Below are 57,157 nucleotides of genomic sequence, written 5' to 3'. Positions count from 1 at the left end.
CTGGGTGCTGGCGCTCAATTCGCTGCCGAGCCGCGACGAGGATGAGCGCGCTCTGCCGCACGAGGACCGATACCTGAAGATCCTGCGCCTGACCCGGTTCTTCCGGGCGGGCGCGAGGCAGGCCGAGTTCGCGCGCGGCGTGGACGCCGTCCTGCGCGAAGGGTATTTCGGGCGCGACGGGTCTAACCGGTCGCACGAGGCGAGGCAGCACGATGTCGCCACGGCGCTTGAGGCCGGGGACCTGCTCTCCCCTGGATCGCCGGTCGTCATCAGGAAGGCAGACAGCTCGTGCCTGATCGGTCTGCCCGGCATGGGCAAGACGCTGACGCTGGACCGTGTCCTCGGCCGATATCCGCAGGTCGTGCGGCACGACGACGGGGAGGTCCAGATCGTCTGGCTGAAGCTGGCGTGCCCGCCGCGCGGCTCCATTCGGGCGTTGTGCGCCGACTTCTTCATGGAGGTCGACGGACTGCTGGGCCAGACGACCTACAAGACGCTCTTCGGTGGCGAGAACGCGTCGGAGGAATCGATGATGAGCCACATGGTCGTGGTGGCCAACCGCCACTCGATCGGGCTGCTCGTCGTCGACGAGATCCAGCACCTCGGCAAGGCGGGCGACGAGGAGCATCTGCTGATGACGTTCCTCACCACGCTGATCAACAAGATCGGCGTGCCGGTGCTATTCGTGGGCACCATGTCGGCGGCGGAGCGGTTCGAGCGGACCGGTCGCATGGGTCGCCGGGCCATCGGTCTGGCATCGGCGGAGTGGCCGCGGTTCGAACGCACGGACGGCCAGTGGCGCAAGTTCGTGCGCGAGCTGTGGGGTTACCAGTGGACGGGCGTGCCGACCCCGCTCGACGATGCGCTAATCGACGCCCTGCACGACGAGACGCAGGGTGTGGTCGATCTGGTGGTGAAGCTGTGGATTGCGGTGCAGGTCCGCGTCATTGACGACAACAAGGCAAGCGGGGGCGATGAGCCTGAGATCATCACCGAAAAGGTGATTCGCGAGGTGGCGGCGAAGCACCTCGCTCCCATGCGCAAGCTGCTCGAGGCGCTAAAGGGCGGCAAGCCCGGCGAGATTGCCAAGTTCGAGGACATCGTGCCGATGCAGCGTGCGTTCTGGAAGTCGCTGCGCGAGGCCGACGGTCCCCTGGCCGGGATCGATGCCGACGCTGACGGGCCGGGCAGGAGCGGGCCGGCGCACGTCGGCCAGAACGCCGCGATCGTCCGCGAGAACCTGGAGTGGCGCAAGCTCGACGAGGCGACCATCGCGGATGTCATGCGTCAGGCTTCGGAAGCGTTGGGGCCGCCGGACAACCGCAACATGCCCGCCTATTTTGCCAAGGTCGATGACATCCTGACCGGCATGCAGGCGGTCGGCACGAAGAAGAGGTCCAGGCCGCTGACTCCTGACGAAGTCGCGGCGACCTATGTCGACGGCGACCTTCGGCAGGTGGCGGCACGGGCGCATGCCGCCGGCGAGAACGTGCCCGGCGCGATCTCAGACGCCGGCGGCGGCATCGCGGCGGCTGCCTGACGCGCGATGCTGTGTCACCTGCCTGACCGCCGCGAGCAGGAACTGCTCTACAGCGTGGTGGCGCGCTGCGGACGCTACCTGCAGGCGCCCGAAGCGGGTCCGTTCATGCGGGAGCTGCTTGGTCGGCGCTGGGCGATCGCGGGGGTGGGTCTTCCTGGCCATCTCGCCACACTCGTGCGCGACCAGCCGGACCATGCCCGTGACGCTGCCGTCGACCGGCTGATCGACGATGCGACGCTGTTCCCGTTCCACACGGCGTTCATGCCCATCGAGGTTAGGTCGCAGGTCCGTGAAGCGATGCGGGGCGATGTTTGCGGAATTTACACGAAGCTGGGTCTGGCCACGTTCAAGGTCCGCCCGCCGGAGCGGCTGCGGTTCTGTCCTGACTGCCTGGATGCGATGAAGGCCGACTTCGGTGATGCCTGGTGGCGGCGTGACCATCAGCTTCCCGGCGTCCTGGTCTGCTCCGTCCATGGCACGGTCCTGCGGATCAGCGATGTCGACCCCGGTGATGGCAACCGGCATTCGTTCGTCGCCGCTTCACGGCTGGTCTGTCGTCCGGATGCCGACGTAGCCATCGGTTCGGTTTTCTATGAAGACATGGTTCGCCTCGTCGAACTGGCGAGGCTTGCGACGGCGCTGCTGGACGCGCCGTCTGCGGCAATGGACCATGCGGATCGCGGCGAGGCGTATCGCACCCGCCTCTCCGACGCCGGGCTGATGCGCTCCGCGCGCAAGGTCGACCACCCCGCGCTGTTCGACGCCTTTTTGGCCCGATGGGGCGGGGTGCCCGACTTGATCCCGGGTCTGGATCTGGGTGACGATCGCGAACGCTCCTGGCTCGCCGCGATTGTAAGGACTGGCCGTCGCGGGGCCCACCCGCTGCATCACCTGATGCTGTCGGCGATGTTGGACGGGGTTGGGGGCGGCCGTGTTGACCGGCCCTTCGGCGCCGGCCCGTGGCCGTGCCGCAACCCCGCAGCCGACCACCATGGCAGCGAGGTGATCGACGACGTCGTGATCCGTCGTGACCGGGGCACCCTCTACGGCGACTTCGCGTGCGCGTGCGGCTACCTCTACACGGTCGCGCGCCAGCCGGACGGCACGGTCGGCGAACCCCGGTTCCGCCGCTTCGGTCAGCTGCTCGCCCCCGCGCTGCGTAGCGCCATCGAGCGGGGTGGCACCTTGCGTGGCACGGCGCGTGCTCTGGGGTTGGACCCAAAGACCCTTATGCGGGAAGCGGCGATCGCTGGCGTGACCGTGCCGTGGAACGCCAAGCCGTCCGGAGCCGTGACCCCGGCGAAGGGTATCGTCGCCGAGACCGCGAAGACGACGCGAGTCAGGCGTCGGGTCCGCCCGAAACGGAACTGGTTCTCGATCGACACGCGTCTGGCGCGCTCGGCCCGTCAGGCGGCGCAGGTGGTGGTCGCCGAGCTTCCGCCGGTGCGGGTGACCTTCGCCGAGGTTGAACGGCGCATTGCGAAGCGCGACTGGGTATCCAAGCGCAGGATGAAGCTGCCCCGGACGGTCGAGGTTCTCCGCAATGTGGTGGAGGAGACAGATGGTTTCCGGCGTCGACGGCTCAAGTGGCAGGTGGCTGAGGCGGTCAGGACGGGCGACCTGCGTGCTTGCGAGGTGCTACGCGCGGCGGGTCTGCCGATGAGCTGGCTGCCGACGGTTCGTGGCGCGATCGCGTCGCTGCGTGACCGTGCTAGGATGGCGGCGTGATAGCTGCCGGGGAGGTGCTCACCCGACCGCGTGCCGACGAGACGCTCTATTCGGTGATGGCCCGAGCCTCGCGCTATCTAGGCTCGCCGCGTCCGCGCCTCCTCCACGTCGCGCTCTTCGGCGCCGATCTTCCCGTGTTCGATGATCTGCCGGTAGGCTTGGATCGCGTGACCGCGTCCGGCGTGTTCGGGTCGTGTGATGATGGCGAGGCCACCCGCGAGTGGACGCTCTTCCCATACTACGCGCATTACGCTGGGCCGGGCCTCGCCCGGGTCGCCGCCCGTGCCATGGCGGGGGAGGGTCGTCGGCCGCAGGAGATTCTAGGTGGCCAATGGTTTACGGTTCCACCGCCTGGTCGGCCGCGCTTCTGCTCCGCATGTTGCGCCGCGATGCTCGCCCGCAATGACGATCTATGGTGGCGCCGTGTGCATCAGCTTCCATCCGTGATGGTGTGCCCGGACCATGGCGTGCCGCTGCGCTTGTCCACGCTCGAACCAGCGGACCGTCGCAAGCGCTATATCGCGGCGTCGCCCGGCATCTGCCCGCCCGACACGACGCCTGTGTTCGAGGGCCGCGAGCCATGGGTCATGGCAACCCTTCTCGAGCTCGCGCGACAGAGCGAGTCGGTGCTGAACGATTGCGGGGCGACGCATCCTGACGACAGGCGGGAGGTCTATCTTCAAGCCCTGGACGGGCTTGGTCTGCTGAATAGGATCGGCGAGGCGAACCTGCCTGGCATCGCTAAGGCCATGGACGCACGTTGGGGTGGGTCGCTCGACCTGTGGCCGCGACTGAGGCGCGACGGTCGATGCGAGCAAGGGTGGCTCGCGACGCTGCTCACCGGCGAGCACGTCGGTCCGCCGCTGCATCATCTCCTGCTGGAGGGTTTGCTCGCCGCACTTTATGAGCGGCTTTGATGAGCTTCCGGCGGAAGTCTCTATTGTCGAACTTGCTACGCATCCTAGGTTCGGATGGCGGCTGCGCGTTCAGGAGGCCGCTTTGCTGGAAGACTCAGATGTCATTCTTTGCTGTCCGGCAACTGCCCGAACGAGAGGCGGCGCCGGAGAACTATATTGTCAGGCTACATCCTTTCTAGTTCCCCCGCCGAGGCGGGGGCCTAGGACCACAAACGATACCGTATGTAACCCTGGGCTCCCGCCTCCGCGGGAGAACAAGAAGTTGGCGAAGAACCCAAACCCTCGATTGACTAAGATTGTGCGCCGCGTCACAACTTGCGGCGTCGATGTCGGGCAACCGGCATGGCACCGCGCGGGAGAGCGTTTCCGGTCCTTTCAGGGCTGATGGAACCGCCGAAGGAGCAACCACCCCGGAATCTCTCAGGCACCAGAGACCGCGCGGGGCTGATCGACACTCTGGAAAGCGTCCTGGCGTCCGCGCCGAGGGCCACCGAAGGGGTAAGCGCTGGACATTGTTCGCGCGAAAGCTCTCAGGTCCCGTGACAGAGGGGGTTCGGATCGTTGCACCCATTGGTGCCGCGCGCCCCTTCGACGGAGACGACCATGAGCGACCCAGAACTGCGCGATTACGCCAGCATCATCGATCAGGCCGACGATTACGTCGAGCCCGAGATCCTGCCCTTGCCGCTCGACGCATGGCACCGCGCCCAAGGCGCTCGGATGGTAGAGTTCGCCGGCTACGAGATGCCGATCCAGTATGAAGGCATCATGGCCGAACACGCCTGGACGCGCGACTCAGCCGGCCTGTTCGATGTCAGCCACATGGGCCAGCTCGTCTTCTCCGGCGAGGGCGTCGCGCATGCGCTCGAAACCGTCCTGCCGGGCGATATCGCCGGCTTGGGCGAGGGCAAGATGCGCTATTCGCTGCTGCTCGCGCAGGACGGCGGCATCCTCGACGACCTAATGGCCACGCGCCTCCTCGACGATCAGCCCTTGCCGTTCTCCGCGCAGGACGTCGAGCCCGAGGCGTACGACCCGCTCCACCCGTCGCCGACCGCAAGCGGCAGCTTCTACGTCGTCGTCAACGGCGCGACCAAATACGACGACATCAGCTATCTGATCGAGCATCTCCCCGACGACGTCACGATCAACATTCTCGAAGACCAGGCGCTGCTCGCGGTGCAGGGCCCCAAGGCGGTCGAGGCAGTCGCGCGGATCGTCCCCGGCGTCGACGGCCTCGTATTCATGACCGCCGGCGCGTTCTATTGGAACGACGTCCCGCTCTGGATCAGCCGCTCGGGTTACACCGGTGAGGATGGCGTCGAGATCTCGCTCCCCGCCGAACACGCCGTCGCGTTCGCCGACGCGCTGCTCGCCCTTCCAGAGATCAAGCCGATGGGCCTCGGCGCGCGCGACTCGCTGCGTCTCGAAGCCGGCCTGCCGCTCTACGGCCACGACCTCGATCCCGAGATCACGCCGGTCATGGCCGACCTCGGTTTCGCGCTGTCGAAGCGCCGCCGCGAGGCCGCCGATTTCCCCGGCGCCGAGCGTATCCTCACCCAACGCGAGCACGGCCCCGCCACCAAGCGCGTCGGCCTGATCGTCGAGGGTCGCCAGCCCGCACGCGAGGGTGCCGAGGTAATCGACGACACCGGCGCGACGATCGGCCGCCTTACCAGCGGTGGTTTCGCACCAACCCTCGGGAAGCCGATCGCGATGGCCTATGTGCCGCTTGCGCTCGCCGCCCCCGGCACCCGCATCGAGATCGCGCAACGCGGCAAGGTCCACACCGCCACCGTCACCGCGATGCCCTTCATTCCCCACCGCTACGTCCGCGCAGGAGCCAAGTGATATGAGCCGTTACTTCACGCAGGATCATGAATGGGTCGACGTCGACGGCGATGTCGGCACCGTCGGCATCTCCGAATACGCGCAGAGCCAGCTCGGCGACGTCGTGTTCGTAGACGTTCCCGAAACCGGCAAGACGCTGAGCAAGGGCGACGAGGCCGCGGTCGTCGAGTCGGTAAAGGCCGCCTCGGACGTGTACTCCCCGGTCTCGGGCACCGTCACCGAGGGCAACGCGGCTTTGACCGATGACTCCAGCCTGGTGAACTCGGATGCCGAAACGGCGGGCTGGTTCTTCAAGCTGACGCTCAGCGACCCGAGCGAACTCGACAGCCTGATGGACGAAGCCGCCTACGCAGCCTTCGTCGAAGGGCTTTAAGTCACTGCTCCCCTCCCGCTTGCGGGAGGGGTCGGGGGAGGGGCTAATACAGTCGTTCCCCGTCTCATTCCCTCCCCCGACCCCTCCCGTGAACGGGAGGGGAGGAGACTAGAATGCGCTACCTTCCCCTGACCCAGCCCGACCGCGAGGCGATGCTCGCCGTCATCGGCGCCTCGACGATCGACGACCTGTTCGTCGACGTCCCCGAAGCCGCGCGCCTGGACGGCCCGGTTCGCGACCTGCCGATGCACGCCTCCGAAATGGCGGTCGAACGCCACATGTCGGCGCTCGCCAAGAAGAACCTCACCGCCGGCGAAGCGCCGTTCTTCCTCGGCTGCGGCGCGTACAAGCATCACGTTCCCGCGTCGGTCGATCACCTGATCCAGCGCGGCGAGTTCCTCACCGCCTACACGCCGTACCAGCCCGAAATTGCGCAGGGCACGCTGCAGATGCTGTTCGAGTTCCAGACGCAGGTCGCGCGGCTGCTCGGCACTGACGTCGCCAACGCCTCGATGTACGACGGCTCGACCGCGTGCTGGGAAGCGATCGTGATGGCGCGTCGCATCACCAAGCGGGGCAGGGCGATCCTGTCGTCGGGTCTCCACCCGCATTACGTTTCGGTCGCCAACACGATGGCCAAGTTCACCGGCGACGTGCTCGACACGACTGCGCCCGAACTGGTCGCCGACATGGACCTCGACCAGCTGATCGCCAAGATCGACGACGATACGTCATGCGTCGTCGTCCAGTACCCCGACATCCTCGGCCGCATCGCCGACCTGCGCCCGCTCGCGGATGCATGCCACGCCAAGAAGGCGCTGTTGATCGCGGTGGTCACCGAGCCCGTCGCGATGGGCGCGATCACCTCGCCCGGCGAGATGGACGCCGACATCGTCGTCGGCGAAGGCCAGTCGCTCGGCGTCGGCCTTCAGTTCGGCGGGCCTTATGTTGGCCTGTTCGGCTGCAAGGACAAATACGTCCGCCAGATGCCCGGCCGTCTCTGCGGTGAGACCGTCGACGCGGACGGTCGCCGCGGCTTCGTGCTGACCTTGTCGACGCGCGAGCAGCACATCCGCCGCGAGAAGGCGACGTCGAACATCTGCACCAACTCTGGCCTCTGCGCGCTGGCGTTCTCGATCCACATGACGCTGCTCGGTGAAGCCGGCCTGCGCCAGTTGGCCGAGGTCAACCACGCAGGCGCAGTCTCCGCCGCCGAGCGCCTGTCGCAGATCCCCGGCGTCGAACTCGTCAACGAGAGCTTTTTCAACGAGTTCACGCTGAAGTTGCCCGTCGAAGCCCGCCCCGTAGTCCGCACGCTCGCCGATCGCGGCATCCTCGCCGGCGTATCGCTCGGGCGTTTGTACCCCGGGCAGGACGCACTCGCGAACGGCCTCGTCGTCGCCGTGACGGAAACGACCACCGCGGAGGACGTCGAAACGCTTGCGTCCGCACTCCAGGAGATACTGGCATGAGCATCAACCAAAGCGGCTGGCGCCCGACCTCGCCCGAGCAGAATACGGGTACCGTCCCCGCATCGGTAACCGGCAACAAGGCGCTGATGCTGGAAGAAGCGCTGATCTTCGAGATCGGCGATACGCACACCACCGGCGTAGATTTCGCTGCTCCCTCTCCCCGCCGGGGAGAGGGCCGGGGTGAGGGGCAGCCCAGCGATGCTGCGCCCGGTACGACCCCTCACCCAACCCTCTCCCCGGAGGGGAGAGGGCTAAGCCGCTTGGGGAACCTCACGCGCAAGGCGCCGATCGGCCTCCCCGGTCTCTCCGAACCGGAAACCGTCCGCCACTACACCCGCCTCTCACGCCAGAACTACGGCATCGACCTCGGCTTCTTCCCGCTGGGCTCGTGCACGATGAAGCACAACCCCCGCCTCAACGAGAAGATGGCGCGGCTCCCCGGGTTCTCCGACGTCCACCCGCTCCAGCCGGTCGACACCGTGCAGGGCGCGCTGGAAGTCATCCACCAGCTCGCGCACTGGCTCGTCACGCTCACCGGCATGACCTCGGTCGCGATGAGCCCGAAGGCGGGCGCACACGGCGAGCTCTGCGGCATCCTAGCGATCCGCGCCGCACTCGAAGCCAAGGGCGAAGGCGCGCGGAAAATCATCCTCGTCCCCGAGAGCGCACACGGCACGAACCCCGCCACCGCAGCCTTCGCCGGCTATAGCGTCGAGGATATCCCCGCCACCGCCGAAGGCCGCGTCGACACCGCCGCGCTGAAGGCCCGGCTCGGCCCCGACGTCGCCGGCGTGATGATCACCAACCCCAACACGTGTGGACTGTTCGAGCGCGACATGCGCGAGATTTCCGACGCGGTGCACGCGGCGGGCGGCTTCGTCTATTGTGACGGCGCGAACTTCAACGCGATCGTCGGTCGCGTCCGCCCCGGCGATCTCGGCATCGACGCGATGCACATTAACCTCCACAAGACCTTCTCTACGCCGCACGGTGGCGGCGGTCCGGGTTCGGGTCCGGTGGTGTTCTCGGAGGCTTTGACCCCCTACGCACCGCTCCCGTTCGTCGAGAACCAGGACGGCCAGTTCGTCTTGGTCGAGGAGGAAACCGCAGGCGAGCACCATGCCGGCAGCTTCGGCCGCATGGTCGCGTTCCACGGCCAGATGGGCATGTTCACGCGCGCGCTGACCTACATCCTCAGCCATGGCGCGGACGGCCTGCGCCAGGTGTCCGAGGACGCGGTGCTCAACGCGAACTACATCCTGCGCAGCCTCGACGACACGCTCGACGCACCGTTCGGCCCGTCGGGTCCGTGCATGCACGAGGCGTTGTTCTCGGACACCGGCCTAGCTGCCGGCTTCTCGACGATCGACATCGCGAAGGGCCTGATCGACGAGGGCTTCCACCCGATGACGATGTACTTCCCGCTCGTCGTTCACGGCGCGATGCTGGTCGAGCCGACCGAGACCGAATCGAAGGCGGCGCTAGACCAGTTCATCGCCGCGCTCCGCTCGGTCGCCGAACGCGCCAAGGCCGGCGACCCAAGCCTCAAGACCGCCCCGCACTTCGCCCCCCGCGCGCGCCTTGACGAGACGCTTGCGGCACGGAAGCCGGTGCTGGTCTGGAAGGACCCAGCCCCGCTGGCGCAGGCTGCGGAGTAGGGGCCTAATCGAGCGGCGCCTCGGCACCACCCATCGACGGCATCGGCGTCGGATCGGGCGTGGCCGGGGCTGCTGCGGTGCCGTCTTCGTCGGGCTTGCGAGGACCGCCGCGGCGCTTTTCGGCTAGAAGGCGCAGGCGCAAGCTGCGTTGACGTGCGGTGAGCGTAAGATCGAACACGGACTTTACTCCTGCTGTCTTATCGCCATACTACACCGGTATGTGGTTATGACCTAGGGGGGAAGTGGTGCAGGCGCACGAAGCACAAGGCTGGATCAGCTACGCGATCACCGCGGTCGTCATCGGCATAGTCTTCGCGGTCCGCTGGCGCCGCATGAGTATTGTAAAGCCGCTCAAGCTCGAACGCCTCTGGATCTTCCCCGCGATCTACGCCGCGGTCACGCTCTATATGTTCGTGATGTACCCGCCGCACGGCCTCGCCTGGCTGTTCTGTGCACTGGCCCTGGTCATGGGCGCCGCGCTCGGCTGGCAACGCGGCAAGCTCATGCGGATCACGATCGATCCCGACAGCCACGCACTCAACACGACCTCTTCCCCGGCAGCGTTCCTGTTCATCGTCGCGATCGTCGCAGTCCGCACCGGCGCGCGCGCCGTGATTGGCGACGGCCACGCCCTCCACCTCGACGCCTTCGCCATCACCGACATGCTGGTCGCGTTGGCGCTAGGCCTGTTCACCACGCAACGGATCGAAATGTACCTCCGCGCCAAGCGGATGCTCGAAACGGCCCGCGTCCGCTAATCCGAACCGTCATCCTCGCGAAGGCGGGGACCCATACTGGCAAGCGTCAGTAATGCAGACGATAGGCCAGCCAGTCTGGGTTCCCGCCTCCGCGGGAATGACAGAGTGGGCTCAAGCGATCGCCTGCTCAGTCTCTTCCCGCCGCCGCACATGCTCCCGCCACACGATATACAACCCGCTCGCCACGATGACCGGCGCCCCGACCCAGGTCGCCTCCGCCGGCAGCGTGTCGAACACCAGCCACCCCAGCAACGTCGCCCACAACAGACTCGAATAATCCATCGGCACCACCACCGACACCGGCCCGAGCCGCAACGACGTCGTCATCGCGATCTGCGCCAGCCCGCCGAAGATCCCGACGCTCGCCAGGCAAATCCACGCGACCAGATCATGCGACTGCGCCGCCCTCCCATAGAACACCGACAATGGGATCAACGACAGCGCCGAGAACCAGAACACCGTCGTCAGTGCACTTTCGGTCTTGCCGATCTGCCGCAACAGGATCGACACGCTCGCCGTCCCGAACGCCCCCGCCAGCGCACACCCCGCACCCCATAACGGAAAGTGATCGCCGCTCCCCGGTTGCGCGACGATCAACACGCCCGCGAACCCTGTCGCGACCGCCGCCCAGCGATGCCACCCGGTCGGCTCGCGCAACACCAGCGCCCCCAGGATCGTCGCGAACACCGGCACCGTGAACCCGATCGTCGTCGCCTCCGCGAGCGGCAACGCGACGATCCCGTTGAAGGTAAATGCCATCGCCGAAAGCCCCACGATCGCCCGGACGATGTGCGCGGGCAAGCGTTTCGTCGCGACGGACGGCAAACCCGGCCCCGCGACGATCACCGCCGACACCAGCAGGCACGCCCCGAACTGCCGAAAGAACAGGATCTCCGACACGCTCGCGCCATGCCGCTCGGCGAGCTTGATCGCGGTATTCATCAGCGCGAAGATCACGACCGACAGCAACCGCATGCCGATGGCGGGAAGGATACGGTCGGTGGGCATGCGCGACCCCTACGCAAACCACCGCCGCGTCGTCACCCCGCAACTCATACGTGACGAACCCCCTCGCACCCGCTATCCGCTCCCCCATGATAAAGCGCGCACTCCCCGTCACCCGCGAGGCGGATTTCTCCGCCTGGTACCAGGCCGTCATCTCCGAGGCCGATCTCGCCGAGGAATCCGGCGTCCGCGGCTGCATGGTCATCCGCCCCTGGGGCTATGGCATCTGGGAGCGCATCCAGCGCCTGCTCGACGACCGGATCAAGGCGACCGGCCACGAAAACTGCTATTTCCCGCTCTTCATCCCGCTCTCGTATTTCGAGAAGGAGGCCGAGCACGTCGACGGCTTCGCCAAGGAAATGGCCGTGGTCACGCATCACCGCCTAAAGGCCGACGGCTATGGCCGCCTGATCCCCGATCCCGACGCCAAGCTCGAGGAGCCGCTGGTCGTCCGCCCGACCTCCGAGATGGTCATCGGCGCCGCGTTCGCACGCTGGGTCCAGTCGTGGCGCGACCTGCCTGTGCTGATCAACCAATGGGCGAACGTCGTCCGCTGGGAAATGCGCACGCGCATGTTCCTGCGCACCAGCGAGTTCCTCTGGCAGGAAGGCCACACCGCGCACGCCACCGCCGACGAAGCGCGTGACGAGACGCTCAAGATGCTCGAAGTCTATCGCGACTTCGCGGAGGAATGCCTCGGCGTCCACGTCATCGCCGGCGAGAAGCCCGAGAACGAGCGCTTCCCTGGCGCGGTCGCGACCTATTCGATCGAAGCGATGATGCAGGACGGTAAGGCTCTGCAAGCCGGCACCTCGCACTTCCTCGGCACCAATTTCGCGTCGGCGCAGAACATCCGCTTCCAGAATGCGGGCGGCGAGTTCGAGCTGTGCAACACCACCAGCTGGGGCGTGTCGACGCGGATGATCGGCGCGGTCATCATGGTCCACGGCGACGACGACGGCCTGCGCGTGCCGCCGATGATCGCCCCTTGGCAGGTCGTGATCGTGCCGATGCTGCGCGACGTCCCCGAGGACGCGGCGATCGTCGAGTATTGCAAGTCGCTCCAGGCCGAACTGGCCAAGCAGTCCGCGCTCGGCGAGCCGGTCCGTGCGTTGCTCGACCTCAAGCCCGCCAAGGCCGCAACCAAGCGCTGGGGCTGGGTCAAGAAGGGCGCCCCGATCGTGATCGAGGTCGGCGGGCGCGACATGGCGGGCGGCAACGTCACCGTGATCCGCCGCGACCGGCTTTACCGTGAGGACGGCAAGCTCGACAGCGTCGCCACACCGCGCGACGCGTTCGTCGGCGAGGTCTCGGGCATGCTGGCCGAAGTGCAGGCGACGCTCCACGTCGAGTCGATGAACCGCGTGAAGGGCAACATCGTCCCCGCGAACGACTTCGCCGCGGTCGAGGCGCATTTCGCCGACGGCGTGAAGAACCCCGGCTGGGTGGACGTCCGCTGGTCGAAGCCGACGGGGGCGGCACTCGACAAGGTCGTCGAGCGGTTGAAGGCGCTCAAGCTCACCATCCGCAACGCGCCGATGGGCCAGACCGGGTGTGACGACGGCGCCTGCATCTTCACCGGCGAACCCGCGGTGGAACGCATCCTGATCGGCCGCGCCTACTAGGCGCTGACAAGCTGGGACCGGCGTCACGTCCAAGGCTGCTTACCGGCGCTGTGCCGGGAGTAGCTTGGATACTTGATGCCATGGAGCAACCGAAACGGACCGGTCTGTCGGCTGTGTCGCCATGCCCCGTCTGCTATCATCGCCTCGGCTTTGGCGGGGCGACATCAGGGGGCGGCTATGGGCGTGACAGGGATCGGCGGCTTCTTCTTCCGGGCAAAGGACCCGGAGGCTATCCGCGCCTGGTATGTCGAGCATCTCGGTGTCGGCTCGGTGCCCTATGGATCGTGGGAAACGCAGGCCGGACCCAGCGTCTTCGCGCCGTTCGCTGTCGATGCCGACTATTTTCCTACGGATCGCCCCTGGATGCTCAACCTGCGCGTCGACGACCTCGACGGCCTGATCGCGACGCTCCGCGCGGCCGGGATTGCGGTGATCACCAATCCCGAGTGGGACATGCCCGGCTTCGGCCGTTTCGCCCGCATCCACGATCCGGAAGGCAACCCGATCGAACTCTGGCAACCCGAGGGTGCTGCATGAGGACGATAAGCGCTAAGTTGGTCTGACGAGCTGCCGGGTTCGTGGCGTACTAGAACTCGACCAGGCGAGCGCCAAGACTTCCCCCCCCTCCCTGGAAGGGAGGGGCCGGGGGTGGGTTGGCCTGCTTGAGCCACGGGGGTTCGGGTGTGCGGAAGCCGACCCACCCCAACCCCTCCCTTCCAGGGAGGGGGGAACGAGTTGGACAGTCCTCTCAAACCGGTAGGTTGTACGGGCTCTAGCCGAGCTTGGAACCGCCACGCTCCCGTCAGAACAGCTCTCCCTGCGGCCCCCGCGGCGCGCGGAACAGATCACTCCGCAACGCTACCCGCCCCTGGTTCAGCCCATGCTTCGCGCATGCGATCCGGAACCGTGTCCCGAGCAAGTCCGCCCAAGGCCCTTGCCCCTGCATCCGCGTGAAGAAGTTCGGATCGTTATCCTTTCCCCCGCGCAGCGACGCAATCGTCGCCATCACCTTCCCCGCGCGATCCGGGAAATGTTCGTCGAGCCAAGCCCGGAACAGCGGGGCCACCTCATGCGGCAGTCGCACCGGAATGAAGAACGCCCGCGTCGCCCCAGCCTCCGCCGCCCGCGCAATCAGATGCTCGATCTCGTGATCGGTGATTGCCGGGATGACCGGCGCGATCGACACGTATACCGGCACCCCCGCATCCGCGAGTTTGCGTACCGCCGCCAGCCGTCGCTCGGGATGCGGCGCACGCGGCTCGACCGTCGACGCCACCTTCGGATCGAGCGAGGTGATCGACATCGCCACCGCCGCCAGCCCCTTCGCCGCCATCGGCGCGAGCAGGTCGAGATCGCGCACCACCCGGTCCGACTTGGTGGTGATCGTCAGCGGATGATCCGTCTCGCTGAGCACCTCGATTATGCCGCGCGTGATCCGCCAGTCGCTCTCGATCGGCTGGTACGGATCGGTATTCGTCCCCAACGCCATCGGCGCGACGGCATAGCCCGGCTTCAACAGTTCCGCACGCAGCAGCGCCGCCGCGGAGGGTTTCGCGAACAGCTTGCTCTCGAAATCCAGTCCAGGCGACAAATCGTGGAACGCATGGCTTGGCCGCGCAAAACAATAGATGCAGCCGTGCTCGCACCCGCGATACGGATTGATCGAGCGGTCGAACGGCACATCGGGCGAGGCGTTACGGCTGATGATCGTCCGCGGCGTCTCGACCGTGACCGTCGTCCGAAGTTTCGGCGCGATCCCATCGATCCCCTCGCGCATGTCGAGCCAGTCGCCATCCGCCTCGGTTTGCGGCAAGTTGAACCGCCGGCTCTCGCTGTTGAGCGTCGCACCACGAACCGGACTGGCCTGTTTCATGACTAGAAACTAGGCGCCGTCCAGGAACATAGCAAGAACGAAATCAGAAGCGAACGCCGAGCCCCGCAACTACCTGATGCCGGCTGAAATCCAGGCTCGCCTTGTCGGTGCCGTCGGTGATCTCGTCGCCGTTATAGTCGGTGTAGACATATTCGAGCTTGCCGTAGAAATTGCGTCCGAACGCGGTCTGCACGCCTGCGCCGGCATGGAAACCGTTCAGATTGTCCGACACGCGGAAATTGTCCTGGGGAAAGTCACGGTCCGAATAGCCGATGCGAATCTGGCCGTTCGAATAGCCGCCCTTGATGTACAACACCGTGTTGGGGTTCAGCAGGAAGCCGCCGCGTACGCCTGCCGTCAGGTTGCGGCCGGGGGTAAGGCACGTTTCCGACCCGTTACCGGGGAAACACTGCTCGACGCTCGATCCTTCGATGCCGCCATAGACACCCAGCATCATGTCGGTGTTCACGACCATGTCGTAGCCGAGTTCGCCACCATAAGTGACGCCGCTCTTGCCCTCGCGCACGCTCGCCGAGTCGTCCGCGGTCTCGACGTTCAATTCGGCGATCACGCGGTCGTACCCGATGCGCGGCTCGGCACGAAAGCCGCTGACGCCGTCGGTTGCGCCGTAGCCCGGTCCGGCATCGCGGCCGAAATCTCGCCCGGTGTCGGACTGTGCGAACGCAGGCGCCACCGGCGTTGCGGCGAGTGCCGCGATAAGCATGAACTTGTACATTCGACGATGTCCCCTTTGGACCGGCCCCCTGGCCGATCCCACGCCGGGTTAATGGATTCGACGTGCCTTCCAGACGGTTAATTCGGTGGTGAAACATTCGTTTTCGATCTGTTTGCACCGGTGCGAAAGATCGCTCGCAGAGGTGCGGCAGAGCGCCTAGGGCAGAGAGATGACGGAACAGATCACCACGGTGGAGCGCGCCTTCGAGTTAGCAAGATCGGGTGCGTGCAACTCGGTCAACGACTTGCGCCAAAGACTGCGGCGTGAGGGCTATGACGCGGTGCATCTCCATCTGCACGGGGCTTCGATCAACAAACAGCTCGTCGACCTGATCCACGCCGCCAAGGGCTGACCGTCTGGTCGTGCATACGCCGCGACGCGGCCCGCCACCCGGCGAGCCGCGCAACGCCGGTCACTTCTGTGCAAGCTCGATCGACTTCGGCATGTTCAATCCGGCTTCTGACCATTGCGCGGCGGTCTGGCAGGTTTTTCGTCCGATCAGGCTTCCGGTCGCAGCGGGTTCGGTCAGGCAATATTGGTGGGTCTTCGCATCGTATTTGAGGACCGTCTGCTGCGGGCGGGCAGGTGCTGCAAAGGCGGGCGCGCTGGCGACGAGTACGGTAGCGAGGGCCAGGCTCTTCAGGATCATCGAGGTCATGGTAGCGTCCTTCAGTAGTTGAGACGCGCCCGGCTGGGCGGTATCTCGACTACTGCATCGACCGTGCCAGTTATGTAATACAGCAGCACACAGCAGTGAAGGTGTTCAGTCAGCAAGATATTTTCGCCAGTTCCAGACGCAGTTCCGGTCCGTTCTGACTGGTGGGATGCGCCACAACTTGGCAAAAATTGCAGCAAATTGGGAAGGGCGGTATTCGGTACCCGCCGCTCTTTCGTACGCCAGGCAGGGGGGCAGCAGCTAGCCCAGGACGGGACGGCAGGGGAGTTACCAGCACCCCTCAAGCAAAAGGTTCAGCGTTCCAGAAGCCGCGGCATCAGTTCGACGAAGTTGCAGGGGCGGTGACGGCTGTCGAGCTGGTCGCGAAGGATGCCGTCCCAGCCGTCCTTCACCGCGCCGGTCGAGCCGGGCAGCGCGAATATGTAGGTGCCGTGCGACACGCAGGCGCACGCGCGCGACTGAACGGTCGACGTGCCGATCGTCTGGTAGCTGAGCATGCGAAAGAGCTCGCCGAACCCCGGGATCATCTTCTCGGCGACCTGTTCCACAGCTTCCGGGGTAACGTCGCGGCCTGTAACGCCGGTGCCGCCTGTGGTGATGATGCAGTCGACCTCGGGATCGCCGATCCAGGCGTGCAGGCGCGAGACGATCGTCTCGACGTCGTCCTTCTCGATCCGGCGGTCGGCGAGAACGTGGCCCGCTTCGGTCAGGCGCGCGACCAACGTATCGCCCGAGCGATCCTCGGCAAGGCCCCGCGTGTCCGACACCGTCAGCACGGCAATTCGGACCGGCAGGAACGTCCGGCTTTCATCGATCGGCACGAAACTCAGTCCGCGCGCGTGACAGTGGTGGACTGCGGTCCGACGCTGGCATTCACCGCGACGGTGGCGTTCAAGGGCGCCGTGCTCGCACGATATTGCGTGTACGGCTTGGCGGCCATCCGCACTGCGGTCGCACCCGGCAGGCCGGGGAAGCGCGGCCACATGCCCTGCGCGAGCGCGTTGCGGCTGGTCGATGCCTTCTTGCCGCCCTGCGCCTCGTACATCCAGTAGTTGCGCAGCACGGTCGTCACGTAGCCACGCGTCTCCCAATATGGGATGCTCTCGATATACATCAGCGGATCGCCGTTATCGTGGACGATAGCGTTCCAGTCGCCGACGGGGCGCGGACCCGCATTGTACGCCGCGATCACCTTCGGCAGCAGCCCGCCGGTGACGCCAGCCATGTCGCGCAACCGCTCGAGATGGCGCTGGCCTACATCCATGTTGGTGCTCGGCTTGGTCAGCGCCTTCACGTCGATCGAGGTGCCACGCTCGCGCGCGAAGTCGGTCGCGGCGGCAGGCATGATCTGCATGAGGCCATAGGCACCGGCCGGGCTCTTGATCGTGTTGCGGAACCGCGATTCCTCGAGCGTGTGCGCATAGACCAGCGCCTTGTCGATGTGCCAGCCGCTGTCCGGCGTCCAGTTCGGCGTCGGATAGCGTGCCTCGGCGGTCGACGTGACCCCCTGCGGGCAGTTGTGCGCAAGCCACACGGTCGTCGCAGGCAAGCTCAGCGCTTCCGCCACGCGGACCAGGTTGGCGAACTCGCGCGGATCGCCGATCTTCGCCTGCTGGCGGATCACGGTATCGGCCAGGTCGGTCTCGCCGACTTCAACTAGGGCGGCGGCGACGCGGACGTTAGGACGCTTGCCGACGACCTTCCAGTCGCTGGCCACGAGCCCGCCGACGGACGTGCCCTTGTCCTTCATCGCCAATTGCTGGCGCGCGAGCTGTCCGTAGAAGCTCTCTCCGAACTGCGCCGCCGCCTTCAGCCGGCCTTCGATCTTGTCGGGACGCGAGCACACCATGTCCGCGCGCGACGCCCAATACAGCGCCGCCGCACGCAGATCGACGTCGCCCGCGCGCGCCGCGACACCTTCGAACCCGGTCTCGGCATTCGCGCAATCATTCTGCCGCCATGCCGACAGCGCGCCGACCCAGCGACCCTGGACTGCCCAGTCGCCGACGCCGTCCTGTGCCTTCGCCGCCATCACGCGCGCGTTCACGTCATCACCCTGGAGGAAGTAAATCCACGCGATCTTCTGCTGCCACTCGGTCAGCGCTTCAGAGGTGAGGCCCGGCGTGCTTTCGAGCAGCGACTGCGCCTCGCGACCCATGTCCGCCTTGACGTAAGGCTGCATCTTCAGCGCCAGATCGGCGGCGATCATGTCGCCCTGCAGGCTCTTGGCCCGCACCCGACGCGGCGCGCCGTCCTGCCAGATCAGCCGCTGTGCCGTGGGCAGGGGAGGCAGGTCGACCGCGCCGCGAGTCGTCGCGAGGCGCGAGATCTGTGCGGCTTCCGGCAACTCGGGCGCTTCGTTGAGCAGCGCGACCAGCGGCTCCATCTCGACGCGGGGCGAGCCCTTCGCCGTATACATCTCGGCGCGTGCGATCGCATGCAGCGGGCCGGGCTTCATCGTGTCTAGCCCGATCTGCGCGTCGGTCCACTTGCCGTCGCGGATCGCCGCGAACACGGTCTTGTAGGCCTCGCGCTGGCTGGCATCGAGCTGGTCGGGGATCTGCTCGATCGTCGGTGCGCCGATCAACTGCGTCGTGCCGAGCCGCGCGTCGCCAGCAGGCTCACCGGCAACGGTCGCCGCGAGTACTGGAAAGGGGAGGGCGCTGAGCCCCAGAACGATAGCTAGAGTCCGAATCATCTCACACCCTCTTGCGACGTCAGTCCGCGCATCAGCATCTGCAAATCCTTCCAGGCCTCGGCCTTGGCCGCGGGCTTCTCGATCAGAAACCGCGGATGAAAGCTCGCGACCACGCCGGTCTCGTCGGAAGCTTCCCCAGACGTCGAACCGGACCCCGTTTTTCCGGTCTTATGGTTAAACCCGTGTAAACGCCCGCGCGCCGCCTGTAATTCCGTCCCGAGGATCGCACGGCTCGCCGCATTGCCGAGCAACAGCAACCGCTTGGGCGCGACCAACCTGATGTGATGCTTGGCAATTTCCGACAGCCGAGCCTCGACCTCGCTCTGGATCCGCCCCGCCGTCGGCCGCTTTGCGCAGACCGCCGCGAGATGCACTTCGTCGCGCGTAAGCCCGATCGCCGCGAGCATCTTGTCGAGCAGCCGTCCCGACGCACCACTCAGCAACGCACCCGCATCGCCGTCGTCCCGGTCGGGGCAATCGACAAGCACCATGACCGTAGCGTCAGCCGGGCCAACCGCGGCCAGCGAAACCCCGCTCCAGTCCGCCTCGGGAACCTCCGCACTGCTCCGCCAGGCCAGGAAATCGGCCAGCAAGTGCGGCATCGCGGAGGGCGCCAAGACCGGCGCAACAGGCACTGCGGCGGGTACGATTAGCGGTTCGGGCGCCGCGAACCAGTCGCGCGGGACGTCGTCGACCAGCGTGTCGACGCCAGCCTCGTGCCACCAGTCGAGCGCGCTCGCCGCTGTATTTTGCCAGTCGATGGTTTGGTCCGCCCCCACGGGGTAACCTATGCTGCACGGTTGACGTGGCGGTCAACTCAGGCAATCGCCATATTGGACAAGACGGTGCCCGCCCGAGCCCGAACGAAGGGTGGGGCGCAATGCTGAGGCAAGAGGGGACATCCCCCGGGAGACGATGATGACGACACGTGAATCGATGCCGTACGACGTGGTGATCGTCGGCGCTGGCCCGGCCGGTCTCTCGGCAGCGATCCGCCTGAAACAGCTGGCGGCCGAGAAGGACGCCGAGATCAGCGTCTGCGTGCTCGAAAAGGGCTCCGAGGTCGGCGCGCACATCCTGTCGGGCGCGGTCATCGATCCGAAGTCTCTCGACGAACTTCTGCCCAACTGGCGCGAAGACGGCTGTCCGCTCGCCGAAGTGCCGGTGACCGAGAACCATCACTGGATCCTGACCAAGACGAAGAAGAGCGAAATGCCGCACTTCGTCACGCCCTCGTTCATGCATAACAAGGGCACGTACACCGGCTCGCTCGGCAATTTGTGCCGCTGGCTCGCGGGCAAGGCGGAGGAACTCGGCGTCGAGATCTTCCCGGGGTTCGCAGCAGCAGAAATCCTGTTCAACGAGGACGGCTCGGTGAAGGGCGTCGCGACCGGCGACATGGGCGTCGCGCGCGATGGCACGCACAAGGGCGACTACACCCCCGGCCTCGAACTCCACGCCAAATACACCTTCTTCTCGGAAGGGTGCCGCGGGCACCTGACCAAGGAACTGATCCGCAATTTCGCGCTCGACAAGGACAGCGACCCGCAGGTCTACGGCCTCGGCATCAAGGAGCTGTGGGACATCGATCCCGAACTCCACGTCCCCGGTCGCGTCATCCACACGCAGGGCTGGCCGTTGTCCGAGACCGACGGCTCGAACGGCGGCGGCTGGATCTATCACCAGGCGAACGGCCAGGTCTCGATCGGCTTCGTGACGTGGCTGAACTACACCAACCCGTATCTCTCGCCGTTCAGCGAGATGCAGCGCTGGAAGACGCATCCCGAGATCGCCGCGCTGCTCAAGGGCGCCAAGCGGGTCAGTTATGGCGCGCGCGCGATCAGCGACGGCGGGCTCCAGTCGATCCCCAAGCTCGTCATGCCCGGCGCCGCGCTGATCGGCGACAGCGCCGGTTTCCTCAACGTGCCGCGGATCAAGGGCACGCATACCGCGATGAAGTCCGGCATGATGGCCGCCGACGCCGCGGTCGAGGCGATCGTCTCGCAGCGCGGTCATGACGAACTCGCCGCCTATCCCGAGGCGTTCGAAAAGTCGTGGGTCAAGAAGGAGCTGTCGGTCGTCCGCAACGTCGTGCCGCTGGTCAAGAAGTTCGGCGACCTCGTCGGCTCGGGCCTCGCCGGCATCACGATGTGGGCGGAGCATCTGGGGATCAAGATGCCCTTCACGATGCACCACCACCCCGACAATGAGAGCCTGTGGCGCAAGGATCTCGTCAAGCCGATCGTCTATCCGAAGCCCGACGGTGTTCTCACCTTCGATCGCCTCTCGTCGGTGTTCATCTCGAACACCAACCACGAGGAGGACCAGCCGGTCCACCTGACGCTCAAGGATGCGAGCGTGCCGATCGAATACAACCTGCCGATGTACGACGAGCCTGCGCAACGCTATTGCCCGGCCGGCGTTTACGAAGTCGTCGGCGAGGACACCGCCGATCCGAAGTTCGTCATCAACGCGCAGAACTGCGTCCACTGCAAGACCTGCGACATCAAGGACCCCACCCAGAACATCAACTGGGTCGTACCCGAGGGCGGCGGAGGCCCCAATTATCCCAACATGTAAGCGTCTGTTTCTAGCCCTAGGTCTTGCCGTGGCGGCGCCCGCCACGGCTGCGCCGGCTAATCTCTCCGCCTATCTCAAGGCTCGCGTCGCCGACGCCGCCGGCCAGCCGGACTTCGCGGCGGCTAGCTACGCCAAGGTGCTGGCGGCATCGCCCGACGATCCCGTTGTCGCGATCCGCGCCTATCGCGAGGCGCTGGAGGCCGGCGACGTGCCGCTCGCCACCCGCGCCGTCGCGGTGCTGAACAAGGCCGGCGTAGCCCCCGCCGACGTCGCGCTGATCCCGCTCGCCGATGCCGCCCGCCGCAACGATCCGAAAGCCGCTAGCGCTGCGATCGCCACGATGTCGAGCGGCCCCCTCGTGGTCCTCGCGCCCTCGCTCTACGCCTGGGTCGCGCATGCCGAGGGCCGCGATCCCGAACCGTCGCTAGCGACCGCCGCGAAGGATCCCGTCGCCAACCGCTTCGCCACCGAAACGCGCGCTCTCATCGCCGCAGCACCGCGCAAGCAACCGCTGTCGATCGGCGTCTCGCGCCTGCTCGCGCGCCTAGCCAGCGATCTCAGCGCAGGCGAACCCTCGCCGCTGTCGATTGCGCTAACCCAGGCCGCGCTGCGCGCCGACCCCAGCTACGACGCAGCGCGCGTGCTCCTCGCCGACGCGCTCGCCCGCAACAAGCTGGTCGACCGGGCGCTCGTCGTCCTCGACGGCGTCGACGCCAAGAGCCCCTCCGCCCCGGCGGCGGCCGCCGAACGCATCGACATCCTCGCCACCGCCGACCGCAACGGCGAAGCGCTCGCCGCCGCCAAGAACCGCGTCGACCAGAAGGGTTCGGAGCCCGCCGACTGGCAACGCTACGCCGACCTGCTGCTGACCACCGGCAACCCCGCCGAAGCGGCGACCTGGTACCGGCGCATCATCGCCGCCGACGGCGCGAAGGGCGGCAGCTGGGGCAACTGGCTGCAATATGGCGGCGCACTCGACCAGGCCGGCCGCTGGCCCGAAGCGCGCGACGCACTGGAAAAAGCCGTCGCCCGCGGTCCCGCGCAACCGCTCGCGCTCAACTATCTCGGCTTCGCGCAAGTCGAGCACGGCGACGACATCCCCGCCTCGATCAAGCTGCTCGAACGCGCCAGCCGGATCGACCCGACGAACGCGTCGATCACCGACTCGCTGGGCTGGGCCTACCACCTCTCCGGCAACACCGCCCGAGCGCTCCCCCTGCTCGAAACCGCGGCGCAGGCCGAACCCACCAACGCCGAAATCGCCGACCACCTCGGCGACGCCTATTGGAGCATCGGCCGAAACTACGAAGCGCGCTACGCCTGGCGCGCCGCCTTGCTGACAGCCGAACCCGCAGACACGGCGCGCATAACCGCCAAGATCGCCAACGGCCTCCCGCCAAAAGCTCGCCGCTAAAACCCCTCTCCCACCGGGAGAGGGAAGGGACCCGCAGGCGTGGAGAGGGCAAGGCGAGTTGACGGCAACGGGGCGATTTCGCCAGATCACCACCAAATTTTGAGCGCCGAACGAGCCGCGGCAGTGATCGTGACAATGCCCGCAACTGGCGAGGTGTGCCGCGCCTCAGGTCCGCCGTCATCCTGACGAAAGTCAGGATCCAGAGCGAAGGACGGCACCAATCGTTACCCTGGATCCTGACTTTCGTCAGGATGACGCGCTTAAACCCGCAGACATCACGCGTATTACGCTAAGCTGCGCTGGAACCCTTCGCCGCCAAACCCCGAGACCGACAATGCCCGCCATCACCGAACCCGCCCCCGCCAAGATCAACCTGGCCCTCCACGTCCGCCGCCGCCGCCCCGACGGCTACCACGACCTTGAAACGCTCTTCGCCTTCGCCACCGACGGCGACCTGGTCACGGTGGAACCCGCCCAAACCAACAGCTTCACCATAACCGGCCCCTTCGCCGCAGCACTCCTCCCCGTCCAGAGCATTACCCCGACCTCGAACACCACCCCGGCGAAGGCCGGGGCCCAATTGGGGGTGAACAATGACGAAGCACCCCGCTCGTCCAGCACCACTCCAAGCGCCGCCCCCTGGCATGGCAACTTGGTAACCGCCGCAGCAGACGCCTTCACCACCGCGTTCGCCCCCGAGGCCTACCACTCCATAACCCTAGAAAAGCACCTCCCCATCGCCTCGGGCATAGGCGGAGGCTCAGCCGACGCCGCCGCCACGCTCCGCGCGCTGGCCCGCCTCCACGGCATAGCCCCAACCGACCCCCGCCTCCACGACATCGCCGCAAAGCTCGGCGCTGACGTCCCCGCCTGCCTCGCCAACCGCACCACGCTCGGCACCGGCAAGGGCGACACCCTCACCACCCTTGAAGGCCTGTCCGGCACCCCGCTCCTGCTCGTGAACCCAGGCGTCGCGGTCTCCACCGCAGCCGTCTTCAAGACCTGGGACGGCCACGATCGAGGCCCGATTCCCGAAGGCAATCTCCTCGACCGCGCCCTCGGAGGCCGCAACGACCTAGAACCCCCCGCACTGGCGCTTGCCGCCGTAATCGCCGAAGTCCGCGCGCTCTTGGACGCAGCCCAAGGCGTCCTCCTGTCCAGAATGTCCGGCTCCGGCGCTACCTGCTTCGCCCTGTTCGAAACCCCCGAAGCCAGAGACACCGCCGCCACCGCCGCCCAAGCCAAAGGCTGGTGGACCCTCGCAACGACCCTCGCCTGATTGATCGGCCCGCAATTCCGGCATCTGACAGTCGCCCACGCCGGTCCGCCGCCACCGCCCGTCATCCTGACGAAAGTCAGGATCCAGGGCCGCAAACCAAACCGCTGGTCACAACCAGTTCTCGACACCACCGACGAGTCGATCGCCGCCAAACCCGGGCTCGAACAACCGGAACCGTTCTCGACCAAACTCCGCCCGGCCCATCTGGTTACTCCGGATGTTTACGGCGCTTATCCCCTTCGAAAACGTGGAAGTCCGCAGTCATACGGCACCACGCCCTTGCCTTGTTCTCCCGCGAAGGCGGGAGCCCAGTCTGGATCCCCGCCTTCGCGGGGAGACATGTCTTACTTCCGCGCAAAGGAAAGCAACCGACGTGCTCAGGCGGCTAGCGCTCCGCATATTCAATGGTCGATGAGCGCGGGACGGTGGACGCTGAGCCAAGCCCGGCGTGACTGAGCTCGGCAACCGCCTACGGCGGTTACCAAACGTCCATCTTTTCCAGAAAACCCATCGTTCCCCACTTGTTCCAAAAGAACAAAGAGAATACATGGTGTTTGACGCGTTGAATGGCACGCGCGCTTGCTTTAGCGATGGGAGCATATTCGATGGCCGCTAATCTGAAAGTGATCGACACCGGCATGGCAACCGCAACCAACGACCGGCAGAAGGCGCTCGACGCCGCGCTCGCGCAGATCGACCGCGCCTTCGGCAAGGGCTCGGCAATGCGCCTGGGCTCCAAGGAAACCATGCAGGTCGAGGTGATCTCGACCGGCTCGCTCGGGCTCGACATCGCGCTCGGCGTCGGCGGCCTGCCACGCGGCCGCGTGATCGAGATCTACGGTCCGGAAAGCTCGGGCAAGACCACGCTCGCGCTCCACGTGATCGCCGAAGCGCAGAAGGGCGGCGGCACCGCGGCGTTCGTCGATGCCGAACACGCGCTCGACCCGGTCTACGCCAAGAAGCTCGGCGTCAACATCGACGAGCTGATCGTGTCGCAGCCCGACACCGGGGAGCAGGCGCTCGAGATCGTCGACACGCTGGTCCGCTCGAACGCGATCGACGTGCTCGTCGTCGATTCGGTCGCAGCGCTAGTGCCGCGTGCTGAAATCGAAGGCGAGATGGGCGACAGCCATGTCGGCCTCCAGGCCCGCCTGATGTCGCAGAGCTTGCGCAAGCTCACCGGCTCGATCAGCCGCTCGCGCTGCATGGTGATCTTCATCAACCAGCTGCGCATGAAGATCGGCGTCATGTACGGCAACCCCGAGACGACGACCGGCGGCAACGCGCTGAAGTTCTACGCTTCGGTCCGCCTCGACATCCGCCGTATCGGCGCGATCAAGGCTGGCGAGGAAGTGACCGGCAACCAGACGCGCGTGAAGGTCGTCAAGAACAAGGTCGCGCCGCCGTTCAAGCAGGTCGAGTTCGACATCATGTACGGGCAGGGCGTCTCCAAGCTCGGCGAGATCCTCGATCTCGGCGTGAAGGCGGGGCTCGTCGAGAAGTCGGGCGCGTGGTTCAGCTACGACAGCGTCCGCCTCGGTCAGGGTCGCGAGAACTCGAAGACCTTCCTCAAGGACAACCCCGAAACCGCCGACCGCCTCGAAAAGCAGATCCGCGCACGCACCGACAAGGTCGCCGAGGAAATGATGGCCGGCCCCGAAGAAGGCGACGACGCCTAATCCTACTTTCCCTCTCCCTCAGGGGAGAGGAAGGGACCCATTGCCTTCGCAATGGGAGGGTGAGGGCACTCGGGACGTAGTGTCCAGTGCTTGTCTCATGGTGGCCAAGCATGTGCACGGCGGACGGTTCAGGCGCGTCGCGAACTGAAACCGTGCCAACCTATCCCTAACACCACCCCGGCGAAGGCCGGGGCCCAGTTGGCATTATGCAGCAATAGAGTCGCGCGCTAGGCCAAGCTCGTTCTATTCGGCAACTCCGCATTTGACGGCGAGCCTGCTTCCCGTTGTTCTTATGCTTCCCTTGTTCTCCCGCGAAGGCGGGAGCCCAGTCTGGATCCCCGTGTTCGCGGGAAACAACGCTACTTATGTCAGTATACTCGCCCACATCGGACCGCAAAACACCGCGTCACAAATACCGCGCCAGCGTCTGCACTTTGTGCACTTCGGACCCAATGTACCGTTTATGTGAGACCCTATAGGACCCTATAGGACCCTATAGACCGTCCGATCGTCCCCCCCGCCCGAGCATGGAAACGGATCAGCGAATGACCACCGCCTACGACTGGACCGGCAGAATAGGCGACGTCTGGGCCGAGGAATGGCGCCGAACCGACCGCAGCTTCACCAACCTGACCCCGCATCTGAACGCCGCGATCCTATCCGCCGCCATCCCCCAAACCAAGACGATCATCGACATAGGCTGCGGCGCCGGCGCGACCACGTTAGCTACCGCCCAAGCGATCCCGAACGCGCGGATAACCGGCATAGATCTCTCGCCCACCTTGATCGAGATCGCCAAACACCGCGCCAAAACCGCATCCAACGCTAGGTTCGAGTGCGCGGACATCACCGCCGCCGCCCCGAACCACGCCCCAATCGACCTCTACGTCTCCCGCCACGGCGTCATGTTCTTCGCTGACCCCGTTGCCGCCTTCACGACCTTAGCCGAAGCCGCCGCCCCCGACGCAACGCTCGTCTTCTCCTGTTTCGCCGACCGCGCCGCCAACCACTGGGCTACCGAAATCATCACTGCGACCGGCGGCAATGCAGGCGCTCCAGCAACCACCGCACCCGGCCCCTTCGCCTTCGCCGACCCCACCTACGTCGCGAACATCTTTCAAAAATCCGGCTGGCACGTCGCGGCACCTGAGCGTGTCGACTTCGCCTACCGGGCAGGGGAGGGCGCCGAGGCCGTAGCCGACGCCGTCGACTATTTCCGCCGCATCGGCCCCGCAGCATCCGCCATCCGCGACGCCGCCCCCGAGGAACGTGAGCGCCACATCGCGCGTCTCACTCAGGTCTGCGACCGGTACCGAAGCGGCGACACGGTGGAATTCCCCGCCGCCGCCTGGATCTGGACCGCGCGCAAATCGTCCGAATAAAAACAGGGGAGCCCGCATGATCATCGTCCACCACCTCGAAAACTCGCGATCGCAGCGGATCCTCTGGATGCTCGAGGAACTCGGCCTCCCCTACGAGATCAAGCGCTACGAGCGGAACAAGCAGACGATGCTCGCCCCGCCCGAACTCAAGAAGGTCCACCCACTCGGCAAGTCGCCTGTGATCGAAGATGATGGCCAAGTGGTCGCCGAAACCGGCGCGATCGTCGAATATCTCGTCGACAAGGCGGACGGCAAGCTCGGCGCCCCCGCCAACCGCGCCGACGCGCTGCGGTACCGATTCTGGCTCCATTACGCGGAAGGCTCGATGATGCCGCCGCTGCTCCTGAAGCTCGTCCTCGCGCGCATCCCGATCCTAGGCAAGGCGGCGACCAAGAAGATCCAGCCTATGATCGACGTCCACCTCGACTATGTCGAATCTGAACTGTCGCAGCGCCCCTGGTTCGCCGGCGCCGAGATGACCGCCGCCGACATCATGATGAGCTTCCCCTTGGAAGCTGCGCGCAGCCGCGGCGGGTTGAACGAGTCGCGGCCTGCGACGATCGCGTGGCTGGCGAAGGTTCACGCGCGCCCAGCGTATCATGCCGGCCTGAAAAAGGGCGGCCCCTACGCCTACGCTTGAGCAGCGCAATTCAGGAACCAGATGGGGGCCAAGAAGACGACTTATCCCCGAACACCACCCCGGCGAAGGCCGGGGCCCAGTTGGAAAGGTCAAAGTAACCAGGCGCTACGGTGATCACCGGCGTTTTCCCAGCTGGACCCCGGCCTTCGCCGGGGTGGTACTTGTTCATTGGTCGGCCAGCAAAAAAATTGCATCCTTTAGAAGTCAGCGATTGGAGATCTCCGTCCAACCTCAAACCTGCCCCGGCCCGATCTTCTCATAGCTGTCCACGTCCACCTTCGGCCCATGCCCGGTAGGCGCTTGCGGGAAATCACGATCAGCCGGCTCGCGCTCATCCAGCCCGCCCTCCCATTTCGCCACCACGGTCGCCGCCACCGCATTCCCTATCACGTTCGTCGCCGACCGCCCCATGTCGAGGAAATGATCCACCGCCAGGATCAGCAAAATCCCCGCCTCCGGGATCTTGAACATCGACAGCGTCCCCGCGATCACCACCAACGATGCGCGAGGGACCCCCGCAATGCCCTTCGACGTCACCATCAGCACCAGCAGCATCGCAATCTGCTGCCCGATCGGCATGTGGATGCCGTACGCCTGCGCGATGAACAGCGACGCGAACGTCATGTACATCATCGACCCGTCGAGATTGAACGAATAGCCGAGCGGCAGCACGAAGCTCGCGATCCGCGGCGGCACGCCGAACCGGTCGAGCGCCTCCAGCGTCCGCGGATATGCCGCCTCGGACGATGCCGCGGAGAAGGCGAGGATCAGCGGATCGCGGATATACCGCACCAGCAATCGCGTCCGCGGACCGATCAGCAGGAACGCGATCCCGATCAGCATCGCCCACAGCAGCGCGAGACCGATATAGAAGCTCAGCATGAAATAGCCGAGCTGGCCGAGGATGGCCGGCCCCCGCTCGGCGAGCGTCGCGGTCACTGCGGCAAACACTGCGAACGGCGCGAACCGCATGACGTAATTGGTGATCTGGAGCATCACCGCGACCAGCGCTTCGATCGCCTTCACGAGCGGCGCGGCCTTCTCGCCGACCGCGGTGATCGCCACCCCGACGAACACCGAGAACACGACGATCTGGAGGATTTCGTTGCCCGCCATCGCCGCGATCATCGAATCGGGGACGATGTGCGTGATGAACTTGGCGAGATCGAACGCCGCGCGGTCGACGCCGCTTGACGCGGTGGCCGGCGGGATCGCTAGCGCGAGGCCGACGCCCGGCTGCAACACGTTGACGAGGATCAGGCCCAGCGTGAGCGACAACAGGCTCGCGCAGATGAACCAGCCAAGGCTGCGCAATCCGACCCGCCCAAGCGCGCCGGTATCGCCCATATGCGCGATGCCCACGACCAGCGTCGAGAACACCAGAGGCGCGATGATCATCTTGATCAGCCGCAGGAACAGCGTCGTCACGATCGAGAAATAGCCCGCAATGTCCTTCAGCCGTTCGGCGGACTCGGCCGTGCCGTTGTCGATCGACGCGTTCAGGATCCAGCCGACGACCATCCCCGCGACGAGGCCGAACAAGATGTAATAGGTTAGCCGCTTGGCCATTAATCGCTCCCGAGAAGTGCGAACAGGGAAGGGGATTGCGGCGCCCGGGTCAAGGACCCTATCGTCCGGCGATGTCGACCGCACGCCACAAGCCCTCCTTCAGCCCCTCGCGCCGCGATCTGCTGAGCCTCGCCATCGCGGCGCCGTTGCTGTCGAGCACCGCGATCCTCCGCGCCGCCGAGCCCGACCTGTCGGCGCTGTCCGACATCACTGGCGCGACCAGGCCGATCGACGCCACCGAACGCGCCGCGCGGCTGGCCCGCGCGCAATCGCTGATGAAGGCGGCGGGCATCGGCGCAGTGCTGATCGAGCCCGGATCGTCGATGATCTACTTCACCGGCGTCCGCTGGCATACGAGCGAGCGGCTGACGCTGGCGATCCTCCCCGTCGAGGGCGAGCCATGCATCGTCACGCCGTTCTTCGAGGAGCCCTCGGTCCGCGAGACGCTCGCCGTCCCCGCCGAGGTGCGCGTCTGGCAGGAAGACGAGAACCCGCTCGCCGTGGTCTCCGCGTTCCTGCGCGACCGCAAGCTCGCCGCGCGGCCGATCGGCCTGGAGGCGGAGGTGCGCTACTTTGCTTATGCGGGGCTCCAGCGCGTGCTGCCCGATGCAAGGATTGTCTCCGCCGACCCGGTCGTTCGCGCCTGCCGGATGATCAAGACCCCCGCCGAGATCGCGCTGATGCAGGCCGCCACCGAGGTCACGCTGGCCGCGTATCGCTGGACGAAGCCGCGCGTCGAGAAGGGCATGACCGGCCCCGAGATCGGCGCGCTGATGAACGCCGCGACCAAGAAACTCGGCGGCGCCCCCGAATTCGCGCTCGCGCTGACCGGCGAGGCGTCCGCCTATCCTCACGGCAGCCGCGAGATCCACCGCGTCGCCGACGGCCAGGTCGTGCTGATGGATTGCGGCTGCACCGTGCAGGGATACCAGTCCGACATCTCGCGCACCTGGGTCCACGGCGCGGCAACCGCCGACCAGCGCAAGACGTGGGACCAGGTCGCCCGCGGGCAACAGATCGCGTTCGCCGCCGCCAAGATCGGCGCACCCGCCGGAAGCGTCGACGACGCGGTCCGTCGGCATTACGAGACGCTGGGCTACGGGCCGGGGTACAAGCTCCCCGGCCTGTCGCACCGCACCGGTCACGGCATCGGCATGGACGGCCACGAACCGGTCAACCTCGTCCGCGGCGAGACGATCAGGCTGGCAGCGGGGATGTGCTTTTCCGACGAGCCGGGCATCTACATGCCCGGGAGGTACGGCGTGCGGATCGAGGATTGCTTCCACATGACCGATGCTGGGCCGAAATGGTTCAGCGAGCCGCCCAAGTCGATCGATGCGCCGCTAGGGTAAGCTACCTTCCCACTAACGTTACCACCCCGGCGGAGGCCGGGTCCCAGTTGGAAAGGTGGCAATAAAGGAGCGCTGTCTTTCATTAGCATCGTCCCCCAACTGGGCCCCGGCCTTCGCCGGGGTGGAGGACTTGAAACGAACCGCAGCACTTCCTTGTTCTCCCGCGAAGGCGGGAGCCCAGTCTGGATCCCCGCCTTCGCGGGGAAACAAGCTCTCTTCGTTTCAATCGGATGTGTGCAGCGCGGGCGTTCGCCGACATCCTTCTCTACTGCACGGCCCTTACACACCCGACTTGAGCGAACCGCCCCGCTCGCCTAAGTCCCCGCGCATGACATCGACGAACGACATCCGCCGCGGCTTCCTCGACTATTTCGGATCGCAGGGGCACCAGATCGTGCCCAGCGCGCCGCTCGTGCCGCAGAACGACCCGACGCTGATGTTCGTCAACGCCGGGATGGTGCCGTTCAAGAACGTCTTCACCGGCCTCGAATCGCGCCCCTACACCACGGCCACCTCGTCGCAGAAATGCGTCCGCGCCGGCGGCAAGCACAATGATCTCGACAATGTTGGCTACACCGCGCGGCACCACACCTTTTTCGAAATGCTCGGCAATTTCTCGTTCGGCGATTATTTCAAGGAACAGGCGATCGTCCACGCCTGGACGCTGCTCACGCGCGAATGGGGCCTGTCGCCCGACAAGTTGACCGCCACCGTCTACCACACCGACGACGAGGCGTTCGATCTCTGGAAGAAGGTCGCCGGCCTTCCCGACCACCGCATCATCCGCATCCCGACCAAGGACAATTTCTGGTCGATGGGCGACAACGGGCCGTGCGGGCCGTGCTCCGAAATCTTCTACGATCACGGCGACCACATCTTCGGCGGTCCTCCCGGCAGCCCCGACGAGGATGGCGATCGTTTCGTCGAGATCTGGAACCTCGTATTCATGCAATATGAGCAGGAGAATGCCGAGATCGTTGGCAACCTGCCGAAACCGTCGATCGACACCGGCATGGGGCTCGAGCGCATCGCCGCGGTCATGCAGGGCGTCACCGACAATTACGACACCGACACGTTCAAGGCGCTGATCGCGGCCTCGGGCGCGCTGACGCACACCGCGACCGACGGCGCCAACACCGCCAGCCACCGCGTGATCGCCGATCACCTGCGCACCGCCGGCTTCCTGATCGCGGACGGCGTGCTGCCCGCGAGCGAGGGCCGCGGCTATGTCCTGCGCCGGATCATGCGCCGCGCGATGCGCCACGCGCACATCCTCGGCGCGAAGCAGCCGCTCATGCACCGGCTGGTCCCCGCGCTCGTCACCGAGATGGGCGCCGCGTACCCCGAACTATCGCGTGCACGCCCGCTGATCGAGGCGACCCTCCAGCAGGAGGAAACGCGCTTCCGCCAGACGCTCGACAAGGGGCTGAAGCTGCTCGACGAAGCGACCACCGGGATGACCGACGGCACGCTCGCCGGCGACGTCGCGTTCAAGCTCTACGACACCTACGGCTTCCCGTACGACCTGACCGAGGACGCGCTGCGCGAACGCAACATCGCGGTCGACCGCGAAGGCTTCGACACCGCGATGGCCGAGCAGAAGCGCGCCGCCCGCGCCGCCTGGAAGGGCTCGGGCGCGAAGGCCTCGGACGACATCTGGTTCGACATCGTCGAGCAGACCGGCGGCACCGAATTCCTCGGCTACGCATCGGATACCGGCGAGGGCGAGGTCGTCGCGCTGGTCAAGGACGGCGCACGCGTCGACCACGCCACCACCGGCGACACCGTCGCGATCGTCGTCAACCAGACGCCCTTCTACGGCGAGAGCGGCGGGCAGGTCGGCGATGCCGGCCACATCTCCAACGACAGCGGCCTGCGTGCCAACGTCACCGAGACGTCGAAGCAGCTCGGGCGCGTGTTCGTCCACCACGCGATCGTCGACGCTGGCGAGATCAAGGTCGGCGACCCGGTCAAGCTCCAGATCGACGTCGCCCGCCGCGCACAGATCCGCGCCAACCACTCCGCAACGCATCTCCTGCACGAGGCCTTGCGCGAACGCCTCGGCACGCACGTCGCGCAGAAGGGGAGCCTCGTCGCACCCGACCGCCTACGCTTCGACTTCTCGCAGCCGGTTGCGATGACCCCCGCCGACATCGCGCAGGTTGAGGCCGACGTGAACGCGCAGGTCCGCGGCAACGGCGCCGTGACGACACTGCTGATGACCCCCGACGACGCGATCGCGATGGGCGCGATGGCGCTGTTCGGCGAGAAATACGGCGACGAGGTCCGCGTCGTGTCGATGGGCTCGACCAAGGACGGAACGTACTCGATTGAACTGTGCGGCGGCACGCACGTCAACGCGCTCGGCGACATCGGCCTGTTCAAGGTCGTCGGCGAAGGCGCGGTCTCCAGCGGCATCCGCCGGGTCGAAGCGCTCACCGGCGAAGCGGCGCGTGCCTATTTGACCAGCCGTGACGACCGCCTGCGCGAGGCGGCCGCGGTGCTGAAATCGACCCCCGACGAGGTACCGGCGCGCGTCGCATCGCTGATCGAAGACCGCCGCCGCCTCGAACGCGAACTCGCCGATGCGAAGAAGGCGCTGGCGCTCGGCGGCGGTGGCTCGGGCGAAGCGGCCGGCCCGGAGCAGGTCGGCGGCGTCGCGTTCATCGGCCAGGTGCTCAACGATTTCGAAGCCAAGGGCCTGCGCGGCGCGGTCGACGACGCCAAGCAGCGCCTCGGCTGTGGCATCGCGGTGATGGTAGCGATCAACGACGGCCGCGCTTCGGTCGCGGTCGGCGTGACGGCGGATCTGGTGGCCAGCCACAACGCGGTCGACCTGCTCAAGATCGCGGTGGCTACGCTAGGCGGGCAGGGCGGCGGCGGCCGTCCCGATATGGCGCAAGGCGGTGGTCCCGACGGCGACAAGGCTGCGGATGCGGTGGCTGCGGTGCGGGCGGCGCTGGAGGCGGCAGGGGCCTGAAACTCGCCAACGTCGCACGCTAAACCCCAAGCAATGTTCCCCCGCGGACGCGGGGGCTCAGCTAGGTACCGTCAGCGTACGTGGCTCCTAGACCCCGGCCTTCTCGGGGGAACAGGCTGCGCTGATGAAGTCACCCGCTACCACCACCTCGACCCCGGCGGAGGCTGGGGCCCAATTGGCACGTCTGAAGTAACGAAACACCACGCTCAGTTACCACCGTCCCCCAATTGGGCCCCGGCCTCCGCCGGGGTGGTGCTAATACTGAGTGAGTGGTTCGAGCGGGAAACGAGGCTCAGCCCCCGCGAACCTTCGCCAGCGTAGTCCCAGCGGTAATCGCCTCGATGTCCGTCACCACATGCAGCAACCTCACCCCAGACCGAGACATCGCCCGCCCCAACGCCCCCGCAAAATCCTCAGTCCGCTCGACCGTCTCCGCCCAACACCCATAAGCCCGCCCCAGCGCGGCAAAGTCCGGATTGCGCAACCCAGTCCCCGAAACCCGCCCCGGATACTCGCGCTCCTGATGCATCCGGATCGTCCCGTACCCGCCATTGTCCACGACGATCACCAGCATATCCGCCCCGTGCGCCACCGCCGTCGCCAATTCCTGCCCGTTCATCAGGAAACACCCGTCGCCTGCGAGCGCCACGACCGTCCGCTCCGGATGCCGCAATGACGCCGCTACCGCAGCCGGCACGCCATATCCCATAGCCCCAGCAGTCGGCGCAAGCTGCGTCCCCGGCCCGGCATACGCCCAGTACCGATGCCACCACCCCGAGTAATTTCCCGCGCCGTTGCATATAATGGCATCCGCTGGCAGCCGCTCGCGCATCGCTGCGACACACGGCCCGAGGTCCATCACCAGATTCCGTGGAGCCGCCGTCGACCAATCGAGCCACTCCGCGTGCGCCTCCTGCCCAGCAGTTCGCGGCGGCAAGTCGACCGCCAGCAACGCCTCGGCAAACTCCGCCACCCCCGCACACACCGCGACATCCGCGCGGTACGCCCGGTGCAACTCGTCGGGATCGGGGTGGACGTGGATCAGCCGCTGCCCCGGATGATCCGGCGTGATCAGCGCATACCCATCGGTCGTTGCCTCCCCCAGCCGCGGTCCGACGACCAGCAGCAGATCCGCCGCCTTCACCCGCTCGACCAGCTTCGGACTAGGCCCATATCCCAGGTTCCCCGCCCACACCGGACAGTCGTTCGGAATGGCATCCTGCCGCCGAAACGCCGCGGCGACCGGAATGCCGTTGCGATCCGCCCAGGTCGAGAACGCCCCCGACGCCGCCACATCCCAACCCGCCCCGCCAACGATCGCCACCGGCCGCTCGGCGGTGGTCAGCAGATCGGCCAGCAAGTCCATCGTATCGGCATCGCAGCCTTGCGCCACCCGCTCGACCCGCCGCCGATCGACCGCGTCGACCACATCGAGCAGCATGTCCTCGGGTAACGCGAGCACCACCGGCCCAGGCCGCCCCGACATCGCGGTCGCATAGGCGCGAGCGACATATTCCGGGATCCGGCGTGCATCGTCGATCCGTGCCGCCCATTTGGCGATCGGCGCAAACATTGCCTGGAAATCGATCTCCTGGAACGCCTCGCGGTCGCGCGTGCCGCGGTCGATATCGCCCACGAACAGGATCATCGGCTGCGAGTCCTGCGTGGCGACGTGTACGCCGATCGACGCGTTGGTCGCGCCCGGCCCGCGGGTCACGAACGCCACGCCCGGCCGGTGCGTCAGCGCCCCGTCCGCGCACGCCATGAATCCGACGCCGCCCTCCTGCCGACACACGACCAGATCGATCGCCGGCGTATCGTGGAGCGCGTCGAGCACGGCGAGGAAGCTCTCCCCCGGCACGGTGAAAATCCGGTCGCAGCCCTGTGCGACGAGTTGGTCGACCAGGATACGGCCGCCGGTGCGTGGTGTGATCATCTGCGTATCCTGCCGCCGGTCGCGTGCGAAGTCGAGAAATGTCGCGTCGACCGGTGAGAGGCGGCTACGCTTGCGCCGAAGTCGGGACCAACCCGACTCGCCCGGAGAGGATCATGACCGAATTCACCACCGTCGCCAGTGGCTTGCGCTTCCCCGAAGGTCCCGTCGCTATGCCCGACGGCAGCGTCATCCTCGTCGAGATCGAGGCCGGCCGCATCACGCGCATCGCCCCTGACGGAACGAAGACGACGGTAGCCGAACCCGGCGGCGGCCCCAATGGCCTAGCGATCGGCCCCGACCGCAAGCTCTATTGCTGCAACAACGGCGGCTTCGCGTGGCGCGAGGCGAACGGCTTCCTCACCCCGCACGGTCAGCCGGACGACTATTCGGGCGGGCGGATCGAGCGGATCGACATCGCCACCGGCGCGGTCGAGATCCTCTACAAGGACGGCGATTTCGGCTGCTCGCTGCGAGGCCCCAACGACATCGTCTTCGATTCGCATGGCGGCTTCTGGTTCACCGACCACGGCAAATCGCGCGCCCGCGCCCGCGACATCACCGGCATCTTCTACGCGAAAGCCGACGGGACCCAGCTCGAAGAAGTGATCTTCCCGAGCGAAAATCCCAACGGCATCGGCCTCTCGCCCGACGGCACGCGGCTCTACGCGACGGAGACCTTCACCTGCCGCTTGATGGCGTTCGACATCGTCGCGCCCGGCAAGGTCGCCAGCGCCTCGGGCACGCCGCTCTACCGCCCCGCCGGCTACAAGTTCTTCGACTCGCTCGGCGTCGAGGCATGCGGCAACATCTGCGTCGCGACGATCGGCGAATGCGGGATCAGCATGATCTCGCCGGCGGGGGAACTGGTCGAGTTCGTCGCGACCGACGATGTGTTCACCACGAACATCTGCTGGGGCGGGGCGGACATGATGGATGCCTACATCACCTGCTCGGGCAGCGGCCGGCTGGTGAAGACGCGGTGGAAGCGGCCGGGGTTGAAGCTGGCGTATTGAAACTAGCGTATCCTCCCCCGCCAGGGGGAGGTGGCTGGCACTTGCCAGACGGAGGGGGAGGAAAGGGAAACGTCTGTTCCGTGCCCTCCCCCTCCGTCACCTTCGGCGACACCTCCCCCTAGCGGGGGAGGATTGATGGCCTCGGCGCCAATGTCGCTCGACGTACGTTGCCGACCGACCGCCAGCGCCTTATGCGAGGCGAAAGACCATAGGAGGATGCATGGCGAACAAGCTCTACACCGACGCGGCGGCGGCGCTGGAAGGCGTGCTGTTCGACGGCATGACGATCTGCGCGGGCGGGTTCGGGCTCTGCGGCATCCCAGAACGCCTGATCGACGCGATCGAGGCGTCTGGGGTGAAGGACCTGACGATCGCCAGCAACAATGCCGGGATCGATGGGCAGGGCCTCGGCAAGCTGCTCCGCTCGCGCCAGGTGAAGAAGATGATCTCGTCCTATGTCGGCGAGAACAAGGAATTCGAGCGGCAATATCTCAGCGGCGAACTCGAGGTCGAGTTCTGTCCGCAGGGCACGCTCGCCGAACGCTGCCGGGCAGGGGGAGCGGGCATCCCCGGCTTCTACACCAAGACCGGCGTCGGCACGCAGGTCGCCGAGGGCAAGGAGGTCAAGGTCTTCGACGGCCAGGACTACATCCTCGAACGCGGCATCCGCGCCGATCTCGCGATCATCAAGGGCTGGAAGGCGGACGAGAGCGGCAACCTCATCTTCCGCAAGACCGCGCGCAACTTCAACCAGCCGATGGCGACCGCAGGGAAAATCTGCGTCGCCGAGGTCGAGGAGATCGTCCCCGTCGGGAGCCTCGATCCCGACACGATTCACCTGCCGGGGATCTACGTGAAACGCATGATCGTCGGCGCGCCGTATGACAAGCAGATCGAATTCCGCACCGTCCGCGAGCGGGTTTCCGCGTGAACCACCCTCGGTTCTCCTGCGCACGCAGGAGCCCAGGATCGCGCGCGCTGCGGGTGGTATCCTGGACCCCTGCGTTCGCAGGGGCACTGGCGCTTCAAGGCTGCGTCAGCGTGTCTGCGCCGACGTCGATCGCAGCCACGCCGATTGTGTCTGCACCCGTAACCGTCGACGGCGTCCCCGCCGGCATGCAGTATCTCTACGCCTCGGGCGAAGCCGCAGCGGCCAGCATCCAGGCTTGGAACGCGCTCGTCGGCTACGTCCGCGCGCAACGCACGCCAACCTCCGTCGTCCTCACGCAAGGAGCCTCGCTCGCCGCACCTACTTGGACCACCTGCGGCACCAAGCCCAAAGCCGCGGTCTTCGACGTCGACGAAACCATCCTCCTGAACCTCGGCTTCGAATACGACGCGTCCTCCGGTCAAGCATGGTCCGATCCCCGCTGGCAGGACTGGGAGCGCACCGGCGTCAAGCAGGTCGCCCCCGTCCCGGGTGCGCTCGCCGCACTCACGCAGCTCCGCGCAATGGGCGTCACGGTGATCTTCAACACCAACCGCTCCGCCGCCAACGCCGTACAGACTGAGGCGGCGATCGAAGCCGCCGGTCTCGGCCCCGCGCGCCACGGCGAAACGCTGTTCCTCGCCAGCGACGACGCGACGGGCTCGAAGAAGGACGGTCGCCGCGCGACGATCGCCGCAAAATACTGCGTCGTCGCGATGGGCGGCGACCAGCTCGGCGACTTCAGCGACCTGTTCAACGCCGGCCAAACCCCCGCCGCGCGTCGCGCCGTGGTCCAGTCGCCCGCGATCGCGGCCAGATGGGGGGCAGGGTGGTTCGTCCTGCCCAACCCCGTCTACGGCACCGCGCTGAAAGGCAACCGCGACGAGGTATTCCCGCCAGCAGTCCGCTGGGCCCCGACAGGAGGCGTACGCTGATGGCCGACCACCCAAACGCGATCGCGCTCGACAAGGGCGCGCAACTCACCAGCGAATCGGTCGAGGTCGCGCGGATCTGGATCACCAACGGCGCCGGCAGCAACGTGCTGATCGACGCGGGCATCCTCGAGGATCCGACCGTGTTCGGCTACCTCCTCGCCGACACGATCCGCCACGCCGCGCGCGCCTATGCGGGCACCTGGGGCCTCGACGAGGATACCGCGTTGCAGGCGATCGTCGACGGCGTCGGTACCGAGCTCCGCGAACAATTCACGACCATCACCACCATCCAGGAAGGAATGCACTGATGCCCTGGGACCGTAACCAGATGGCCGCGCGCGCGGCGCAGGAACTGAAGGACGGCTATTACGTCAATCTCGGCATCGGCATCCCGACGCTGGTCGCGAACAACATCCCCGAGGGGATGACCGTCACGCTCCAGTCCGAGAACGGCATGCTCGGGATCGGCCCGTTCCCCTATGCGGGCGAAGAGGACGCCGACCTGATCAACGCCGGCAAGCAGACGATCAGCGAACTCCCCTCGTCGGTCTATTTCAGCTCGTCGGACAGCTTCGCGATGATCCGCGGCGGCCATATCGATCTGACCGTGCTGGGGGCGATGGAGGTCAGCGAAGGCGGCGACATCGCCAACTGGATGATCCCGGGCAAGATGATCAAGGGCATGGGCGGCGCGATGGACCTCGTCGCGGGCGTCAAGCAGATCATCGTCGTGATGGATCACACCGCCAAGGACGGCACGCCGAAGTTCATCCCGTCGTGCACGCTGCCGCTGACCGGCAAGAACGTCGTCGACATGATCGTCACCGACCTCGCCTTGTTCCAGCGAGCCGATCACGACAGCCCGTTCAAGCTGGTCGAGATGTCGCCGGGCGTCACCGCGGATGAAATCGCCGCGAAGACCACCGCGCGCTACACCGCCTGATGCGCTACACCCTCGTCACCGCGAACCGCAATTACTCGAGCTGGTCGCTGCGGCCTTGGGTCCTGATGAAGGCGCTCGGCATCGACTTCGAGGACCAGATCGAGCCGTTCCTAGCGCCCGTCAATTACGAAGCCTTCCGCGCCTTCTCACCGACCGGGCAGGTGCCAGTGCTGATCGACGGCGCGCGGACGATATGGGATTCGCTCGGCATCGTCCTCTACCTCGCTGAGCGTCACGATGGCGTCTGGCCGGTCGACGCCGAGGCATGCGCGTGGGCGATCTGCGCGACGGCGGAGATGCATGGCGGGTTCTCCGCGCTCCGCAACGAGCGGACGATGAACGTCGGCGTCCGCGTGAATGCCGCCCCCGGCAGCGACGCGCTCGACCGCGACGTCGCGCGGATCGCCGAACTCTGGAGCGAGGGACTCGACCGGTTCGGCGGCCCTTGGCTCGCTGGTGCCGACTTCACCGCGGTCGATGCGTTCTATGCGCCGGTTGCGTTCCGCGTGCGGACCTACGGGATCGACGTCGGTCCGGCAGGTCTCTCCTGGGTCGAGCGGATCATCGCCCACGCGGCGATGGGCGAATGGGAAGCGACCGCGCTCGCCGAGACATGGCGCGAGGAGAGCCACGAGGCCGACCTCGCAACATGCGGGTCCATCACCGCGGACTTCCGCCGCTGATGCGCCGCGCTGTGATCGTCATAGCGCTGATCGTGATCCTAATCGCAGGCACGGCGTTCACCGCGGGACCTAGCACGCTCAGCGTCCTCGACGGCATCATGGGCGGCGGACGCGGGACAGCACGCATCCGCGAGGGCGTCCCGTTCGGCACGCACGGGCAAAAGCTCGACGTCTGGCGCCCGTCCGGCGGTGCCAAGACCGGGTTGCCAGTGCTGATCTTCTGGTACGGCGGCGGCTGGGTCCACGGCACGCGCGGCGCCTACGCGTTCGCGGCGCGCGCCTATGCGAAGGCAGGCTACGTCGTCGTCATGCCCGACTACCGCAAAGTGCCCGACGTCCGTTTCCCTGCGTTTCTCCAGGACGGCGCCGAAGCGGTGAAATGGACCCGCGACCACATCGCCGAGGCCGGCGGCGACCCGAACCGGATCGGCGTCGCCGGCCATTCCGCCGGCGCCTACACCGTCGCGATGCTGACGCTCGACCAGCGCTGGCTGAAGGCGGAGGGCGTCGACCCCCACATCATCAAGGCCGCGGTCGGCCTGTGCGGCCCGTACGACTTCTACCCCTTCACCGCCAAGCGCGCGATCGACGCGATGCAGGGCGCCGCCGACCCGGTGATGACCCAGCCGATCCACTTCGCGCGGCCGGACGCCCCGCCGATGCTGCTGATCACCGCCGGCGACGACACGCAGGTCAAACCGCACAACGCGATCAACCTCACCGCGCGGCTGAAGGCGCTTGGGGCGCCGGTGACGCACATCGACTACCCCGGTTTGAGCCACGAGAACGTCGCGATGGCGCTCTCGAAACCGTTCCGCGGCAAGGCGCCGGTGCTGGCCGACAGCGTCGCGTTCCTGAACAAGGCGATGCCCACACGGTAACCACTCTTGTGTCCCCGCGAAGGCGGGGACACAGACTGGGCTCCCGCCTTCGCGGGAGAACAAGCTACCTTCTAGCCTAACGCTCGCTCATCCGAACGACCGAAAATTACATACAACCTTGGCGCAGCATCCCTTTTCGGTTACCGCGCGCTCCATCATGGCCACTCCGCAAACGCTGTACGAAAAGATCTGGGCGGCGCATGTCGTCGAACGCCGCGACGATGGCACCTGCCTGATCTATATCGACCGCCACCTCGTCCACGAAGTCACCAGTCCGCAGGCCTTCGAAGGCCTCCGCGTGGCAGGCCGCAAAGTCCGTCGCCCCGACCTGACGCTCGCCGTCCCCGATCACAATTTGCCGACCACCGCGCGCAAAGACGCCGCCGGTCGCGTCCTGCCGATCGCCGATCCTGAGAGCGCGCAGCAGCTAGATGCGCTCCGCCGCAACACGTCCGAGTTCGGGATCGATTATATCGACGCGACCGCCGCCGAGCAGGGCATCGTCCACGTCGTCGGCCCCGAACAGGGCTTCACGCTTCCCGGCAACACGCTGGTCTGCGGCGACAGCCACACCTCGGCGCACGGCGCACTCGGCGCGCTCGCGTTCGGAATCGGCACCAGCGAGGTCGAGCATGTCCTCGCCACGCAGACGTTGCTGTTGTCGCAGGCCAAGACGATGGAAGTCCGCGTCGACGGTGAACTCGGTTTCGGCGTCAGCCCCAAGGACGTCATCCTCGCGATCATCGGCAAGATCGGCGCGGCAGGGGGCACCGGCCACGTCATCGAATTCACCGGCAGCGTGATCCGCGCGATGTCGATCGAGGGTCGCCTGACGATCGCCAACATGTCGATCGAGGCGGGCGCGCGTGCCGGCCTGATCGCGCCCGACGACACCACCTTCGCGTATCTGAAGGGCCGCCCGATGGCGCCCACCGGCGAGAACTGGGACCGCGCTGTCGCGTGGTGGCGTAGTCTCGCAACCGACCCCGGCGCGGCTTACGACAAGTCCGTCACGCTCGACGCCGCCGATATCGCCCCCGGCCTCACCTGGGGCACCAGCCCCGAGGACGTCGTGCCGATCACTGGATTCGTCCCCGAACCATCGAGCTTTGCTGATCCCGCCAAGCAGGCTGCCGCCCAGAAGTCGCTCGATTACATGGGCCTCACCGCCGGCACCGCGATGCGCGACGTGCCGATCCAGCACGTCTTCATCGGCAGCTGCACCAACAGCCGCATTGAGGACCTCCGCGCCGCCGCGGCGATCGCCGACGGTCGCCATGTCGCCACCGGCGTCCGCGCGCTGGTCGTCCCCGGCTCGGGCTTGGTGAAGCGCCAGGCCGAAGCCGAGGGGCTCGACCGTATCTTCATCACCGCGGGCTTCGAATGGCGCGAGCCGGGCTGTTCGATGTGCCTCGCGATGAACCCGGACAAAGTCCCTGCGGGGGAGCGTTGCGCTTCCACGTCGAACCGTAATTTCGTCGGCAGACAGGGTCCCGGAGCGCGCACGCATCTGGTATCACCCGCGATGGCGGCAGCGGCGGCGGTGACCGGTAAGCTGAGCGACGTCAGAGAGTTGATGGGGGAAATAGCGTGAAGAAGGTTTTTGTATTGCTGGCGGCTGGCGCAATGATCAGCGGCGTCGCGGCCTATGTCGCATCGGCGCGTGTGGTTCCGGAGCGCACGGAACAGCGATGACCCCCGTCACGACCGTCTCGGGCCGCGCCTATCCATGGGGCGCCAAGAACATCGACACCGACGTCATCATCCCGGCGCACTGGCTGAAGACGATCACGCGCACCGGCCTCGGCCGCGGCGCGTTCGAGACGGTCCGCGCGCAACCCGGCAACATCTTCGACGACCCGCGCTATGCCGGGTCGCCGATCCTCATTGCCGGCGATAATTTCGGTTGCGGTTCCAGTCGCGAGCATGCCGCGTGGGCGCTCGCCGACATGGGCATCACCGCGGTCATCGCGCCGAGCTTCTCCGACATCTTCTCGGGCAACGCGTTCAAGAACGGTATCGTCCCCGTCGTCCTCCCGCAGGAGGCGATCGACCGCCTGCTGGAGGTCGCCAAGGACCAGATCGTCACCGTCGATCTCGAGACGATGACCGTCACCACCCCGTTCCAGGACCGCTTCACCTTCGAACTCGACGCTTTCCGTCGCCAGTGCCTCATGGAAGGGCTGGACGAAGTCGGCCTGACGCTGGCAAGGGATACCCAGATTTCGAAATTCGAGGAGGCGGTCGCATCGAATCGCCCCTGGACGACGGTGGAGAGCGGGTATGCGAGCATTGGTGTCGAAGGCAGTCGGCGGACCTGAAACTCTGGAAATGGTCGCGCTGCCCGATCCGGTAGCCGGTCCCGGACAGGTGGTGGTCGCGGTCAAGGCCTGCGCGATCAACTTCCCTGACGTCCTGATCATCGAGGACAAATACCAGTTCAAGCCACAGCGCCCGTTCGCACCGGGCGGTGAGATCGCCGGCACGATCGCCTCGATCGGCGAGGGCGTCACCGGCTGGGCAGTCGGCGACCGCGTCATCGCTATGCTCGGTCACGGTGGCCTGTGCGAAAAGGTCATTGCCGACCCCGCCAAGCTCTATCGCCTCCCCGAAGGTCGCAGCTTCGCCGAGGGCGCCTCGCTGATCCTGACCTATGGCACGACGATCCACGCGCTGCTCGACCGCGGCCATATCAAGGCGGGGCAGACGCTGCTCGTGCTCGGCGCGGCCGGCGGGGTAGGGCTCGCCGCGATCGAACTCGGCAAGGCGTTCGGCGCGAAGGTGGTCGCCGCGGTCTCGTCTGAAGAAAAAGCTGCTGCCGCCAAGTCCGCCGGCGCCGACGAAACGCTGATCTATGCCCGCGCCCCGTTCGACAAGGACCAATCGAAGGCGCTCGCCGAGCAGTTCAAGGCCGCGGTCGGTCGTGACGGCGCGCACGTGATCTACGATCCGGTCGGCGGCGACTATGCCGAGCCCGCGCTGCGATCGATCGCGTGGGAGGGCAAGTACCTCGTCGTCGGCTTCCCCGCCGGCATCCCGAAATTGCCGCTCAACCTGACGCTGCTCAAAAGCTGCGACGTGTGCGGCGTGTTCTGGGGGGCGTTTGCGGCGCGTGATCCCAAGGCGAACCAGGCGCATATCGAAACGCTGTTCGATTTGTGGGAAGCCGGGAAGATCGCGCCGCGCGTGACCGAAACATTTGCTTTCGAGGACGGCGGCAAGGCCATCGCGAAGATGGCGGCTCGCGGTGCTATCGGGAAACTCGTCGTAGAGGTCGGCTGAGTACAGCCCCCTCTACAGGGGTTCAAAACACGTTATACGCAACGGTGGCGATCGCCCCCCACATCGCTATCGACGCGAAAATTCCGTAGGCAAGCCCGTGCACGACCGGCGGTGTAGCGCGCGTCTTGGCCACGGAAACGGATGTCGGCTGGGATAGCGTCGTCATATCACTCTCCTATCCGTGCACTGTGTCACGTGATCGACTTATATATCGTTACAACCAGACCATAGTTCCAGTAGTTTTTGTACGTTTCTGTCGATTGTTGCGCGGGGGCGTTGTGCGACCTATCTCGGGGCCCACCACGAGACTGAACGGGGACCCGCGACATGACCACTTTCGACGACCGCGAACGCGCCAGCGAGGCGAATTTCGCGCGCGAGGAAGAGATGGCCTTCCGGATAACGGCCCGTCGCAATCGCCTGCTGGGTGGTTGGGCGGCGCATGAAATGCAGCTGACCCCTGAGGAAACGGACGCCTATGCGACCGCGCTCGTGCATGCCGACATGGAAGGCGGCGGCGATGACGACGTCGTGCGGAAACTGGTCGGCGACCTGACCGCCGCGGGGCTCGACCATGACGAGGCCACCGTCCGCCGCGCGCTGGCGCAGCAGATGATCGAGGCACGTCGCCAATTGTTGGAGTCGCATTGATATGCCGATGGCTGCCAACGATATCGAAGCGATGATCAAGGACGCGATCCCCGATGCCCAAGTCGAGATCACCGATCTCGCGGGCGACGGCGATCACTATGCTGCCAAGGTCACCGCCGCCAGCTTTGCCGGGATGAGCCGGGTGAAGCAGCATCAGGCCGTCTATGCCGCGCTCGGCGGTCGGATGGGCGGCGTCCTGCACGCACTACAGCTTACGACCGCAATCTCCTGAGGACCGAAGACATGACCGACGATTCCAACGCCCGCATCGACGCCCTGGTAAAAGCCAGCCCGGTAGTCCTGTTCATGAAGGGCAGCCCGTTGTTCCCGCAGTGCGGCTTTTCCAGCCGCGCGATCGCGATCCTCAACCACCTCGAGGTCGAGTTCGAGAGCGTCGACGTGTTGCAGGATCAGGGCATCCGGCAGGGTATCAAGAGCTATTCCGACTGGCCGACCATCCCGCAGCTTTACGTCGATGGCGAATTCGTCGGCGGCTCCGACATCATGATGGAGATGTATGAGAGCGGCGAGCTGGCGCAGTTGTTCGAGACGCAGAAGGCCAACTGATCGAGGCACCGGGTGGGTGGATCGACGCGAGACCGGAAGGGAAAGCGGTCGATCCACCCTGTGAACGCGATCGCGTTCGGTGACGGAATAGTAGTTGCACGGCCTGTGCCAGAACCTGCCGTTCGCAGTTTTGGCGACGTTCGATAGTTAATCCAGGTTTGGCCCGGCGTCGGCCTGTAAGAGTTTCCGACAGCTCTCCGCGACTAACGAGGTCTTGCCATCGCCCCGTCGAGCCGCCATTTCGCATCCATGGCTGAGCATCCGACCGGTATCCCGATCCAGCTCGAGCCGCTCGTCGTTCGCGTGCTCGCGCCCAACGCTTCCCCCTACACCTATACGGGTACGCAGACGCACATCGTCGGAACGACCGATCTTGCCGTGATCGATCCCGGTCCAAATGATCCCGCCCATATCGACGCGCTGATGCGCGTGATCGAAGGGCGGCCGGTCAAGGCGATCGTCGTTACGCATCACCACCGCGACCATAGCCCCGCCACGCGTCCGCTCCAGTCGCTCACCGGCGCCCCGATCGTCGGCGCTGCGCCGTTCGACCTCGCCGACGCAGGCGCGCGCGCAGACGCTTCGTTCGACGCCGCCTACGCACCAGACCGCGTTCTTTCGGAGGGCGATACCGTCACCGGCACAGGTTGGACTCTGGAGGCGATCGCGACGCCTGGCCACACCTCGAACCATCTGGCCTTCGCGCTGCCCGAGACGAAGGCGTTGTTTTCCGGCGATCATGTCATGGGCTGGTCGACGACGATCGTCTCGCCGCCCGACGGCAATATGACCGCGTACATGGCCAGCCTCGAAAAGCTGATGGGGCGTGACGACCGGGTCTATTACCCCGGTCACGGCGAGGCGATCGACAAGCCGCAACGGCTCGTCCGCGGCATGCTCGGCCACCGCAAGCAACGCGAGGGGCAGATCCTTCGCCTGCTTGGCAAGGGCGCGTCGGCGATCCCGGCGATGGTCGAGCGCATGTATGTCGGTCTCGGCCCGCAGCTCGTGCCAGCTGCGGCACGATCGGTGCTGGCGCATCTGTACGACCTGCAAACCCGCGGACTGGTTATCGAGGAAGGCGAGACATGGCGAACGACAGCGTGACCGAACCCGTACGCAAGAGCGGCGTGGCCCCGTTCCTGGCAAAGGCCGTCGGAATCGTCTTGATCCTCGTCCTCGCAGGGCTGCTCGTGCTCTGGGGCGTGCAGCGCTACGTCAGCGATCGACTCACGCCCGATCCGACGACGATCGCCAGTGCCAGCCTCGAAGGGTTGCGCGAGCAGAACCGGCTTTCTGCCTTCGCTGCGCGTTACGTTGCCGTTGTTACCTCGAAACAGACGCAGCTCGGCTTCACCACCGAGAAGACGCTGATCATGCCCGGCATGGTCCGGTACGAAGTCGACATGGCCAAGCTCACCCAGTCCGATGTCGCGTGGGACGGCACGTCAAAGACGCTGTCCGTGCGCCTTCCTGCAGTCGAGGCCGATGGCCCGCAGGTCGATCTCAACGCGGTCCGCGAATATGGTTCGGGCGGCGTGTTGACCACATTCACCGACGCCGAGAAGCGCCTCGACGCCGCCAACCGCCGTGCCGGCCAGATCGAGCTGATCCGCCAGGCGCGCGAGCCCGCGATGATCAAGCTCGCCCGCGATGCCACGCGTCGTGCGGTCGAACGCAGTTTCGCGATGCCGCTGCGGGCTGCCGGAATCGACGCGACCGTCGCGGTGCGCTTCGCCGACGAGCCGACCGCGAATACCGAGCGCTGGGACACCTCGCGCTCGCTGCAGGACGTGCTAGGGAATCGCCGCTAGAAGACGGGCGCTAAACTCGGGATACGACCATGGAATTGAAGCAGAACTTCGCCGGCATCGACATACGCGCCGAGATCGAGCGCCTCCGCAAGGAGAAGAACGCCGTCATCCTCGCGCATTATTATCAGAAGCCGGAGCTTCAGGATCTGGCCGATTTCGTCGGCGACAGTCTCGACCTGTCGCGCAAGGCGGCGGCGACGGACGCCGACGTGATCGCGTTCTGCGGCGTGCGGTTCATGGCCGAGACCGCCAAGATCCTGTCGCCCGACAAGATCGTCGTGCTCCCCGACATGGACGCCGGGTGCAGCCTAGAGGACAGCTGCCCGCCCGAGCAGTTCGCCGCCTTTCGCGCGAAGCACCCCGATCACATCGCACTGACCTACATCAACTGCTCGACCGAGGTGAAAGCGCTCTCCGACATCATCGTCACGTCTTCGTCGGCGGACACGATCCTCGCGCAGATCCCGCTCGATCAGAAGATCATCTTCGGTCCCGATCGTAACCTGGGCGGGTACCTCGCGCGGAAGACCGGTCGCGACATGCTGCTGTGGCCGGGAGTTTGCATCGTCCACGAGGCGTTTAGCGAGACCGAGCTGATGAAGCTGAAGGCGCAGCACCCCGGCGCGCCCGTCGTCGCGCATCCCGAATGCCCGCCGATCATCCTCGATCACGCCGATTACGTCGGCTCGACGCGCGGCATCCTCGATTACGCGCTCGCGATGCCCGGCGACACGCTGATCGTCGCGACCGAGCCGCACATCATCCACCAGATGGAAAAGGCGCTCCCGAACAAGCGCTTCATCGGCGCGCCGGGTGCGGACGGCAACTGCAACTGCAACATTTGTCCGTACATGGCGCTCAACACGCTCGAAAAGCTGTACGTCGCACTACGCGACCTGTCGCCGCGGATTGAGATCGAGGAGGGGCTTCGGCTCCAGGCGAAGAAAAGCCTCGACCGCATGCTGTCGATGGCATCGAATACCGTCGGGAAGGGTGATCTCGGGCCGAAGTGACGGCCCGTTTCAATTGGCCGCCGTTCGGGCTGGATTATTCCAGCCCGGCGCGGTCACATCAGGAATAGTTCAGATCAGGGCGCGCTCAGAGTGCCGGGACGTCGGCACCGCTCAACTGGGCGAGCGCCTGGTCGATATGGATGGCGGCAAGCGGCAGCTGCAGCGTATCGGCCAGCGTAAGAGCTTCGTCCAGCAGGGCATGCAGGCGTGCGGTATCGGCCATCGTGGTGGTGGGCATAAGAATATCCTCGGTAGTGATCGGCAAACCCTCGAAGTATCGAATGGTTCCTATACCGGAAAAATAATTCGATGAGTCGAATGAACCGTGAAGTCACTGTTCGGACCGTCTCTTTTTTGGCACCGCGCGCCGAGCATCTTTTCGACGAACAATCCGGAGACGACAGGTGAAGACAGCATTGCCCGAGTCGTTCGATATCGACGCCTTCGTCGCGGCAACGCTGACCGAGGATCTCGGCACGATCGGCGACATAACCTCGGCCGCTGTGATTCCCGCCGACGCACGGTTCACCGGCGTCATGGACAGCCGCGATCCGATCGTCGTCGCTGGCCTCGATCTCGCCGAAGCCTTCTTCCGCGCGCTGGACCCGGGCGTGCGGATCGAACGCCTCGTCCGCGACGGGCAGCAGGTGGCCGCCGGCACCGAACTCATGCGGCTCGAAGGGGCAGGGCGCGCGATGCTGACGGCCGAGCGGTCCGCGCTCAACACCGTCCAGCATCTGTCGGGCATCGCGACGATGACGCGCGCGTATGTCGATGCGATCGAGGGCACGGGCGCGATCCTGCTCGACACGCGCAAGACGATCCCGGGCCTGCGCGTGCTGGAGAAATACGCGACCCGGATGGGTGGTGCACAGAACCACCGCATGGGGCTGTGGGATGCGGCGATGATCAAGGACAATCATGTCGCGGTTGCCGGTGGTGTCGCCGAGGCGGTTCGTCGCGCAAAGGCCGCGGGAATCGCGCAGATCATCGTCGAGGTCGACCACATCGACCAGATCGAGCCGGCGCTGGAAGCTGGCGCGACGCACCTGCTGCTCGACAACATGCCGCCGGCGATGTTGCGCGAAGCGGTGGCGCTCGTCGCCGGTCGCGTCCCGACCGAGGCATCGGGCGGTGTCAATCTCGACACGATCCGCGCGATCGCTGAATCGGGCGTGACCTATGTGTCGGTCGGCCGCTTGACGCAGTCGGCGCCCGCAGCAGATATAGGGCTGGACTTCGCGACCGTCGAATAGCTCCGCCAGATCCGGCGCGGGCCTTCGGCTGGCTAGGTCAGGGAGTAGGACCATGATCAGGCCGGTTGCCATCGTTCGCTACGAGCGCCTCTATTGGGCGGCGTTCATACTGGATACGGTCGTCGCGGCGATGACCTGGACGCAGCGCGAGGCGATCGTCACCGCCTATCCGGTACTCGCCAAGGCGACGTGGATATTGCCGACGTTCCAGGCCATCGGGATCGCGGTGACGGTGCTGCTCTGGTACTTCACCGCGCGTGCGCCGAGCGTCGTCGCGAAATGGGTGGTCGTGATCCTCGCCGCCTTGTCGACCTGGGCCGCCGTCCAGGCGCTTGCAACGCTCGCGACGGGTAGTGCGATTGTCGGCACGGCATCGATCCTCTCGCTCATCGCAGAAGCACTCTACGTCGCCGCCGCCGTCCACCTCTTCCGGCCCGGGAGCAAAGCCTGGTTCGGTCAGGACGACGGCGCCGATTTCGACACGGATACCGACAGAGGGAACGTCGCATGATCTCCAGGCTGACCCTCGCCGCCGTAGCGATCGCGTTGCCGAGCGTCGTGCAGGCGCAGGCCTATCAATGCTCGACCCCCGCGTCGGTCGAGCGCGTCCGCCCGGACCTGCCGTCGGAGAGCCAGCCGAAGCGCGATATCCCGATCGGCAGCTACACGCTCGCGATCACCTGGGCGCCGCAATATTGCCGTGAGAATGGCGATCGCACCGGGTCGACGTTCCGGTGCGGGGCGGGCAACCGGTTCGGCTTCACGTTGCACGGGCTCTGGCCCGATGGCGTTGGCAAGGACTGGCCGCAATATTGTCACGACGCGGAGTTCGTGCCGCCGCCGGTGATCCGTGCCCACCTGTGCACCACGCCGTCCGCGCAATTGCTCCAGCACGAATGGGCGAAACACGGTACCTGCATGCCCGGCTATCGTCCCGCCAAGTATTTCAACCAGTCGGCCGGGCTGTACGGCAAGCTTCGGTATCCCAACATGGACGCGTTGTCGCGTGCGCCACTGACCGCGGGCCGGTTCGCGGCTGAGATGGCGGGCGTGAACCCGGGCTTGAAGGCGGACATGATGCGCGTGACTGCGACGAAGCAGGGCTGGCTCGACGAGGTCTGGATCTGCCTCGACCGCCGTTTCCGCTACCGCCGCTGCCCGGTGCGTCAGGGCGGACTGAACCCGAGCGCACCGCTTCAGATCTGGCGCGGGAGTCGGTAGTCGGTAGTCTTCCTGGAGGATTTGAAATTTTTTCCGTTCGTGCTGAGTAGCGACCGAGTAGCTCCGTCAGGAGCGTATCGAGGGCGCGTATCGAAGCATGGGTTACCCGCGCCAACCTGTCCTTCGATACGCCGTCTCGATACGCTCCGTTGGAGCTACTCGACGGCTACTCAGGACGAACGGAAGACGGACGAACGAAGAGCGGCGAACGGAAAGGGGGCGGGCATGCGGGAGCGCCCTCTACCGCCGGTCCTTCAACCAGACCAGTACCGCCGCCAGCACGCCAACGCCCGTCCCAACCAGAAACCCCGGTGTAGCCTGCTCAATCGCAAAGCCGACCCCGGCGCCGCCCAGCATGCCAAGCGCCATGAGGAACCCGCCCGCAGCGCTCGGATCCTTGTGGGGGGGCAGGGTGTCGCGGGAAGTCGGGTCGGTCATCGCTATATCCTGCCACGCGCCGCCGCCAGATGCCACCCACACGCCGAGCGCGATCCGCCGCCCGGACGAAACGTGGCGGAAATACGGCGTTAGATACTGTTCCGCAACGACAAGCCCGGCTAGGAGCCGGACATGGTGTTCCGCGTCGGGCGAGCCGGGCCGGCCGCCGCCTTTTTCGTTCTGACGACAGCGGGTGCCCTACCTTGCGCGGGCATACGTGCCGCAGGAGCACAAACCGTGCCTGTGCCGACGCAGGCTCCGGCCAGCCCGACCGCCGACACGCCGATGTCGCTCGATCCCAATTCGCCGCTTGCTCCGTTGCCGGACATCGGCGTCGCCTGGCCCGATCTCGCGACGTCGCCAATGGACCCGGCCGCCACGGTCGCCGCGGTCGATGCCAATGCGGAGAGCCGCTACGCCTGGCGGATCGACGGCATAGACGGGATCAACGACGCGCTGCTCCGCCAGCGGTTCGCGCAACTCTCGACGCTCGACGCGAACGATCATCAGGCCGCCAACGCCGCGCAGCTCGATCGGCGGGCGCGCGAGGATGCCGATTTGCTCAACAGCCTGCTCCGCGCGGAAGGCTATTACGACGCCAACGTCGTCACGCGCGTAGAGGCGGGCGCCAAGCCGATGGTCGTGCTGTCCGCCACCCCGGGCACGCTCTACAAGTTCAAGGGCGTGACGATCGACGGCATCGCCGCGGCAGGCGACAAGGCGCCGGGGCTGACGACCGCGTTCGGGATCAAGCCCGAAGACCCGGTCAACTCCGACGCGATCGTCGCCGGCCAGGCCAAGCTGACGACGCAAATCGGCCGCGAAGGCTTTCCGTTCGCGAAAGTCGGCGATCCGGCGATCGTCGTCGACCACGCCACCCGCACCGCGACGCTCGACCTGTCCGTCAGACCCGGCGGTGCGCGCAAGTTCGGACAGGTCGTCGCACTCCCCGGCAGCCGCGTGTTCGGCGCGGACCATGTCGCTGAGATCGCGCGCTTTTCTCCAGGCGACCTGTACGATGCCGCCAAGCTAGACGATCTCCGCCGCGCGTTGATCCAGACCAGTCTAGTCTCCGCCGTCGATCTCAAGCCAGTGCAGGGCGCGACCCCCGATACCGTCGACATTGCCGTAAAACTCGATCGCGCGCCGCCGCATACCGTTGCGGGCGAACTCGGCTACGGTACTGGCGAAGGTGCGCGGGCGGAACTCAGCTGGACGCACCGCAACCTGTTCCCGCCCGAGGGCGCGCTGACGTTGCGCGGCGTGCTGGGAACGCAGGAACAGCTCGGCTCGGTCGTCTTCCGCCGCAACAACTTCAAGGCGCGAGACCGGGTGCTGACGCTCCAGGCATCCGCCGCGCATACCAACCGCGATGCCTACGACGCGAAGACCTATTCGCTCGGCGGCACGCTGGAGCGCCAGACCAACATCTTCTTCCAGAAGACCTGGACCTGGTCGGTCGGCGCCGAACTGCTAGCGTCGGACGAGCAGGACGTGATCCTCTCGACCGGCGATCCGCGCCGCCGAACCTTCTTCATCGGTGCACTGCCGACCAGCCTCAATTACGACGGCTCGGACGATCTGCTCAACCCGACCAAGGGTTTCCGCCTCGGCGGCCGAATCAGCCCCGAAGTCTCGTTGCAGGGCTCGGTGTTCGGCTATGCGCGCACCCAGTTTGACGGCAGCGTGTACCAACCGTTCGGCGATCGGGTGGTGCTCGCCGCGCGCACCCGGCTCGGCACCATCGTCGGCGCCCCGCGTGACCAAGTCGCGCCGTCACGCCGCTTCTACGCCGGCGGCGGCGCGTCGGTGCGCGGTTACGGCTATCAGTCGATCGGCCCGCGCGATCCCAACAACGACCCGATCGGCGGCCGCAGCCTGACCGAATTCTCGATCGAGGCGCGCGTCCGCGTGCTCGGCAGCTTCGGGATCGTGCCGTTCCTCGACGCGGGCAATATCTACACCTCGCCGCTGCCGAAATTCACCGGGTTGCAATACGGCACCGGGATCGGCGTGCGCTATTATTCGAACTTCGGCCCAATTCGCCTCGACGTCGGCACCCCGATCAACCCGCAGCCCGGCGACAGCCGAATCGCGGTGTACGTCTCGCTGGGGCAGGCGTTTTGACCGAAGAGGTCGTTCTTCCAAAGCGCCGGATCGCTTGGTGGCGATGGATCGCAAGCGCGATCATGGCGCTGCTCGCGATCGTTGGTGCGGCGTTGCTGATCGTCGACACCGACATCGGCCACCGTTTCGTCGCGGACCGGATCGCGGCGATCAAGACCGCGAACGGCCTGCGCTTCACGGTCGGTAGGATCGACGGCTCGCTATACGGAGACACCCGGCTGACGGATCTCCGCGTGTACGATCTCGAGGGTCTCGTCTTCCAGGCGCCCAACGTCACGCTCGACTGGTCGCCGTTCGACTGGTTCTCGAACCGACTCGAGATCCGCCGCCTGATCGTCGATCGCGCGATCCTGACGCACACTCCGCGCACGCGCTCGTCGAAAAGCCGTGGCCCAATCCTGCCCGACTTCGACATCCACATCGGCAAACTCTTGGTCGGCCGCCTCACGCTGGCGAAGCGCGTGCTCGGGACCCAAAGGATCGGGACGCTCGAAGGTCGCGCGGACATCCGCTCCGGCCGCGCACTCGTGGATATCAAGGCCCGCGTCGCCGGCAGCGACGACCTGAAGCTACGGATCGACGCCGAGCCCGCGCGCGATCGCTTCGACATCGACGTCGCCGCGAAGGGCGCCACGGGCGGCGTCCTCGCGCGGATGGTGAAGGCGAAGGGCCCGGTCGCGCTCGCGGTCACCGGCGACGGCAGCTGGGCGAAGTGGAACGGCCGCGCGAACGGCATCGTCGGCACGACGCGCGTCGTCGATCTCGCGCTCGCGCAGGTCGCCGGCCGCTACACGCTGTCGGGCACGCTCTCGCCGTCGTCGCTCCTCAAGGGGCGGCTGCAACGGCTGACGGCACCGCGCATCCTCGTCAACGGCAGTGCGGAGTTCGCCAACCGCCGGCTGGACGGGCAGCTTTCGCTCCGAACGCCCGCGCTGGCGATCGACACGACCGGCATCGTCGATCTCGGTGCGAACGCGTATCGCGACGTGCGGATCAAGGCGCGGCTCCTGCGCCCGCCCGCGTTGTTCGACAACATGACCGGCAACATGGTCGAACTGCGCGCGATCCTGGACGGCCCGTTCGCGACCGCGGCGTTCGACTATCGCCTCGACGCCAGCCGTTTCGCGTTCGACCAGACCGGGTTCGAGAATGCGCACGCCGCCGGCAAGGGGCGGCTATCCGCAGCGCCCGTGACCGTCCCGATCCGTTTTACCGCAGCGCGCGTCACCGGCGTGGGTACCGTTGCGGGCGGGATCCTGCGCAACCTGTCGGTCGATGGCCTGCTCCGCGTGACGCCGACGCTGCTCACCGGCGACGCGCTCAAGCTCCGTTCCGACAAGCTCACCGGCAGCATCAACCTCGCGGTCGACCTGCGCAACGGCCAGTTCGAGGTCGGCATCAACGGCGGGCTCGGCCGCTATCTGATCCCCGGTCTCGGCATCGTCGACGTGAAGTCTACGCTGCGTGTCGTCCCCGGCCCGAACCGCCACGGCACGCGCGTCATCGGGCAGGGCAGCGCGCAGATGGTGCGGCTCGACAACGCGTTCTTCCGCAGCCTCGCGGGAGGCTTGCCGCGGATCACGACCAACCTCGAACGCACGACCGACGGCGTGCTCCACTTCACCAACCTAGTCCTCACCGCGCCGCAGATCCGGCTGACCGGCAACGGCTATCGTCGGCGCGACGGCACCTTCCATTTCGAGGGCGGCGGGCGCCAGCAGACCTACGGCCCGGTGACGCTGAAACTCGACGGCCAGATCGAGAAGCCGACGCTCGACCTCGTCTTTGCCAGCCCGAATGCGACGCTCGGGCTGTCCAACGTCCGCGCGCATCTCGATCCGACGCCGCAGGGTTTCGCCTTCACCGCGGCGGGCGGATCGCGGCTCGGGCCGTTCACCACCAACGGCGCGATCCTGTTGCCGCCCGGCGCCGATGCGACGATCGCCATCGCCGCGCTGAACGTCGCGGGCACCAAGGCGAGCGGGAACATCGCGGTCGTCGATGGCGGCTTCAACGGCGCGCTCGCGGTGGCCGGCGGCGGCATCTCGGGTGAACTCCTGTTCCGCCCGGTCGGCCAGATCCAGCGCGTCGAAGGACATCTCGCCGCGAAGGCCGCAACGCTCGACGGCATCGCGTTGCGCCAGGGCAAGCTGGACTTCGTCACGTTGCTCGATCCCGCCGGCACCTCGATCGAGGCGACCGCAACCGGCCTCGGCCTGCGTCGCGGTACGTTCAGCCTCGCGCGGTTCAACGGTTCCGCGTCACTGCGCGGTGGAATCGGCACGATCAAGGCATCGATCGCCGGCTCGCGCGGCCGCGCGTTCGATATCCAGAGCGTCACGCAGGTGACCGCCACGAGCTACGCGATCTCCGCGCAAGGCACGCTCGACGGCCGCCCGCTGAAGCTGCTCACGCCGGCGGTTTTGACCCAGGAAGAAGATGGCTGGCACCTCGCACCGACCAAGCTCAGCTTCTCGGGCGGCGAGGCTCAGGTCGGCGGCCGCTTCACCGCCGCCAGCACCGCGATCGACGCCAGCCTGACGCGCATGCCACTCGCAATTCTCGACATCGCCTATCCCGGGCTCGGCCTCAGCGGCAGCGCCTCGGGCAGCTTCACGATCGCGACTGCCAATGGTGCAGCCCCGACCGGCAAGGCTAACGTGACGATACGGGGCCTAAGCCGTGCCGGCCTCGTCCTCTCGTCGCGCCCGATCGACGTTGGCGTTGCAGCCGTGCTCTCCCCCGACAAGCTCGGCCTGCGCGCGGTGATCGCGTCCGCCGGCAAGACGATCGGCCGCGCGCAAGCCCAACTCGCGCCGCTTGGGCAGGGGGACTTGGCCTCCCGAATCAGCAACGCCCGCCTGTTCGGACAACTGCGGTACAGCGGCCCGGCCGACACGCTCTGGCGCCTCACCGGGGTCGAGCTGTTCGATTTGTCCGGCCCGGTCGCGATCGGCGCGGACGTCGTCGGCACGCTTGCCAACCCGACGCTACGCGGCGTCGTCCAGGCGAACGGCGCGCGGATCGAAAGCGCGACCACCGGCACCGTCCTCACCAACGTCCAGGCGACCGGCCGGTTCGGCGGTTCGCGGCTCGTGATCGACCGGTTCGGCGCGGACGCAGGCAAGGGCGGGCGCGTCACCGGCACCGGCCAGTTCGAATTCGCCGCCGCCGCCGGGATCGGCCTCGATCTCGCGCTGCAAGCCGACAAGGCGGTGATGATCAACCGCGACGATATCGGCGCGACCGTGTCCGGCCCGCTGACGTTCAAGTCGAACGGCTCGGGCGGCACGATCGCCGGCGACGTCATACTCGACAAGAGCCGCTACCGCCTCGGCCAGGCCACCGCCGCCAGCGCGGTGCCGCAGCTCAACATCCGCGAGATCAACCTGCCCGACGGTGGCGAGGAAGTCGCGACCCCGACCAAGCCCTGGACGCTCGCGATCAAGGCCCGCGCGCCGAACCAGGTGATGGTCAGCGGCCTCGGCCTCACCAGCGAATGGTCCGCCAACCTCCAGATCGCCGGCCAGCCCGAGAACCCCGCGATCACCGGCCGCGCCACGCTGATCCGCGGCGACTACGAGTTCGCCGGGCGGCAGTTCGAGTTGGCGCGCGGCGTGATCCGCTTCGACGGGCAGGTGCCGGCGAACCCGGCTCTGGATATCGAGGCGAACGCGGACTCGA

At 66.4% G+C, this 57,157-nt stretch carries 53 protein-coding genes and 1 riboswitch (2 of these 54 cut by a window edge); of the genes, 40 read left to right on the top strand and 13 right to left on the bottom strand.

Annotated elements, in window-relative coordinates:
- From E5673_RS16485 to gcvPB, 7 genes are all read left to right on the top strand, one after another.
- Positions 1-1,540 carry the 3' portion of an ATP-binding protein gene (locus tag E5673_RS16485; protein WP_136190838.1) on the top strand. The gene continues 65 nt to the left of window position 1, outside the view, so the window shows 1,540 of its 1,605 coding nt (coding positions 66-1,605); its start codon lies beyond the left edge, outside the window; its stop codon occupies positions 1,538-1,540.
- A 6-nt stretch (positions 1,541-1,546) separates the two neighbouring features.
- The gene (locus E5673_RS16480; RefSeq protein WP_136190837.1) at positions 1,547-3,268 is read left to right on the top strand and encodes a TnsD family Tn7-like transposition protein; all 1,722 of its coding nucleotides are present in this window, start codon (positions 1,547-1,549) and stop codon (positions 3,266-3,268) included.
- The gene (locus E5673_RS16475) at positions 3,265-4,185 is read left to right on the top strand and encodes a TniQ family protein (protein ID WP_136190836.1); all 921 of its coding nucleotides are present in this window, start codon (positions 3,265-3,267) and stop codon (positions 4,183-4,185) included. The genes E5673_RS16480 and E5673_RS16475 overlap by 4 nt, the downstream gene beginning before the upstream one ends.
- A gap of 343 nt (positions 4,186-4,528) precedes the next feature.
- Positions 4,529-4,632, top strand: a riboswitch (glycine riboswitch).
- A 156-nt stretch (positions 4,633-4,788) separates the two neighbouring features.
- Positions 4,789-6,036 carry a glycine cleavage system aminomethyltransferase GcvT gene (gene gcvT, locus E5673_RS16470; RefSeq protein ID WP_136190835.1) on the top strand — a complete coding sequence of 416 codons (1,248 nt, stop codon included), beginning with the start codon at positions 4,789-4,791 and terminating at the stop codon, positions 6,034-6,036.
- A gap of 1 nt (position 6,037) precedes the next feature.
- Positions 6,038-6,409 carry a glycine cleavage system protein GcvH gene (gene gcvH, locus E5673_RS16465; protein ID WP_136190834.1) on the top strand — a complete coding sequence of 124 codons (372 nt, stop codon included), beginning with the start codon at positions 6,038-6,040 and terminating at the stop codon, positions 6,407-6,409.
- A 113-nt stretch (positions 6,410-6,522) separates the two neighbouring features.
- On the top strand, positions 6,523-7,881 hold the full coding sequence (gene gcvPA, locus E5673_RS16460; protein ID WP_136190833.1) for an aminomethyl-transferring glycine dehydrogenase subunit GcvPA: 1,359 nt from the start codon (positions 6,523-6,525) through the stop codon (positions 7,879-7,881).
- Positions 7,878-9,539: an aminomethyl-transferring glycine dehydrogenase subunit GcvPB gene (gene gcvPB, locus E5673_RS16455; RefSeq protein WP_136190832.1), complete on the top strand. Its 1,662-nt coding sequence runs from the start codon at positions 7,878-7,880 to the stop codon at positions 9,537-9,539. Before gcvPA ends, gcvPB begins: the two co-directional genes overlap by 4 nt.
- 4 nt (positions 9,540-9,543) lie before the next feature.
- Here the strand turns inward: gcvPB and E5673_RS19775 are convergent, their stop codons facing one another.
- Positions 9,544-9,717 carry a hypothetical protein gene (locus E5673_RS19775; RefSeq protein ID WP_168711657.1) on the bottom strand — a complete coding sequence of 58 codons (174 nt, stop codon included), beginning with the start codon at positions 9,715-9,717 and terminating at the stop codon, positions 9,544-9,546.
- A gap of 67 nt (positions 9,718-9,784) precedes the next feature.
- Here E5673_RS19775 and E5673_RS16450 point away from each other — a divergent pair, with 67 nt between their 5' ends.
- On the top strand, positions 9,785-10,297 hold the full coding sequence (locus E5673_RS16450) for a CcdC protein domain-containing protein (protein ID WP_136190831.1): 513 nt from the start codon (positions 9,785-9,787) through the stop codon (positions 10,295-10,297).
- A 111-nt stretch (positions 10,298-10,408) separates the two neighbouring features.
- Here E5673_RS16450 and E5673_RS16445 read toward each other — a convergent pair whose 3' ends face one another.
- Entirely contained in the window at positions 10,409-11,305 is an 897-nt protein-coding gene (locus E5673_RS16445; protein ID WP_136190830.1) for a DMT family transporter, read from the bottom strand.
- 86 nt (positions 11,306-11,391) lie between these two features.
- On the opposite strand from E5673_RS16445, the gene E5673_RS16440 reads away from it, so the two are divergent.
- Positions 11,392-12,927 (top strand): aminoacyl--tRNA ligase-related protein, encoded by a 1,536-nt coding sequence (locus tag E5673_RS16440; RefSeq protein ID WP_136190829.1) that lies wholly within the window; start codon positions 11,392-11,394, stop codon positions 12,925-12,927.
- 177 nt (positions 12,928-13,104) lie between these two features.
- On the top strand, positions 13,105-13,464 hold the full coding sequence (locus E5673_RS16435) for a VOC family protein (protein WP_056057352.1): 360 nt from the start codon (positions 13,105-13,107) through the stop codon (positions 13,462-13,464).
- Between the two features lie 265 nt (positions 13,465-13,729).
- Here the strand turns inward: E5673_RS16435 and E5673_RS16430 are convergent, their stop codons facing one another.
- Both E5673_RS16430 and E5673_RS16425 read right to left on the bottom strand, forming a co-directional pair.
- On the bottom strand, positions 13,730-14,800 hold the full coding sequence (locus E5673_RS16430) for a PA0069 family radical SAM protein (RefSeq protein WP_136190828.1): 1,071 nt from the start codon (positions 14,798-14,800) through the stop codon (positions 13,730-13,732).
- A gap of 43 nt (positions 14,801-14,843) precedes the next feature.
- Positions 14,844-15,536, bottom strand: a complete 693-nt coding sequence (locus tag E5673_RS16425; RefSeq protein ID WP_136190827.1) for a porin family protein — start codon at positions 15,534-15,536, stop codon at positions 14,844-14,846.
- Positions 15,537-15,705: 169 nt separating this feature from the next.
- Here E5673_RS16425 and E5673_RS16420 point away from each other — a divergent pair, with 169 nt between their 5' ends.
- Positions 15,706-15,888 carry a hypothetical protein gene (locus tag E5673_RS16420; RefSeq protein ID WP_056057360.1) on the top strand — a complete coding sequence of 61 codons (183 nt, stop codon included), beginning with the start codon at positions 15,706-15,708 and terminating at the stop codon, positions 15,886-15,888.
- A 60-nt stretch (positions 15,889-15,948) separates the two neighbouring features.
- On the opposite strand, the gene E5673_RS16415 is transcribed toward E5673_RS16420, so the two are convergent.
- The 4 genes from E5673_RS16415 to E5673_RS16400 form a co-directional block, all read right to left on the bottom strand.
- Positions 15,949-16,194: a hypothetical protein gene (locus E5673_RS16415; protein WP_056489066.1), complete on the bottom strand. Its 246-nt coding sequence runs from the start codon at positions 16,192-16,194 to the stop codon at positions 15,949-15,951.
- A gap of 311 nt (positions 16,195-16,505) precedes the next feature.
- Positions 16,506-17,033, bottom strand: coding sequence for a molybdenum cofactor biosynthesis protein B (gene moaB, locus E5673_RS16410; protein ID WP_056057366.1), 528 nt, complete (start codon positions 17,031-17,033; stop codon positions 16,506-16,508).
- Positions 17,034-17,038: 5 nt separating this feature from the next.
- The gene (locus tag E5673_RS16405) at positions 17,039-18,910 is read right to left on the bottom strand and encodes a lytic transglycosylase domain-containing protein (RefSeq protein ID WP_136190826.1); all 1,872 of its coding nucleotides are present in this window, start codon (positions 18,908-18,910) and stop codon (positions 17,039-17,041) included.
- The gene (locus E5673_RS16400; protein ID WP_136190825.1) at positions 18,907-19,689 is read right to left on the bottom strand and encodes a uracil-DNA glycosylase; all 783 of its coding nucleotides are present in this window, start codon (positions 19,687-19,689) and stop codon (positions 18,907-18,909) included. The genes E5673_RS16405 and E5673_RS16400 overlap by 4 nt, the downstream gene beginning before the upstream one ends.
- A 139-nt stretch (positions 19,690-19,828) precedes the next feature.
- Here E5673_RS16400 and E5673_RS16395 point away from each other — a divergent pair, with 139 nt between their 5' ends.
- The 6 genes from E5673_RS16395 to E5673_RS16370 all read left to right on the top strand — a co-directional run bounded on the left by E5673_RS16395 (position 19,829) and on the right by E5673_RS16370 (position 27,884).
- Positions 19,829-21,490: an electron transfer flavoprotein-ubiquinone oxidoreductase gene (locus E5673_RS16395; RefSeq protein WP_136190824.1), complete on the top strand. Its 1,662-nt coding sequence runs from the start codon at positions 19,829-19,831 to the stop codon at positions 21,488-21,490.
- A 28-nt stretch (positions 21,491-21,518) separates the two neighbouring features.
- Positions 21,519-22,904, top strand: coding sequence for a tetratricopeptide repeat protein (locus tag E5673_RS16390; protein ID WP_136190823.1), 1,386 nt, complete (start codon positions 21,519-21,521; stop codon positions 22,902-22,904).
- 334 nt (positions 22,905-23,238) lie between these two features.
- A complete protein-coding gene (locus tag E5673_RS16385; RefSeq protein ID WP_136190822.1) occupies positions 23,239-24,183 on the top strand; it encodes a 4-(cytidine 5'-diphospho)-2-C-methyl-D-erythritol kinase in 945 nt (314 codons plus the stop codon).
- Between the two features lie 605 nt (positions 24,184-24,788).
- Positions 24,789-25,862 carry a recombinase RecA gene (gene recA / locus E5673_RS16380; RefSeq protein ID WP_056047175.1) on the top strand — a complete coding sequence of 358 codons (1,074 nt, stop codon included), beginning with the start codon at positions 24,789-24,791 and terminating at the stop codon, positions 25,860-25,862.
- Between the two features lie 545 nt (positions 25,863-26,407).
- The gene (locus tag E5673_RS16375; protein ID WP_168711656.1) at positions 26,408-27,244 is read left to right on the top strand and encodes a class I SAM-dependent methyltransferase; all 837 of its coding nucleotides are present in this window, start codon (positions 26,408-26,410) and stop codon (positions 27,242-27,244) included.
- A gap of 16 nt (positions 27,245-27,260) precedes the next feature.
- Positions 27,261-27,884, top strand: a complete 624-nt coding sequence (locus E5673_RS16370) for a glutathione S-transferase (RefSeq protein WP_136190820.1) — start codon at positions 27,261-27,263, stop codon at positions 27,882-27,884.
- Between the two features lie 231 nt (positions 27,885-28,115).
- Here the strand turns inward: E5673_RS16370 and E5673_RS16365 are convergent, their stop codons facing one another.
- Complete coding sequence (locus E5673_RS16365; protein WP_136190819.1) at positions 28,116-29,453, bottom strand: dicarboxylate/amino acid:cation symporter; 1,338 nt, start codon at positions 29,451-29,453, stop codon at positions 28,116-28,118.
- A 71-nt stretch (positions 29,454-29,524) separates the two neighbouring features.
- Here E5673_RS16365 and E5673_RS16360 point away from each other — a divergent pair, with 71 nt between their 5' ends.
- Entirely contained in the window at positions 29,525-30,805 is a 1,281-nt protein-coding gene (locus E5673_RS16360) for a Xaa-Pro peptidase family protein (protein WP_136190818.1), read from the top strand.
- 328 nt (positions 30,806-31,133) lie between these two features.
- Positions 31,134-33,785 carry an alanine--tRNA ligase gene (gene alaS / locus E5673_RS16355; RefSeq protein WP_136190817.1) on the top strand — a complete coding sequence of 884 codons (2,652 nt, stop codon included), beginning with the start codon at positions 31,134-31,136 and terminating at the stop codon, positions 33,783-33,785.
- Positions 33,786-34,077: 292 nt separating this feature from the next.
- Here alaS and E5673_RS16350 read toward each other — a convergent pair whose 3' ends face one another.
- On the bottom strand, positions 34,078-35,721 hold the full coding sequence (locus E5673_RS16350) for a thiamine pyrophosphate-binding protein (protein WP_136190816.1): 1,644 nt from the start codon (positions 35,719-35,721) through the stop codon (positions 34,078-34,080).
- Positions 35,722-35,834: 113 nt separating this feature from the next.
- On the opposite strand from E5673_RS16350, the gene E5673_RS16345 reads away from it, so the two are divergent.
- From E5673_RS16345 to E5673_RS16300, 10 genes are all read left to right on the top strand, one after another.
- On the top strand, positions 35,835-36,734 hold the full coding sequence (locus tag E5673_RS16345) for an SMP-30/gluconolactonase/LRE family protein (RefSeq protein ID WP_136190815.1): 900 nt from the start codon (positions 35,835-35,837) through the stop codon (positions 36,732-36,734).
- A 220-nt stretch (positions 36,735-36,954) separates the two neighbouring features.
- Positions 36,955-37,665, top strand: coding sequence for a CoA transferase subunit A (locus E5673_RS16340; RefSeq protein WP_136190814.1), 711 nt, complete (start codon positions 36,955-36,957; stop codon positions 37,663-37,665).
- A gap of 185 nt (positions 37,666-37,850) precedes the next feature.
- Positions 37,851-38,597 (top strand): HAD family acid phosphatase, encoded by a 747-nt coding sequence (locus E5673_RS16335; RefSeq protein ID WP_136191574.1) that lies wholly within the window; start codon positions 37,851-37,853, stop codon positions 38,595-38,597.
- Positions 38,597-38,905, top strand: coding sequence for a DUF5076 domain-containing protein (locus E5673_RS16330; RefSeq protein WP_168711655.1), 309 nt, complete (start codon positions 38,597-38,599; stop codon positions 38,903-38,905). The genes E5673_RS16335 and E5673_RS16330 overlap by 1 nt, the downstream gene beginning before the upstream one ends.
- Positions 38,905-39,540 carry a 3-oxoacid CoA-transferase subunit B gene (locus tag E5673_RS16325; RefSeq protein WP_136190812.1) on the top strand — a complete coding sequence of 212 codons (636 nt, stop codon included), beginning with the start codon at positions 38,905-38,907 and terminating at the stop codon, positions 39,538-39,540. Before E5673_RS16330 ends, E5673_RS16325 begins: the two co-directional genes overlap by 1 nt.
- Positions 39,540-40,223: a glutathione S-transferase family protein gene (locus E5673_RS16320; protein ID WP_136190811.1), complete on the top strand. Its 684-nt coding sequence runs from the start codon at positions 39,540-39,542 to the stop codon at positions 40,221-40,223. Before E5673_RS16325 ends, E5673_RS16320 begins: the two co-directional genes overlap by 1 nt.
- Complete coding sequence (locus tag E5673_RS16315) at positions 40,223-41,104, top strand: alpha/beta hydrolase (RefSeq protein WP_136190810.1); 882 nt, start codon at positions 40,223-40,225, stop codon at positions 41,102-41,104. The genes E5673_RS16320 and E5673_RS16315 overlap by 1 nt, the downstream gene beginning before the upstream one ends.
- Positions 41,105-41,258: 154 nt before the next feature.
- Positions 41,259-42,698, top strand: coding sequence for a 3-isopropylmalate dehydratase large subunit (gene leuC, locus E5673_RS16310; RefSeq protein ID WP_136191573.1), 1,440 nt, complete (start codon positions 41,259-41,261; stop codon positions 42,696-42,698).
- Positions 42,699-42,795: 97 nt separating this feature from the next.
- Positions 42,796-43,425 carry a 3-isopropylmalate dehydratase small subunit gene (leuD, locus tag E5673_RS16305; RefSeq protein ID WP_093399659.1) on the top strand — a complete coding sequence of 210 codons (630 nt, stop codon included), beginning with the start codon at positions 42,796-42,798 and terminating at the stop codon, positions 43,423-43,425.
- Positions 43,388-44,386 (top strand): NADPH:quinone oxidoreductase family protein, encoded by a 999-nt coding sequence (locus E5673_RS16300; RefSeq protein ID WP_210731760.1) that lies wholly within the window; start codon positions 43,388-43,390, stop codon positions 44,384-44,386. Before leuD ends, E5673_RS16300 begins: the two co-directional genes overlap by 38 nt.
- A gap of 22 nt (positions 44,387-44,408) precedes the next feature.
- On the opposite strand, the gene E5673_RS19770 is transcribed toward E5673_RS16300, so the two are convergent.
- Positions 44,409-44,552: a hypothetical protein gene (locus E5673_RS19770; protein ID WP_156362377.1), complete on the bottom strand. Its 144-nt coding sequence runs from the start codon at positions 44,550-44,552 to the stop codon at positions 44,409-44,411.
- A gap of 161 nt (positions 44,553-44,713) precedes the next feature.
- Here E5673_RS19770 and E5673_RS16295 point away from each other — a divergent pair, with 161 nt between their 5' ends.
- The 6 genes from E5673_RS16295 to nadA all read left to right on the top strand — a co-directional run bounded on the left by E5673_RS16295 (position 44,714) and on the right by nadA (position 48,431).
- Complete coding sequence (locus E5673_RS16295) at positions 44,714-45,037, top strand: DUF1476 domain-containing protein (protein ID WP_107953704.1); 324 nt, start codon at positions 44,714-44,716, stop codon at positions 45,035-45,037.
- A gap of 1 nt (position 45,038) precedes the next feature.
- On the top strand, positions 45,039-45,269 hold the full coding sequence (locus tag E5673_RS16290; protein ID WP_056489106.1) for a BolA family transcriptional regulator: 231 nt from the start codon (positions 45,039-45,041) through the stop codon (positions 45,267-45,269).
- Positions 45,270-45,280: 11 nt separating this feature from the next.
- Entirely contained in the window at positions 45,281-45,604 is a 324-nt protein-coding gene (grxD, locus tag E5673_RS16285) for a Grx4 family monothiol glutaredoxin (RefSeq protein ID WP_056057434.1), read from the top strand.
- A 249-nt stretch (positions 45,605-45,853) separates the two neighbouring features.
- Complete coding sequence (locus tag E5673_RS16280; RefSeq protein ID WP_136190809.1) at positions 45,854-46,711, top strand: MBL fold metallo-hydrolase; 858 nt, start codon at positions 45,854-45,856, stop codon at positions 46,709-46,711.
- Positions 46,693-47,418, top strand: coding sequence for a DUF4230 domain-containing protein (locus tag E5673_RS16275; protein WP_136190808.1), 726 nt, complete (start codon positions 46,693-46,695; stop codon positions 47,416-47,418). Before E5673_RS16280 ends, E5673_RS16275 begins: the two co-directional genes overlap by 19 nt.
- 29 nt (positions 47,419-47,447) lie before the next feature.
- A complete protein-coding gene (nadA, locus tag E5673_RS16270) occupies positions 47,448-48,431 on the top strand; it encodes a quinolinate synthase NadA (protein ID WP_136190807.1) in 984 nt (327 codons plus the stop codon).
- Between the two features lie 85 nt (positions 48,432-48,516).
- On the opposite strand, the gene E5673_RS19765 is transcribed toward nadA, so the two are convergent.
- Positions 48,517-48,669 (bottom strand): hypothetical protein, encoded by a 153-nt coding sequence (locus E5673_RS19765; RefSeq protein WP_167397683.1) that lies wholly within the window; start codon positions 48,667-48,669, stop codon positions 48,517-48,519.
- 166 nt (positions 48,670-48,835) lie between these two features.
- Between E5673_RS19765 and nadC the strand changes: the two genes are divergently transcribed.
- The 3 genes from nadC to E5673_RS16255 are packed head-to-tail and all read left to right on the top strand — an operon-like array spanning position 48,836 to position 50,908.
- Complete coding sequence (gene nadC / locus E5673_RS16265) at positions 48,836-49,687, top strand: carboxylating nicotinate-nucleotide diphosphorylase (protein WP_136190806.1); 852 nt, start codon at positions 48,836-48,838, stop codon at positions 49,685-49,687.
- 52 nt (positions 49,688-49,739) lie between these two features.
- A complete protein-coding gene (locus E5673_RS16260; protein ID WP_136190805.1) occupies positions 49,740-50,198 on the top strand; it encodes a hypothetical protein in 459 nt (152 codons plus the stop codon).
- On the top strand, positions 50,195-50,908 hold the full coding sequence (locus E5673_RS16255) for a ribonuclease T (protein ID WP_136190804.1): 714 nt from the start codon (positions 50,195-50,197) through the stop codon (positions 50,906-50,908). The genes E5673_RS16260 and E5673_RS16255 overlap by 4 nt, the downstream gene beginning before the upstream one ends.
- 240 nt (positions 50,909-51,148) lie before the next feature.
- Here the strand turns inward: E5673_RS16255 and E5673_RS16250 are convergent, their stop codons facing one another.
- Complete coding sequence (locus E5673_RS16250) at positions 51,149-51,388, bottom strand: hypothetical protein (RefSeq protein ID WP_136190803.1); 240 nt, start codon at positions 51,386-51,388, stop codon at positions 51,149-51,151.
- Positions 51,389-51,631: 243 nt separating this feature from the next.
- Here E5673_RS16250 and E5673_RS16245 point away from each other — a divergent pair, with 243 nt between their 5' ends.
- Both E5673_RS16245 and E5673_RS16240 read left to right on the top strand, forming a co-directional pair.
- Positions 51,632-53,473, top strand: coding sequence for an autotransporter assembly complex family protein (locus E5673_RS16245; protein WP_136191570.1), 1,842 nt, complete (start codon positions 51,632-51,634; stop codon positions 53,471-53,473).
- Between the two features lie 62 nt (positions 53,474-53,535).
- A protein-coding gene (locus tag E5673_RS16240) for a translocation/assembly module TamB (RefSeq protein ID WP_136191571.1) crosses the window boundary here: on the top strand, positions 53,536-57,157 show its 5' portion. It continues 458 nt past the right edge of the window; 3,622 of the gene's 4,080 nt are visible here — the first part of the coding sequence; its start codon is at positions 53,536-53,538; the stop codon falls past the right edge of the window.

The organism is Sphingomonas sp. PAMC26645 (assembly GCF_004795835.1).
Classification (GTDB): Bacteria; Pseudomonadota; Alphaproteobacteria; order Sphingomonadales; family Sphingomonadaceae; genus Sphingomonas.
This window is presented reverse-complemented; position numbering and strand designations above follow the sequence as displayed.

Coding starts and splice junctions, on each gene's coding strand:
- E5673_RS16480 (WP_136190837.1), top strand. CDS start 1,547: ATGCTGTGTCACCTGCCTGACCGCCGCGAGCAGGAACTGCTCTACAGC.
- gcvT (WP_136190835.1), top strand. CDS start 4,789: ATGAGCGACCCAGAACTGCGCGATTACGCCAGCATCATCGATCAGGCC.
- gcvH (WP_136190834.1), top strand. CDS start 6,038: ATGAGCCGTTACTTCACGCAGGATCATGAATGGGTCGACGTCGACGGC.
- gcvPA (WP_136190833.1), top strand. CDS start 6,523: ATGCGCTACCTTCCCCTGACCCAGCCCGACCGCGAGGCGATGCTCGCC.
- gcvPB (WP_136190832.1), top strand. CDS start 7,878: ATGAGCATCAACCAAAGCGGCTGGCGCCCGACCTCGCCCGAGCAGAAT.
- E5673_RS16445 (WP_136190830.1), bottom strand. CDS start 11,305: ATGCCCACCGACCGTATCCTTCCCGCCATCGGCATGCGGTTGCTGTCG.
- E5673_RS16440 (WP_136190829.1), top strand. CDS start 11,392: ATGATAAAGCGCGCACTCCCCGTCACCCGCGAGGCGGATTTCTCCGCC.
- E5673_RS16435 (WP_056057352.1), top strand. CDS start 13,105: ATGGGCGTGACAGGGATCGGCGGCTTCTTCTTCCGGGCAAAGGACCCG.
- E5673_RS16430 (WP_136190828.1), bottom strand. CDS start 14,800: ATGAAACAGGCCAGTCCGGTTCGTGGTGCGACGCTCAACAGCGAGAGC.
- E5673_RS16425 (WP_136190827.1), bottom strand. CDS start 15,536: ATGTACAAGTTCATGCTTATCGCGGCACTCGCCGCAACGCCGGTGGCG.
- E5673_RS16420 (WP_056057360.1), top strand. CDS start 15,706: ATGACGGAACAGATCACCACGGTGGAGCGCGCCTTCGAGTTAGCAAGA.
- E5673_RS16415 (WP_056489066.1), bottom strand. CDS start 16,194: ATGACCTCGATGATCCTGAAGAGCCTGGCCCTCGCTACCGTACTCGTC.
- E5673_RS16405 (WP_136190826.1), bottom strand. CDS start 18,910: ATGATTCGGACTCTAGCTATCGTTCTGGGGCTCAGCGCCCTCCCCTTT.
- E5673_RS16395 (WP_136190824.1), top strand. CDS start 19,829: ATGACGACACGTGAATCGATGCCGTACGACGTGGTGATCGTCGGCGCT.
- E5673_RS16385 (WP_136190822.1), top strand. CDS start 23,239: ATGCCCGCCATCACCGAACCCGCCCCCGCCAAGATCAACCTGGCCCTC.
- recA (WP_056047175.1), top strand. CDS start 24,789: ATGGCCGCTAATCTGAAAGTGATCGACACCGGCATGGCAACCGCAACC.
- E5673_RS16375 (WP_168711656.1), top strand. CDS start 26,408: ATGACCACCGCCTACGACTGGACCGGCAGAATAGGCGACGTCTGGGCC.
- E5673_RS16370 (WP_136190820.1), top strand. CDS start 27,261: ATGATCATCGTCCACCACCTCGAAAACTCGCGATCGCAGCGGATCCTC.
- E5673_RS16365 (WP_136190819.1), bottom strand. CDS start 29,453: ATGGCCAAGCGGCTAACCTATTACATCTTGTTCGGCCTCGTCGCGGGG.
- E5673_RS16360 (WP_136190818.1), top strand. CDS start 29,525: ATGTCGACCGCACGCCACAAGCCCTCCTTCAGCCCCTCGCGCCGCGAT.
- alaS (WP_136190817.1), top strand. CDS start 31,134: ATGACATCGACGAACGACATCCGCCGCGGCTTCCTCGACTATTTCGGA.
- E5673_RS16350 (WP_136190816.1), bottom strand. CDS start 35,721: ATGATCACACCACGCACCGGCGGCCGTATCCTGGTCGACCAACTCGTC.
- E5673_RS16345 (WP_136190815.1), top strand. CDS start 35,835: ATGACCGAATTCACCACCGTCGCCAGTGGCTTGCGCTTCCCCGAAGGT.
- E5673_RS16340 (WP_136190814.1), top strand. CDS start 36,955: ATGGCGAACAAGCTCTACACCGACGCGGCGGCGGCGCTGGAAGGCGTG.
- E5673_RS16335 (WP_136191574.1), top strand. CDS start 37,851: ATGCAGTATCTCTACGCCTCGGGCGAAGCCGCAGCGGCCAGCATCCAG.
- E5673_RS16330 (WP_168711655.1), top strand. CDS start 38,597: ATGGCCGACCACCCAAACGCGATCGCGCTCGACAAGGGCGCGCAACTC.
- E5673_RS16325 (WP_136190812.1), top strand. CDS start 38,905: ATGCCCTGGGACCGTAACCAGATGGCCGCGCGCGCGGCGCAGGAACTG.
- E5673_RS16320 (WP_136190811.1), top strand. CDS start 39,540: ATGCGCTACACCCTCGTCACCGCGAACCGCAATTACTCGAGCTGGTCG.
- E5673_RS16315 (WP_136190810.1), top strand. CDS start 40,223: ATGCGCCGCGCTGTGATCGTCATAGCGCTGATCGTGATCCTAATCGCA.
- leuD (WP_093399659.1), top strand. CDS start 42,796: ATGACCCCCGTCACGACCGTCTCGGGCCGCGCCTATCCATGGGGCGCC.
- E5673_RS16300 (WP_210731760.1), top strand. CDS start 43,388: ATGCGAGCATTGGTGTCGAAGGCAGTCGGCGGACCTGAAACTCTGGAA.
- E5673_RS19770 (WP_156362377.1), bottom strand. CDS start 44,552: ATGACGACGCTATCCCAGCCGACATCCGTTTCCGTGGCCAAGACGCGC.
- E5673_RS16295 (WP_107953704.1), top strand. CDS start 44,714: ATGACCACTTTCGACGACCGCGAACGCGCCAGCGAGGCGAATTTCGCG.
- E5673_RS16290 (WP_056489106.1), top strand. CDS start 45,039: ATGCCGATGGCTGCCAACGATATCGAAGCGATGATCAAGGACGCGATC.
- grxD (WP_056057434.1), top strand. CDS start 45,281: ATGACCGACGATTCCAACGCCCGCATCGACGCCCTGGTAAAAGCCAGC.
- E5673_RS16280 (WP_136190809.1), top strand. CDS start 45,854: ATGGCTGAGCATCCGACCGGTATCCCGATCCAGCTCGAGCCGCTCGTC.
- E5673_RS16275 (WP_136190808.1), top strand. CDS start 46,693: ATGGCGAACGACAGCGTGACCGAACCCGTACGCAAGAGCGGCGTGGCC.
- nadA (WP_136190807.1), top strand. CDS start 47,448: ATGGAATTGAAGCAGAACTTCGCCGGCATCGACATACGCGCCGAGATC.
- E5673_RS19765 (WP_167397683.1), bottom strand. CDS start 48,669: ATGCCCACCACCACGATGGCCGATACCGCACGCCTGCATGCCCTGCTG.
- E5673_RS16260 (WP_136190805.1), top strand. CDS start 49,740: ATGATCAGGCCGGTTGCCATCGTTCGCTACGAGCGCCTCTATTGGGCG.
- E5673_RS16255 (WP_136190804.1), top strand. CDS start 50,195: ATGATCTCCAGGCTGACCCTCGCCGCCGTAGCGATCGCGTTGCCGAGC.
- E5673_RS16245 (WP_136191570.1), top strand. CDS start 51,632: ATGTCGCTCGATCCCAATTCGCCGCTTGCTCCGTTGCCGGACATCGGC.